The organism is Mycobacterium gordonae, from assembly GCF_002101675.1.
GTDB classification, from domain to species: domain Bacteria; phylum Actinomycetota; class Actinomycetes; order Mycobacteriales; family Mycobacteriaceae; genus Mycobacterium; species Mycobacterium gordonae.
The window spans coordinates 1-46910 of sequence record NZ_LQOY01000067.1; the positions used below are offsets into that span (position 1 = coordinate 1).

Here is a 46910-nt window from a genome sequence, read left to right on the forward strand (position 1 = left end):
CTACCTGCTGCCCCGGCAAGATGACCCGCAGTCGGCGACCACCGACCGGTTCCCGGCGGCCTCACCGCACTACTAAGCCATCACCGCTATCGCCGCCCAGTCCTTTAGCGGCACATCCACGACGGTCCGCGTAACCGGCCCTCCCGCGACGTTCAGCGATCAAATCGATTCGGCTGAGCAGGATTTGATTGTCATCTCCGTCGTGACCGCCGGGCTGATAGCGCTGATCTTGCTGGTCATCTACAGGTCACTGTTTACCGCGTTGCTGCCTCTGTTGGTTATCGGGGTCAGCCTTGCGGTAGGGCGCGGAGTGCTCTCGGCGCTGGGCGAAGCGGGAATGCCGGTGTCGCGATTCACCATCGCGTTCATGACGGCGATTCTGTTGGGCGCCGGCACCGATTATTCGGCATTTTTGATCAGCCGGTATCACGAGCAGCGCCGCCAGGACGTCTCGGCTGACCTCGCGGTGATCAACGCAACCGCCACCATCGGCCGGGTGATCCTGGCCTCCGCCGCGACTGTGGCGTTTGCATTTCTGGCCATGGTTCTTTGCAAAGCTGAGCGTTTTTGGCGCGCTGGGCCCAGCGTGCGCGATAGCCGTCTTCGTCGGAGTCGCGGCCACCGTGACATTGTTCCCTCCGGTATTGGCGCTGGCCGCCAAACGGCGGCATTGGCGAACCCAAAGCCGACCGCACACGCCGCTACTGGAACTGGATCGCCGTGGCCGTAGTCCGCCGACCCACCCCACTGCTGGCCGCCAGCCTGGCCCTTGTATTAGGGCTAGCGGCTGTCGCGCTGACCATGCGCATGAGCTACGACGACCGCCAAGGAGAGCCGGACACAACCGCCAGCAACGAAGGTTATCACCTGCTGGACAGGCACTTTCGCAAAGATATCGTCATCACCCAGTTCATGGTCGTGGAATCACGGACCGATATGCACACCGGTAAAGGCCTGGCCGACCTGGATGAGATGGCGTCTCGCGTGTCGCAATTGCCGGGCGTCACCAAAGTATCCGGCGTCACCCGGCCCACCGGGGCACGACTCGATCAGGCACAGCTCTCTTGGCAAAACGTCCAGATCGGCAACAAGATGGCCGATGCCGTCGCCAAAGGAGACGCCCACAAGACCGATCTCACCAAACTCACCGGCGGTGCCGACCAACTCGCCAGCGGCCTGGCGCAACTTGACACCACCCTTCGCACAGCGTTGACTCCGCTGACCGGTATCCTTAACCAAGCCCAGTCCAGCGGCTCGCAATTTCAGCGCTTTCGCCCTCTGCTGCAGCAACTTTCGACTACCACACCGACCATCGACCAAGCTATCCGAGCCGGACCTGGGCTACGTCAAGAAGCTCAACAAGCTCAGAATGCGATCGCCACGATCGACCCGCTGGTCGGTGCGCTCAACACCTCCCCCTGGTTTGCCTCCACACCCGAGTGCACCCAGATCCGCGACCAGGTACGGATTCTGGTGACCTTGCGCGATGGCGGCTTTTTCAGCCAGCTCGCCAACCTCGGCGACATGTACCAGCCGGGCGGCGATACTGCGGGGGGCACCATGGCAGACCTGCAGAACACGGTCACCTCGCTGAACAAGGCGTTCGGAGCGCTCGGCGACCCCGCCGACATGGCCGGCAACATCCGCCGCCTCCAAAACGGCATCAGCCAGCTCGCATCGGGCGCACAAGCCCTAGCCACCGGTGTGCATACCCTTGCCGACAGCAACATCGAAATGTTGTCCGGCATGAGTCAGATCGCCACCCAACTACAGAATTCCGCGCGGTCCAGCGCCGGTTCGGACAACTCCAGCGGCTTTTGCCTCCCGGCTAACGCCTTCGAGAATCGCCAGTTCTCCGATGTGGCAAAGCACTTCCTGTCCGCTGACGGCAAGACCGCACGCTTCGCCATCGAATCCAGCTACAACCCCTACAGCAGCGAAGCGATGGATCTCGCTCAGAAGATCACCCAAGTTGCCGATGCTGCACGCCCAACACCTCCTTGGCCAACGCCAAAATATCGATGGCCGGATTCCCCGCCGTCAACTCCGATATCCAGCGCCTTCTGTCGGCCGACTTCCATCTGCTGGCCATTGCCACGCTCGTCATCGTCGGACTGATCCTCGTCGTTCTCCTGCGCGCCTTGGTGGCCCCGCTCTACCTGCTCGGTACGGTCGTGCTCAACTACGCAGCCGCACTGGGCATCGGGACGCTCGTTTTCCAATACGGCCTCGGTAAGAAAATCGCTTGGCTGGTACCGCTTTTGGCGTTCATCATCTTGATCGCGGTGGGCGCCGACTACAACATGCTGCTGATCTCGCGGTTACGCGAGGAATCCGCTCACAACATCCGCGTCGGCGTACTGCGCACGGTCGCAAACACCGGCTCAGTCATCACTTCCGCCGGGCTCATCTACGCGGCCAGCATGTTCGGCCTTATGGTCGGTTCGGTCGCGATCATGATCCAAGCCGGGCTCATCATCGGCTGTGGCCTACTACTCGACACCTTTGTTGTCCGCACTCTCACGGTTCCCGCGATCGCCACATTGCTCCGTGAGACCAGCTGGTGGCCGCAACGTAAACGTGAGGACGCTTGAAACTCTTGCATTTTGACTAAAATACCGACGATTACGCACCTTCATCTGAGTCATGAGCGGTGTTGGGTCCAGCGAAGCGGACGAGCTGGTCAAGAAGCTCTCCGAAACCGGCGATGTCGCCGTGGGCGGCGAAGTGTTCGGGTTCTACCGTGATGAAAACCGCTGTTGCGGTGAAACGAATGACGCCATCTTCACCGACCCCCTCGCCAGTGTAAGGCACGTCCTTGCCGCACGCTGATACGTGCGCTAATGCGGTGGGGCTGGTGTAGCGGAACCGGCGCTAGATACTCGATCGCGAGATTGCGCGTGACCGCAGGCGTGCCGGCGATCCACAGGGTGAAGCCCAAAAGGTCGTCGCACGCCGCCGCGATAGCCCCGCCGTGCGCCAAGCCGGGCGCACCGATATGACGCTCATCGAATGCCACATCGGCATATACCTCATCGTCCAGACGATAGACCTCTAGCTGCAGGCCACTGGAATTCTCGGGTCCCGCAACCCATACAGGTAGGCGTGTGTGACGGCAGGCGTTGCGGTTCAGTTGAATTTGGAGCATCCAAGGTTGCGGCCTCGTTTCCGGTTGGACGTGTTCGATAACTTCGGCCATTGCGGCCTTAAACGACGAGAAATCCCGCATTAAGGTGCCGAACGCAGCAACTTGGCGTATGCCGACCTGGCAAAGTGCAGCTCATGGTCACGGCGAGCCGCGCCGGGCGATCCAAGCGCCAGTACGGTCCGCTTCGGCGCGATACCGTTAGCACGGTACCGCAGGCATTTTGGACACGCTGCGTCACGATGGTCGAACACCGTCAGGGGGCCATTCGTCGACGCCGTCTTCGAGCGGCACATCCAGAGATCGCAGGAGCGCAGAAAAGAGTCGCCAGTTGCCAATCGCCGCGACAAGTTCTACAAGGAGCCCCGGGTCTGCTTGCAACGCATCTCGGCACACAGCCCACGTGCCATCCGAGATGGTGCCGTCACGCAGTGTCTCATCGGTCGCCGCAAGTACAGCACGTTCGGCATCGCCAAAGTGGTTAGCATTCTGCCAATCTCGCACCGCGAGCAGGTCACGCTCGGACACGTCGAGCATTCGTGCGAGTCGCCAATGTTGCGTCCATTCATAGACCGAGCCGGTGACCCAGCCGATTCGCATGATGATCAGCTCTCGCAGCCGCGCGTCGAGGTCCCCGGTCCACAGCAACGCCTCCAGCAGTCCGTTCAAGGCCATTGCCACACTAGGCTGGTGAAGCGCGATTCGGAATATCGACAACTCCGCTATGGCTTCGGGGATGCCACATTGAGCAGCGCGCCGGCGCGCGTCTGTCAGGCCGAGCATTTCGACGCGGTTTCCACTGCCCACAGTCGGTCCTTAAGTTCGTAGGTGCAGTTACTTCGTGTTGTTACGTTGTGCTGTGACCCGGGTGGGTCGGGTGAGGCGGCATGTCGGTTGCCGGCCTGGTGGTGCGGCTTGAAAGGACTGGCCGCCCGGCCTTCCTGGACTTCCTCGGGCCGCTGATTGAGATCTGCGACGTGATCGCTTGTTTAAGGAAATGCTGGCGGGGTTGTCCGTGGGGATCGTGTTGGCAGACAAGCGGATAGGAGATCGATGGCAGCGGGCCAGTTGTGGGCTGGGGTTGATGTCGGCAAGGAACATCACTGGGTGTGCGTGGTCGACAACAGCGGCACGGTGGTGTTGTCGCGCAGACTCGGCAACGAGGAGCAACCGATCCGTGCGCTGATCGGCGAGATTGACTCGTTGGCTGATCAGGTTGCCTGGACGGTGGACCTGACCACGGTGTATGCCGCCCTGTTGTTGACCGTGTTGGCTGATGCCGGCAAGTCGGTGCGCTACCTGGCGGGCCGTGCGGTCTGGCAAGCCTCGGCGGTCTATCGAGGTGGTGAAGCCAAGACCGACGCCAAAGACGCCCGGGTGATCGCTGATCAGTCGCGGATGCGCGGCGATGACTTGCCACTGCTGCATCCCGACGACGATCTGATCACCGAACTGCGGCTGCTCACCGCTCATCGCGCCGACCTGGTCGCTGACCGCACCCGCACGATCAACCGACTGCGCCAACAACTCGTTGCGGTGTGTCCGGCGCTGGAGCGGGCCGCCCAGCTCAGCGCTGACCGGGGCTGGGTAGTGCTGCTGGCGCGCTACCAGCGCCCCAAAGCCATCCGCCAGACCGGTATTTCGCGGCTGACCCGGATCCTGGCCGACGCCGGAGTGCGTAATGCCGCGGCCATTGCGGCGGCTGCGGTGGCGGCCGCCAAAACTCAAACGGTCCGACTGCCCGGCGAACAAGTGGCCGCCGGACTGATCGCTGATCTGGCGCAGGGGGTGATTGCCCTCGATGACCGCATCAAGACCACCGATGCCGACATCGAGGACCGATTTCGCCGCCATCCACTGGCCGAAGTGATCACCAGCATCCCAGGCATGGGATTTCGGCTCGGTGCTGAATTCCTGGCCGCCGTCGGCGATCCCGAACTGATCGGCTCGGCCGACCAGCTCGCCGCCTGGGCCGGGCTCGCACCGGTATCTCGAGATTCGGGAAAACGCACCGGACGACTGCACACCCCCAAGCGCTACAGCCGCCGGCTGCGCCGGGTGATGTACATGTCCGCACTGACCGCCATCCGCTGCGACCCGGCCTCCCGCGCCTACTACCAACGCAAACGAAACCAAGGCAAACGACCCATCCCAGCCACCATCTGCCTGGCCCGACGCCGCACCAACGTCCTCTACGCACTCATCCGCGACAACCGCACCTGGCAACCCGACTCACCCCCGATCACTCAGTCGGCGGCTTGACATCGTCATTGAGAGTCCTTTCAGTTGGGCACTGCTGGCACGTCAGGCCATCGGTACGAAGACGTTGTGCAAGGCCGGAATCGTGCCCGGCTCGCCATCGGCTAAGACGTCGAGTAATCGTGGTAGGCCCGCGAAACCGGCGACGTCCCGGGATAGTTCATCGAAGGGCCAACGCCCAGAGACGAGCAATTCGATCGCGCTCTGATAGGCGGGGTAATCGACCCCCAGCGAGCCGAGGACGCGTAGTTCTTTGAAAACGAGGAGGTCTGGCTCGAAGCCTGGTGCTCCGCCGCCGCCGCGGGTGCCGGCGATCACCACGCGTCCGCCTGGTCGAGCAAGTGCGACGGCGTCAGCGAATGCACCTGGCGCTTTGGCGGTGACGTCGACGACGACGTCTGCGAGTTGACCGGTCGCTCGTTGCAGGGCCTTGACCGGGTCTTCACGGGTCACGTCAATGGTCAGGTCCACGCCGAACTTGGACGCTGCGGCTAACCGTGGTCGATCGCGTGGTCCGAGTCCGGTCATAGCGACGAATGCCGCTCCGGATTCCTTCGCTGCTACGGCCGAGCAGATGCCGCGGATGCCTGGCCCCAGGACTGCGACGACGTCGCCTGACGCGGTCTCCGGCAGCGTGGCAGCCCATTTGATTCCCGCGCCCAGCGGGTTGAACAACGTAGCGACAATCGGGTCGAGTCTGTCTGGAATCGACAACAGCATGGAATCGAAGGGCAGATGCAGGTGCGTTGCGTACCCTCCCCACAGGCCGGGATCGATGTTTACGTCGACGAAGCCGAACATCGTGGCCAGTCCGTTGCGCGAGCACCTGCGATACTCACCTCGGCGGCACGCGTCGCACTCCCGGCACGATCGAAAAACCTCGACCGCAACCCGATCACCTGCCGACACACCCCAACGCGCGCTTGCGGCGTCACCGACTGCCTCAACGACACCGACGATTTCATGTCCCGGGACGAAGGCGAAGCCCGCTGGTAGGTGACCGCTGTACTGCTCGTGATCGGTTCCGCAGAGCCCGCACGCCTCGATCCGAAGGACTCCGGAGTGGCCGTCGACGGGCGGTACCGCAAGAGTGCGCCGCTCGAGGGCGCGCGGCTTGGTCAGCACGAGCGCATCGGCCTTCATGGCAGTTCGAATTCGACGCGCTGATCAGCGGGCCGCACAGTTACCTGACGTCCGACCATCATCTCTTTTGACATTTCCTTCGCCACCTTCGCATCGTCGTTGCGAGCCGCGACGCGCCGGCCGTCGGGTAGACGCGCGAGAACAGGCACCCACGAAGGGCCAACGTCGCGGTCGTGTACCACCGTGTAGCCGTCGATCGTTGCCCTACCGGATGTGTCGGCGGCAGAAGCGACTGGAACCGCAGTCGCATCAATCGCGGCCTGCGCTTCCGCCATGTCCGGTGTCTGCCACCCAGTCGGCGGCGGCGTCGCCGACCATAGGCCCAACGAGTGCTTCGTGATGTACCAACCTAATCCGGAAACCAGTCCTAGGGCGTCCGGTTCGCTTCGGCAGCGTCGAACCATCTCCACAATCGAGTGGCTGACATAGTTGTTACCCGGTCCTCCGTGGTAGGGCAATCCACCGGTCACCGTGAACCCGCGTGGATCCGCTGGATCGAGATCGAGCGCCTCGATCGCAACTTCGACCGCGGAAGGGAAGCAGGAGTACAAATCGAACCATCCGATGTCATCGGCGGAAAGGTCGCAGGCAGCTAGGAGCGCCCGTCCGACAGCGCGAATTCCCGCGGACCGACTGAGATCGGGCCGCTGAACCGGAAAGTACACGTCGTTGCAAGTGGCCGCGCACCATGGGAAAACCCATCGGTCACGAGGAACACCGATTTCGTCGGCGACTTCGGCAGCCATCATGACGAAGGCGGCTGCCATATCGACGGTGATAATGCTGTTGAGCATCTTGGGATATGGCTCGCACACCATCCGGTTAGTTGGCGAGACCGAGCTGAGCTCACTGGCAGTGCGCGCGCGCGGAAACCATGCCTGGCCGGGATGCCTCGATGCTTCGAGCGTGAAGGGGGCCATCAGGTTTCCCAGCCAGCGACGCTGCTCATCGAAGGTCCGGCCCGATCGAGCCGCAATCGCCGATTCGAAGACCGGGTACACCTGGTGCGGCCAACGCAGTCCAGCACACATCTCGGCCGCGCTCAGACCGGGGCGAGTATCGCCAAGTGACTCATCCCGGCCCTCAACGGGTTTCGGGTCTCGTCGCACCTGACCCGATCCAACCCTACGAGCTGACGCGCCGCTCTCCGCTCCGACGACTAACACCGCGTCGCTGACACCGCGCGCGATGCGGGCGCCGAGCACCTCAACGAGGTACTGAGGCGTATTACCGCCAACCGGACAACTGATGCGCCGTATTGGCGCCAGCCCAGCCGCTTCGGCAATCCTCGTCGCAGGATTGTCACGCGGAATCATCAAGATTCCGGGCGTCGCCACCATATCGATTCGATGCCCGATAGCAGCGCCCGAGTCCTGCAATGCTCGACGCACGGCCTCGGAAGCCAAATCGATGGGGTCAACGACACCGTCGTCGCGGTGCGTGATCTCACCAACTGCGACGACGACCGGAGTGCGGCGTGGAATCGGCAACGGTCAGGCCGCGGTCATCGTCGACGCCTTTGCGACATATCTGCGATATTGTCACATAAGGTGCTATACGACAACTGCTTCGATCGTCAGCCCACGAACGGCACGGGACGGCATACTTGAATGGTGACGAAAAAATCGTTGCGATGGGGCACGGCGACCGCCGCGAGCCGCGACATCGCCCGAGACCATCTGCTCGATGCCGCCGCAACGTCCCTCGAGAACAAGGGGCTACCGGGCACCACGATGGAGGACATCGCCAGGCAGGCCGGGGTGTCCCGCGCCACGGTGTATCGCTACTTTCCGAGTCGTGAATCCGTCATTTCCGGTGTTATCTTGCGGTCAGCCGAACGCTACCTCCGCCGCATTAGTGCGCGGATCGCAGCGCATGCCGATTTAGGCTCGGCGATACTGGATTTCGTCGAGGTTACACTCCGTGCGGCCCACCGTGAACCCATAATCGGATTGCTATTCGGCAGTGACGACGAACTCGCCGGCGTAGGGCTGGCCAAGGGTACGTCGGTGGCTTTGTTCGAACTCGTCGCCGAGTTCCTTCGCCCTGTCTTCGCCGCGCACTGGGATCAACTTGAGCGTGGGGTGTCGGTCGACGATGCATCCGAGTGGATACTGCGGGCTATCCTCAGCCTACTCACGGTCGAAGGCCCAAGGCAGCGCAGCCCGGAGGGCCTCGATGCTTTTCTACGAAGATTCCTGCTTCCTCCTCTGCTCACCACCACCCGGTCTTGCGCTGATGCAACAAGTACGGAGTAATGTCTCGTTAGTGGCAGCAGTATCGGTGAACGACGAGGGGCTCTAGACATGAAGTTCGAGCAGTTCAGCCAAGAGATTGCCGACGAGTTGCAGAATGCGGCGGCAACCGCGGGTGGGCTGTCCAGCTACTTGGGATTTCGGCACACCGAATTCGCCGCGGGACGTCTGGTTGTGGAGATGGATGCTCGGGACGACCTGATGACGCCGTTCGGCAACCTGCACGGCGGATGCTTGTCGGCGATGGTAGACCACTGTCTGGGCGTGGTGTTCTATCCGGTTATCCCAGCGGGATCATGGGTGGCCACAACGGAATTCAAGCTAAATCTGCTGCAGCCCGTGTCGAGCGGAGTGTGCGTTGCGGTCACCGAGATCATCGCGCTGGGCAAGCGTAGCGGTGTCGCCAGAATCGATGTCTCCAACGCGGGGCGCGCGGTATGCGCGGCGCAGGGAACCGTGACGGTGGTTAGCCCGAGGGGGTATTCCGGTTGATGGCGAGACTGAGCACGAGTGCCGTCCGAATTGGCTATCGCGGCCTAATCAAATGACTGTTACCTGCGAGCGAATCCGCACCGAAGACGGCGTCACCCTCACGGCGGATTTCTACCGGCACGACACCGCCCGCGCCGTCGTACTTCTCCTGCATGGTGGTGGTCAAAATCGCCACGCTTGGACCACCACGGCGCGCCGGTTGCATGCGCGCGGTTACACCGTCGTCGCCTACGATGCCCGAGGCCACGGCGATAGCGGGTGGGACCCGACTGGGCGATACGAACTCGCAGGACTCACATCCGATCTGCTGGCTGTGCGCGAACATGCGAGTGACGACCGCCCGCCGGTGGTCGTTGGTGCGTCGTTGGGTGGCATGACCATTTTGGGAACCCATCTGCTGGCACCAGCCGATTTGTGGTCAGCAGTCGTTCTTGTCGACATCACCCCGCGAATGGAGTTCCACGGTGCACGCCGCGTCGTGTCATTTATGGCCGCCCATCCCGACGGATTCGGCACGCTCGACGACGCGGCCGACGTCATCGCCCAATACAATCCGCACCGCGCTCGTCCCGAAAGCCTGGACGGACTGCGAAAAGTGTTGCGCCAACGCGACGATGGCAGGTGGATTTGGCGATGGGATCCGGCTTTCATCACCTCTAATTTTCAGTTCCTGCAAGGTGACCCCGCCACTGGTGCCGAACAGTTCGACGCGATCAGCGAACTGCTTGTTGAGGGGGCCCGTCGCGTGCAGGCACCAACGCTTCTGGTGCGCGGCGTCCTCTCGGATGTGACATCGCAGCAGTCGGTCGATGAATTCCTCCAGGTTGTCCCGCACGCCGAAGCGGTGGACGTTTCCGGCACAGGTCACATGGTGGCCGGCGACGACAACGACGCCTTCACTGCAGCAGTCGCCGGATTTCTCGACCGCACGATAGCCAATTCGGCCTGAGAACCTCTGAGCTGTGTGGCGCAGCCCAAAGCTGGCCATAGTTAAGGGCAGCCGACAGCTACCAAAACCAAGATATGCGTGACATCCATCCACTTAAGCAGGATGTGAATGGCCATTAGCTACAGTCGAGCGATGCACCTTCGTACCGTCTGCACCACAGTAACTTCCGGCTTGGTCGAGGGTTTCTCCCGAGACGGCGTGACCAGGTGGCGATCCATCCCCTACGCCGAGCCGCCCGTCGGGGCGTTGCGCCTAAGAGCCCCCCGGCCAATCGAGCCGTGGGAGGGAGTCTTGCCGTGTCACCGTTTCAGGTACTGTGCACCACAGCCGCGCAAATACACTTTTGTTGGCCTCGGCAAATATCAGCCGATGAGCGAAGACTGCCTGACGCTGAACGTCGTCGCGCCCGACACCAGATACGAGCGGCCGTTACCTGTGATGGTGTTCATCCATGGCGGCGCATACTTCCTCGGCAGCTCCGCGACACCGGTATATGACGGGGCATCGTTGGCTCGCAAGGGGTGCGTGTTCGTGTCAGTTAATTACCGGCTGGGCGCGCTTGGAGCAGTTGACCTCTCGTCTCTGTCTACCGACGCCTTCCGCATCGACGACAATCTTTATCTGCGTGATCTGGTTATGGCGCTCCGTTGGGTGCGTGACAACATCGCAAGCTTCGGCGGCAATCCCGACGCTGTGACGATATTCGGCGAGAGCGCAGGGGCACACGCAGTGGCGACGCTGTTGGCTGTTCCAGCTGCTAAAGGGCTGTTCGCTCAAGCCATTTCTGAGAGCCCCGCGGGAGGTTTGGCTAGTTCCCGTGAACAATCTGAAGAATACGCCGCAAGGTTTGCGGCGATTCTCGGAGCTCGGAGGCGAGACGCTGCCGCGGTCTTGCTGACCGCGCCGCCGACCGACCTCGTAGCGACTTTGGATCATCTGATCATGCAGGAAAGCCGCAACGCGCCGGGCGTATATCCGGTCGGTCCCACATATGGAACCGACTACCTGCCGCTGGATCCAATGGATTCGTTGCGCTTGGGAAAAGCACACCGAGTGCCTCTCGTCGTGGGTAACAATGCGGAAGAAGCCAAGCTGTTCACCCGCTTCCTGAAACTACTGCCAACGAACGAACCCAAGATCGAGCTGCTGCTATCGACTGTGGAATCTGCTGACCGTGAGCGGATTACGGCGGCGTACCCCTCTTATCCGAAAGCCGCTGCTTGTATTGAATTGGGAGGCGACTTCACGTTCGCATCGGTCGTATGGCAGATCGCCGACGCGCACAGCGCACACGCTCCGGTATACGTGTACCGCTATGACTACGCTCCGCGCACGTTGCGATGGTCCGGGCTGGGGGCCACTCATGCTACCGAATTGCTCGCAGTTTTCGACGTCTACAGAACGCGGTTGGGTCGGCTGCTCAGCGCGGCAGGCGACAAATATACGGCGCTGCGCATTACCGAGGATGTCCAGTCGCGGTGGTGCGCCTTCGCCCGCACAGGCGTGCCTGGCGCGGGTTGGCCCAGCCACGTCAGTGCCGACCATGCGGTGATGATCTTCGACAGGACATCGCGGGTCGAGTGTGACCCGCTTGCGGTTCGGCGCCAGGCGTGGGAGGGATTTACCTTCCGCCGCCCCTGACCGCATTCTGTGTGCATCTCGTTCCCGACATGCCGCGAACTGCCGCGGGCGAGGTATTCAAAGACAGAGCTTCGCCCGTAATTCGGCGGGGAGCGGCGTTCAGCCCTACGTTGAACCGCTGTTCGTCGCGTCAGCTGCTGATTACCACCACCACCTGGGAATGGAACCAGACGCCCAGGTAGTTGCGCGCGGAGCGCTTGAGCTTCAGCCTATCGGCTCGCGCTACGGCGGCGGGCCAAAAGTTTCGATAGTGGGATGGCCCACTCGGGTCAGAGTTGACCCTGCTGCCCGTGGCCATGAGAAAGTCCCCATCTGTGGCCGGTAGGAAGTCCCCGCTGGTGGCCAGGTAGAAGTCCCCACTCCTTTGCGGGCTCGTCGTGTCTTTTCCGGGAGCTGAGGGCCTGGGCGGTGACGGTGATAGCGCCAACTGTCACCACACCGCCCAGGGAGCTCTATTGAAGTCTGCAAGGGAGCGTATGAACATTATTTCGGCGTATCACCAGGTCGGCACCTATCGCGGCGCGGCCGAGCTGTGCGGCACCACCCATAAAACGGTCAAACGGGTCATCGAGCGGGCCGAGGCTGGTGGGCCGCCGCCGCGGGAGCCACGGCCCCGCAACCTCGACGCGTTCACCGACCTGGTCGCCACCCGGGTCAAGAGCTCGAACGGCAAGATCTCGGCGAAGCGGCTGCTGCCGGTGGCCCGCGCCGCGGGGTATCAGGGTTCGGCACGAAACTTCCGCCGGTTGGTGGCTGAGCAGAAAGTGTTGTGGCGCAAAGCCAACAAGCATCAACGCAGGCCGGCAGTGTGGTCACCGGGTGACTACCTGGTGATGGACTGGGCCGAAGCCGCGCCAGGGTTGTTGGTGTTCTGCGCGGTCCTGGCCTATTCGCGGTGGCGGTTCGTGCGGTTTGCCGCCGATCAGAAAGCCTCGACGACGTTGGCGATGGTCGCCGAAGCCCTGGAGGCGATCGGCGGGGTCCCGGCCAAGGTACTGGCCGACCGGATGGGCTGCCTCAAAGGTGGTGTGGTCGCCAATGTCGTTGTCCCGACGCCGGATTACGTGCGGTTTGCCTCCCATTACCCGTTGACTGAACTACGACACGCCTAGCCGCTGGTAGGCGCTCTTTTTCGGTGTTGTGGGTTAACGTCTGGGCCCGTGTCTGTTGATGGGGAGCAAGAGCGCGACATCGCGGTCCTGTCGGTGCCGGTGCTCGGCTCGTTGGTGCAGACCAATGATTCGTGGGAGCCGTTCCGGTTGGTCGACCCGACCGGTGCCGTCGTGGATGGGGTGTCGGCGTTCTTCCGTGATCTGCAGGCCGCGGGGAGATCGGAGGCGACGATCCGGTCTTACGGGATGGATCTGCTGCGATGGTTCCGGTTTTTGTGGGCGATCGAGGTTCCGTGGCAGCGGGCGACTCGGGTCGAGGCCCGCGACTTTTCGCGCTGGATGCTGGTGGCCGGCAAGCCAGCTCGTCCGCACTGGCGACGACCAACGGTCGTTCCGAAGACGAAGCAGCGCAAGGAGTCCTACTCGGCGTCGGTGCGTGCGCATAGCGAAACGGTGTTGCGGTCCTTCTACGACTTCCATCTGGATGCCGGCACGGGGCCGCTGGTCAACCCTTTTCCGCTGGACCGGGCGCGGCGAGGGCGCCGGGCCCACGCGCATCACAATCCGATGGAACCACACCGTAATGAGCGCAAGGGCTTGTATCGGCCGTCGACGCCGTCGCGGATTCCTCGCAGCATCCCCGACGAGGAGTTCAACGAGATCTTTGCGCGGCTGCCGTCGCAGCGCGATCGGGCGTTGGTGGCGTTCTACGTCTCCACCGGGGCAAGGGCCTCGGAGCTGCTCTCGGCTACTCAGGGTGGTGTCGACCCGGGCAGGGGCGTGATTGCGTTGACTCGCAAGGGGTCTCGGGCGATCCAGGAACTGCCGGCTTCTTCGGATGCCTTCGTGTGGTTGCGGCTTTATCAGGTCGAGATGAAGGGCCGTGTTCCGCAGGGTCGGCATCAGCCGTTGTGGTGGACGTCCCGAACTCCGTTGCGGCCGTTGACCTATCATGCGGTGCATCGGATGTTCGAACGGGCCGGGCAAGGCGCCGGAAGCACCGCGACACTCCATGCCTTGCGGCATACCGCGGCGTATCGGATGGCCGAGGACCCTGATCTTCCGTTGACCGATGTTCAGTTCGTGCTGGGTCATGCGTTGCTGACCACCACGCAGATTTACCTGACCCCGCGCAAGCAGGACGTAATCCGCAGAATCCTCGCCCATCATGCCCAGCAGACGAAAAAGGCCGCCGAGCGAGTGCAAGCACCGCCGGCACCTGGCTACCGCCCTGAGACACTGCGGGTGCTGTTCGGCGGTGAATCGCGATGACGGTGACCAGCATCGAGCAGCCCGCTGTCGCAGCGGCGCTGCCGGTCGATGCGCCAGTGGCGATGATCGCGTCTGCCCGGTCGCCCGGTGCAGAATGGCCGCGGACCCGGCAGGACCGCCAGAGCATCGACTCATTGTTGACTCAGCCGCCGTTCGCGCCGCCCAAACGTCACCGCCGTCACCCCGGCGCCTACGACGTCGCAGTCGGCTTGATGTTGGACTGGCTGCTGGACCAGCCGGGAGGTACCTGGCAGGACCGGTGGCTGGCCAGCGGCGCGGACGCCGACGGACGGCGCTGGCGGCACATCCCCGTGGGATGGCTGACCGCGCGTGGCCATGACCAGTCGTGGGCACATGACTGGTTCTTCCGGGCGTTGTTCACCGCCTTCGGCGCCGATCTCATCCGACCCTCGTTGAGTTGGCTTGCCGCAGCGCATTTCCGGCGCGGCATCCTGACCAACATTATGGCGCGCTGCCGCGATGCCGCCGGGTTCACACGCCTGCAAGCACTATGTTCGGGCGACCCGGACGTGTCATCAGCCGCGGTGACCCGCACGACCTACCGAGCGTCGCTGATCCTGGCGGCCAAGGGCGGCGCCATTGCCGACATCACCATCGGCGACATGCTCGAACTGCTCGACGCTGAGGCCGTGACGCTCAGCACCGCTCCTGGCGCCACGCATTTGTTCTACCGGGTATTGCGCACGATGGGTGTCTTCGGCGCCGATGCGCCGGCGACTCTGCGGGAGTTGCGCACGGTCGGGCAACGCACACCTGAGCAGTTGATCGACCGGTACGGGCTGGTCTGCCGTCCCATCCGCAATCTGCTCGTGGACTACCTCAAGGAACGCCAGCCCGCCCTGGACTACACCAGCTTGAACAGCCTCGCCAATTTCCTCGGCGGCCTGTTCTGGGCAGACCTGGAACGTCACCACCCCGGCATCGACAGCCTGCACTTGCCGCCCGAGGTCGCCGAGGCATGGAAACAGCGGCTACGCACGGTTCCCAAGACCATCCGAGCATCCGACGGCAGCGCGACTCAGACCCAGGTGCCGCGGATCAACTACCGTGAATGCCTCACCCCGGTGCGGGGCTTCTATCTCGACCTCGCTCACTGGGCCGTCGAAGACCCCGCCCGCTGGGCCGCCTGGGTGGCGCCCTGCCCGGTCGGGAGTGAAGAGATCAATCGGCGAAAAGACAAGCGGCAACGCAAGTCCCGCATGGACGCACGCACCCGTGAACGGCTGCCGGTGCTGCCGACACTGCGCCGCACCGCCGACCAGCAGCGCCGCGACGCCGCCCAGGTACTCGATGCAGCTCGCAGCACCCCGATCGGGCAGACCTTCACCGCGGCCGGCCGGACCCTACTGCGCATCGACTCGCCCCGCGCGGCAGCGGTCAAGGTCTGGGCCCAAGACGTGGGCACCGGCGCCCGCCATGATCTAGTCAAGCAGGAAGAGCAGGCCTTTTGGGCCTACGCCGCAATTGAGGTGTTGCGCGCGACCGGCATCCGCATCGAAGAGCTCACCGAGCTCTCACACCACAGCCTGGTTCAATACCGGCTGCCCACTACCGGCGAACTCGTGCCGTTGCTGCAAATCGCACCGTCGAAAATCGATGCCGAACGGCTCCTGGTGGTCAGCCCCGAACTCGCCGAGGTTCTCAGCGCGGTCATCTGTCGCGTCCGCGACACCAGCGGCGCGATTCCGCTTGTCGCCGCCTATGACCACCACGAACGCATCTGGCTGCCACCACTACCGTTGCTGTTTCAGCGTCGCAGAGGCTGCGAGCCTCGCGCCATTAGCGCCTCGGCGATCCGCTCCATGCTCGATGACGCCATCGCCGCCACAGGACTCACCGAGCCAGCAACAGGGCAACCGCTGCGATTTACGCCCCACGACTTCCGAAGGCTTTTCATCACCGACGCCGTCCTCAACGGGCTGCCGCCTCACATCGCCCAGGTCATCGCCGGGCACCGCGACATCAACGTCACCATGGGCTATAAGGCCGTCTATCCCGACGAGGCCATCCAATCACATCTGGCATTCCTCGCCCGCCGCCGCGACCTGCGGCCCACCGACGAATACCGCGCCCCCACCGATGAGGAATGGCAGGAATTCCTGGGCCACTTCGAACGCCGCAAAGTCTCCATTGGCACCTGCGGACGCGCCTTCGCCAGCAGTTGTGTTCACGAGCACGCTTGTGTCAGATGCCCGCTGCTCTGGCCTGACCCGACCCAACGGCACCGTCTGCTCGAGATCCGCGACAACCTGCTCGCTCGCATCGCCGAAGCCGAACGCGAAGGCTGGCTCGGCGAGGTCGAAGGACTCCAAGTCAGCCTCGCCGGCGCTGAAGACAAGCTCGCCCAAGTCGACCGGCGCAGCCGCGAACAGGCACCCGTGGAACTCGGAACACCTACCCTCCCAACGAAAACACCCAAGCGTAAGGAGACAGCTCCGTGAGTCTGACGTTCTATGTCCTGTTGTGGGCCCATCCCGGGACCGAGGACTCGCTGGTCGCCTACGAAGATACAGTCCTCTGCCTTGTCGCCGACCACGGCGGCAAGGTCCTGCAACGCGCGCGGAGCGACGGCGCCGAAGGTCGCCCACTGGAAATTCAGTTATTCGAGTTCCCCTCCGCTGAGGCGTTTGACGCCTACATGGCAGACTCGCGCCGAACGGCGCTGGCGTCCGAGCGCGACCGTGCTATCGCAAGGACCGAACTCATCAACGTCCAGCTGGTGTGATGCTGGCCGGTGGCTGCCTGTGAGGTTAATAGCTAAGGCGCACAGAAAAATTCAGACAATCCTGACGGGCCGTTGAGTTCAGAGAATACCGGTTCGTCCCGGACTTCTGCCATGGCGCGGATCCGCAATCGAAGGGGATCGTGGAGAACCTGTGCGGCTACGCCCAAGACGACCTGGCTGTCCCGCTGCTGACTGAAGCCGCCATCGCCGGGGAGCCGGTCGATCTACGAGCCCTCAACGACCACGCCGCGGCCTGGTGCGCCGAGGTCAACGCCGCGGTGCACTCGGAGATCTGCGCGGTGCCTGATGAGCGACTCGTTGAGGAGCGCACCGTTCTCAAGGCTCTGCCGTCGTTGCGGCTCGAGATCGGGGCTGGGTCGGTGCGCCGCAAGGTCGACAGCCTGTCGTGCATCCGCTACGGCTCGGCCCGCTACTCGGTGCCCCAGCGGCTCGTCGGGGCCACGGTGGCGGCCGTGGTTGATCACGGCGCTCTGATCCTGCTGGAACCGGCGACCGGGGTCATCGTGGCCGAGCACGAGTTGGTCGGCCCGGGTGAAGTCTCGATCCTCGATGACCATTACGACGGACCCCGCCCAGCACCCTCACGCGGGCCACGCCCGAAAACCCAAGCAGAGAAACAATTCTGCGCCCTTGGACCCGAAGCCGAACAGTTCCTGGTCGGTGCCGCCGCGATCGGCAACACCCGACTGAAATCCGAGATCGACACCCTGCTTGGGCTCGGTGCCGCCCACGGTGAACAGGCGTTGGTCGACGCCCTGCGCCGGGCGGTGGCGTTTCGGCGGTTCCGCGCCGCCGACGTGCGCTCCATCCTCGATGCCGGCACCGGCACCCCACAACCCCGGCCCGCCGGGGATGCGTTGGTCCTGGATCTGCCTAGCGCCCCGACCCGATCTCTGGACGCCTACAAGATAGCCGGCACGTCGACAGATGGGACGGCATCATGACCGCCACCACGAACACGGCCAAACCGGTGGACCCGCCCTCGGTGGCGCCATTGGCTGCCGACCTCGACGCCGCACTGCGTCGGCTGAAGCTGGCCACGGTGCGTCGTAATGCCGCCGAGGTGCTGCAGGTGGCCAAGACGCAACGCTGGACCCCTGAGGAGATTCTGCGGACCCTGGTCGAGGCTGAGATCGCTGCCCGGGATGCGTCCAATACCGCTAACCGCCTCAAGGCGGCCGCGTTTCCCGTCGCCAAGTCCCTCGACGGCTTCGACGTCACCGGGTCATCGGTCACCCAGGCCACGTTCGACTACCTATCGAGCCTGGAATGGATTCGGGCCCAACAGAATCTAGCGGTCATCGGTCCGCCCGGCACCGGGAAAAGTCACCTGCTCATCGGCTGCGGACACGCCGCCGTGCACGCCGGTTTCAAGGTCCGCTACTTCACCGCCGCCGACCTGATCGAGGTGCTCTACCGCGGCCTGGCCGACAACACCGTCGGCAAGATTATCGACACACTGCTGCGCGCGGACCTCGTCATCTTGGACGAGATCGGCTTCGCCCCGCTCGATGACACCGGCACCCAACTGTTGTTCCGGCTCGTCGCCGCCGGCTACGAGCGCCGCTCGCTGGCCATCGCCTCGCACTGGCCCTTCGAACAGTGGGGACGATTCCTGCCTGAGCACACCACCGCCGCCAGCATCCTCGACCGGCTACTGCACCACGCCACCATCGTCATCACCTCCGGCGAGTCCTACCGGATGCGTCATGCCGACCACAAGAAAGGAGCCAACAAGAGTTAGCCAATCACCCGCAACGGGGTGGGGACTTCACGTGGCCACCAGCGGGGACTTCTACTTGGCCATTGACACCCTGCCGGACCTTACACGCGATGTGAGCGGCGCCATACGCTGGCGCTACGAATGGATTAGGTCACTAATGTGAAGGATCACCACATGACCGAGATGCTGACCCAGATGCAGGCGCTTCCCAGTGAAACTCCGCTCGAAGACGAGGCGTTGGCGGCTTACGAGAAGAAGTTTCGGGAGGACAACACGATTTGGGCTGAGTTGTTGCAGGAGAACCTCGACCGGCTCGGGCGCGGCTCGTTTTCGCTGCACTGGATGAACACCGACAAGGCCAATTGGGGTGTTCGCGCGCGCCCGAGTTCGCGGGGGTTGACCTATACCGACATCAACCGCCCGCCAGCCTACGGCACGCTGCCCGAGCACACGACGTGGCGCAACTTCGCCCCGCGCGGCTCTGTGCGTGAGCCCTATGTTGACCAGATGCCGACCATCGACGCTTATGACATCCTCGACAAGAAGGAGGCCTGGGCGGACAACGTCATGACGCTGTATGAGGAGGCCAAGGCACGGCAGTGGAACTCCACCAGCGATATTCCGTGGAACGAGCTGGAGCCCGCCAGTGAGGATCTGGAGAAGGCGGCGTGCCAGCTGGCTACCTCTTTGACGGAGGTTGAGTTCGTCGCCGGTGACTTTCCGTCGCGGTGGGTGTATCGCACCTCACCGGATTTCTACGAGGTTAAGAACTTCCTCGTGACGCAGATGATGGACGAGGCCCGCCACATGGAGGTGTTCCGAAAGCGTGCCCTCGCCGGCGGGGGAGGCTTGTTGCACGCCAGCCCGGCCCTGGAGTGGGCACTGAAGGCGATCCTCGAGTCGCCGAGCCACACCCAGGGCACGTTCCTGCTGAACGTGCTGGGCGAAGGGCTTGTCCTTACGATTTTCCGGGCCGGGGAGTACCTGTCCAAGACGCATGTCGACAAGGAGATCTTCCGGCGCTGCATGCAGGACGAGGCCCGTCACGTGTCGTACGGGACCCTGGAATTGAAGAACTTCCTCGACAGCTCGACTGATCGGGAAAAGGCGCTTTCGGATATGCATCGCTTCGCCGATCTTGGCGAGCAGATCATCCTCACCGCACTGAGCAGTCCCGGGCTGTTGGAACCGCTGGCCGTTCTTATGGGCGGTGGAGTGGACAAGATCGACGAAGGTATGGAGGGTGTGTCGTTCCTGTGGGGGACGATTATTGAGGAGTACCTGCAGCGCTGTGAGCGGGCCGGGTTTGACCGTCGCGAGAAGGTGACGATCCCCTTGGAGATGCCGTGGACGGCGTAAGTACGAGCGCAGATCTTCCTACCGTTGAGTGGTTCACCAGGCTGGCGGAGGTCAGTAAGGCTGACCTCGCCGAGTTCCGTAAACTCGGCGAGGTCGACTGCCGGTTTGCCGTCAACATCTTCGATGGCGGCCCAGATGGGTCTGCGTTGATTGTCCAGCTCACGTTCGACGGCTTCGAGGTGAGCGAGATCAAAGAGATCAGCGACACAGGGTTGGAGTCGATGGATTTCGTCATCGAAACCGACCGTGATTCGTGGCTGGACATGGTGGACAACATCCGCGCCGGAGACGGCCGACCGGACCTCGATCACACCCTCAACGCCTTGAGCATGGCGTCGACGCCGATACGGGTCTGGTCATCTGATCCTCTGGGCAAGGACATGTTTTTCCGCTACAACCAGAGTTTGCAGCATTTCATCAACAAGAGCGCTCGGCTGTGAGTCGCCGCTGAAGAAAAGGAAAGAGCATGAGCGGCACTCGGCGAGGCCATTTCTACATCGATGACACGTGCATCGGGTGCGGAGCGTGTGAGCACTCGTGCCCGGGACGGGTCGATGCCATATCCAAGAAGGCCGACGATTTCCTGGGCCGATTCGTCATCGACCTCGATGAATGCATCGACTGCGGGAAGTGCGTCCCGCTGTGCCCCGTCGATTGTATTCACGACGGGCGGGTCGAGGCGGCATTTGTCCCGGACAATGGCTACACGAAGATCGGAAAGCTATACGACTGGGCAGCGCGCAAAGATAGCTGATACATCAAAAGATCCAGGAGCTGAGGGATTGGCATCAGATTGGTGGCCGGGGCCACGTGTCGCGCGGCCGCTTGGCGCGGAGGTTGATTCTGACCTCTCTGCCAAAATTCGGACAGGCGATAGCTGTGGCTTCGACCCACAATGTCAGCTGCCGCATGAGCTCCCGCCGCGTCGCCGTCAGCTTTGCCGATCTATCACGACATCATCATCGTGGTTTTTCGGTCAGACCTCGCGGCGTCCCGACCATCACCACCCCATCAAATGACTAGGAGTTGTGTCATGGGCGTTTTCAAAGACGGCGTCGAGGCAACGAAGTACATTGCCGGGATCTTCGAGGAGGCGGTGGACGATGAGTCGATCGCCGATCAACTAGCGGCATCCGGTGTTGTGCTGCAGCTCAACTGCTCTGACCCGGATATCCAGGTTACGGTCGACATGCCTAATAAGAAGGTGTTCACCGGGAACTGTGACATCAAGCCTACCGTAGCGATGTTCATGACCTCTGACATGGCCAACCGGTTTTGGCAGGGCAACCTCAATCTCGCTGTCGCGCTGGCCAAAGGCCAGGTCCGCGCCAAGGGGCCGGTTCCAAAGATCCTGAAGCTTATTCCCGTCGCCAAGAAGCTTTTCCCGCGGTACGAGGAGCTGCTGCGGGCTGAGGGCCGTACTGACCTGCTGGTTGTTTGACGCGCGTCGACAAGTCGTCAAGCTGTATGGCGTACATCAAGCTCCTCGAGCGTAGATGTTCGAACGGGCCGGATAAGCGTCGGCCTGGTCGCTGCGACCGGCGTCTTGGTCCGCGCCGCACTTGAAGCCCTGCGCTACTAGGGTCCTGCGTCTGAAACCCGTTTACGGGTGTGGGGCAGGATTTCGTCGGGGTCATTTTCCATACCTGGGACTGTCTGAACAACGGTGGATCTGATCTTGGTCTGACACGCCGGGCGTGAGCTTGGCGGGAAGGACTGATGATGTCGGAAACACTCGACTTCGGAATGGCCATTGATCGTCAGCAGACTACTTTCCCGTGCTGACGACCGACGCCGCCGAATCGGCTCGACGGGGGACAAGTTTGTCCTGGTTCGTGGCGCGCTGGGTGCTCAACAGGCGAGTGCCCAGCCGCTGCAACGCCTCCACTGAGAATGGTTGTGTCATACGGCGGTTGACAGCGGGGGCAATGCGGAGCATGAAATAGCCCAGCCAGGCCTCGGTGCGCACCGGTACGACCGCGAGATCAAACCGTACAGCACGCACGGCGGCGCGAGCGACGAGGTCGGGACTCATCGGTGAGATCGGAAACTTCTCGCCAAATTCCTGGAGCTTCTTGGTGAACTGTTTTCCTTGTTCGATCAGTTCGTGGTTGACGCCGACAACCACCGCGCGATCACCTATATTGGTATTGATCACACCCGGGCATATCGCGCTGACGCCGATGCCTTTCGGTCCGAGCTCGAGCCGCAGGCATTCGGTCAGCATCTTCACGCCCGCTTTGGAAACCGAGTACGGCGACATAACCGGGGTGGGCGTGAATGCCGCCGCCGAGGCGATATTGACGATATGGCCACCGCCGTGTTCAACCATCTGGGCGCCGAAGAAACGGCACCCATGAACGACGCCCATTAGGTTCACACCGAGTTGGCGTTCCCAATCCGACGGACGCAGCTCTAAGAACGGGCCGCCCACCAAGATTCCTGCGTTATTGACCAGCACATCGGCGTATCCGTAATCGGCTAACACGCTGCGAGCGAGCGCCTCCCAGGCATCGGGGTCGATAACATCCAATTGCGCCGCCGACGCGCTGCGGGCATGACCACGGATCATCGCCGTGGTCGCTTGTGCCGCATCCAGATCGATGTCGGACACCACGACATGGGCGCCGAGCTTGGCAAACCTGATCGCTGTCGCCCGGCCAATACCGCTTGCAGCCCCGGTGACCACCACCACGCGTGGACGCAACCGATTGACCTTCACGCGTTCTCCTTCCTCATGGCCCCGATCGCACCCGGAAGCTTAACGCCCGTACTGTAGCGGTAGACATCAAGGTTGTAATGTCGGTTCTGCCAATACATTTCGCCATGCGTCGACGGCCGAAACGGTGAATCGCCCTGGCTGTTGATATAGTAGGTATTCGAATCCGCGCAGGTCGGAGTGAACAGAAAGTTCTTTTCCTGGCGCTTCAAACACTTCCGGAAATACTCGTCGTGGACTTCCTGACGTATCTCGCAGACCGTCGCGCCGCAGCGCTTCGCCTCGGCTATAGCGCGGCTCAGATGAGCCGACGTCGCTTCGATCATCCACAGATATGATCCCAGCACGAAGCCATAAGGCCCAGTGATGGAGAACATGTTCGGAAATTTGGGAACAGACACGCCTTGATACGACTGGTATCTCTGCTCATACCAGAACCGCCCGAGATCGATGCCGTCGCGCCCGATGACGGGAAAGGGTGGCACTGCACCCGTATCCCACAGCTTGAACCCGGTCGCGCATATCAACACGTCGACCTCGTGCTCTACACCATCCACTGTCCGCACCCCCTTCCTGGTTATGCACTCGATCGCATCGGTGACCAGGCTGACATCTTCGCGGTTGAATGTGCGGAGGTAGTCGTTTGACATCGATGGGCGCTTGCAGCCCAAGCCATAGTGTGGGATCAGCTTCTCCCGAATTACTGGATCCTCGATTTGCCGACGCATCCAGCGGCGTGTAGCTAGCTCGAGCAGCTGGCGAGTCCCGTTCACTAGCCACCCTGGACCGACCCACATCCCCGCCATCCCGATCTCAGTTGCGACAGTGCCCACCGTGCGGATAGCCGAGCGGATTCGTTTACGGCCCAGGACCCATCGGCCGACGGACTTGATCTCCATATCCGGTTTGGGGAACACCCAGATCGGCGTTCGCTGGAAGACGGTCAGATGTTCGACCTCGTCAACGATGGCCGGGACAAGCTGGAGCGCCGTGGCGCCCGTGCCGATCACCGCGACGCGCTTACCGGCCAGCACCACGTCGTGATCCCATAGCGCGGTGTGCACGAGCGCACCCCCGTACTCGTCCAAACCTGGGATATCGGGCATCTTCGGGCGTTCCAGGCCGCCGACCGCCATTACGACATATCGGCTCGTGATCTCCTGGTTGCCGGCGGCGGTCAATCGCCATAGACTGTTGTGCTCATCAAACACCGCCGAGGCGACGGTGGTGTTCAACCGAAGCTTCTCACGCAGGCCGTATTGGTCCACGACGTCATCGGCGTAATCCCGAAGCTCGTCACCCGGAGCGAAGATCCGCGACCAATCACCGCGCTGCTCGTAGGAAAAGCTGTAGACAAACGACGGAATATCCACCGCCACACCCGGATATGTGTTCGCATGCCAGGTGCCGCCCACCCGATCCCACTTGTCGACGATGACAAAGTCGTGAATACCTCTCCGTTGCAAGGCGATACCGGCGCCGATACCGCCGAACCCAGCGCCCACAATGACGACGTCATGGTCAGGAGTGACACGCTCGGCAGCAGGTAACTGTTCAATCTCGACTTTTGTACTCAATTCGGGCTCGCCGGACTTGCTGCTACTTTTGGTAACCCACAAGGGTGCCATGGGTCCCGAACAGTTCCTGCTGCCACTTGTTCAGCAGCGCACGGGTGTCGACATCGTCGGGATGAAAGCCGGGTTTCATGTAGATGCGCAGGTCGGCCATCAAACCCTTGAGCAGCGGGCCTCGAAACACAGCACGCGCTTGACGCGTCACTTTGATCGGATGCCACCCTTTAGGGTCCGTCGCGATGGACAGCAACACGCCGATCGTTATCACCGGGATGGCCAGAACGTATAAAACCCCCATCACACCGATGCGAAGCCACTCCGGCCCGCGGACCGACCGGTAAACGTCGAAGGCAACCGATTTGTGCTCCAGCTCTTCCACCGCGTGCCAGTTGAGCAGGTTTCGCACCTCGGGATCACCAGGGATCTTCTGTAACTCCTCGCCTAGCATTCGCTCAGCCAGCGTGGCAGTGAAGTGTTCAGCCGCTGCAGTGACCGCCAGGGGTACCCGCGCGGGCAGCAGGTTTTCGATCCGCACCAACAGCCGCTGCCGCCGACTATTGGCATCGAACATGAAAAAACTGACCAGGGGATAGCCCCTGTCCACCAATTGCTCGTTGAGCCGGCGGTGTTCCTGCCCATGCACCGACTCCTGACCAATGAATCCGGCCACCCGCTTCTTTAACTCCGGATCGGTCACCCGATCGGCGAAGCGCCGGACCGACCTGATAAATAATTCCTCGCCGGGCGGAAATATGCCCGACAGCAACGCCACAAGGTGGCTAAGCACGATGTCGCCCTCAACGAAGTGACGCTGCATCGGCTGCGGATCACCGAATGAGAACCGAATCCGGCGAGTTTTCGGATACGCCTTTTTTGCTGGTCTTTCCGGTGCCATTCCTGTGTTCGCAACTGCTGCGTGACTAGCTACCATGACACTCTCCTTTGTTTTGAGTGTGGTGGTCGGTCACTTCAGGTAGCCGACCAGGGCCCCCTCGGTGCCGAAGAGTTCCTCCTGCCATTGCTCCAGCAACGCGTTGGTGTCGATGTCGTCGGGATGAAATCCCGGTCGCAGGTATTGCCTGAGCTCTGGGATCACGCCACGAAGAATGGGGCCGCGGTAGAGCCGATAGGTCTCACGCACCAGTCGCACTGGCTGACGGCGCGCTTCGGGATCCCGCGCCACCGAACAAGCCAGTACGGCGGTTATGAGGAGGAGCAGAAGGGGGATCATTACCGCCATCACACGTCGACGCACCCGCTCGGTACCCCGCACCGAGCGGAATACATCAAAGGCAACCGACTTGTGCTCAAGTTCCTCCAGCGCATGCCAGTTCAGCAGGTTCCACACCTCCGCATCACCCGGGATCGCCTGGATCTCCTCATCGCCGAGCAGCCGCTCAGCAAGTACGGCGGTGAAGTGTTCTGCGGCTGCTGTCACCGCCAGCGGAATCCGGGCCGGCAGCACCTCCTCGATGCGTTTCACCCAATCAACAAACTTTTCGGAATCCCACCACCCAATCGGATACCCCATGTCAACGAGCTTGTCATTGAGCGCCCGATGCTGCTGGCCATGCACCGATTCCTGACCGATAAACCCGGCCACCCGCTTCTTCAACCCAGGGTCGGCGATCTCATCGGCAAACCGGCGCACCGACCGAATGAACAACTCCTCCCCCGGCGGGAACGACCCCGACAAGTTCGCCAGAAAGTGGCTGAAGATGATGTCGTCGTTAACGAAATACTTGCTGCCCTGGGCAAACGGGAAACGTATCCGCCGGGTCGTCGGATACCGAGACCCCTCACTCACCGCATTTGCAGTGGTCGCTGCCTCTTGCACTATGTGGTCGCTCGTCATAACAAGATACCCCTTCCTCGAACACCCGGTTTCCGATACCGACAGTACTAGGTGTTTAGTGAGACGTTACTGCGGATCGACAGGGCGCGCAAGACTCCGCAATGACGTGTAGAAGCGCTGCGTTTGAGAGCCGCATCACACCGCCGCGTACGCTGTCACCTCCACGACTCCTGCCTTTAAACTGTTTTGACAATCGGCCCAAACCGCAGTACATAGTACTAGTCGTTACGTATACTGTTTGTTCGGAAAATTGCTTACTCGGAAGCAGGGAGCGTTCAAGCTGGATACCGGCATCGAGGCTCTCAGCAACCACTCGTACGGCGCGTAACAGGGAGGCTCGCGTTTCATGTTCCGGGATACCTAGCGGTTCTAGCTGCTCTACGGGCGCCTGTGGCGACGGTGAACATCCCGGACGGGATTGGCACCCAGCGCCATGCCGTGTAGTGCAGTGGACTCTGGTTGTTACAGAAGAGGATGGGGGCGGTGTCAACGATCTGCGGAACCGGCCGTCGGCCAGTCCAAATACATTCGGAGGCGATCAGTTTATGAAGGACTTCACCAATAAAGTGGCAGTAATCACCGGCGCTGGCTCAGGTATCGGCCGTAACCTGGCGTTGAGCTTGGCTGAACAGGGGGCGCAGCTGGCGCTGTCGGACATCGATACGAGCGCGCTGGCCGATACCGCTGGTCGATGCGAGAAGGTCGGAGCTAAGGCGGTGCCGTTCGAGCTCGATGTAGCCCAACGGCCGGCAGTTTACGAACACGCAAAGAATGTCGTCAGTGAATTCGGCAGAGTGAACCTTGTTTTCAACAACGCGGGTGTGGCACTCTCGGCCGACGTGGCCGACATGGATTGGGACGACTTCGAGTGGCTGATGGGCATCAACTTTTGGGGGGTGGCCCATGGCACCAAGGCATTCATGCCGCACCTGATCGCGTCCGGCGATGGCCACATCGTCAATGTGTCATCGGTTTTCGGGTTCGTCGGGATTCCGTCACAAAGCGCCTACAATGCCGCCAAATTCGCCGTCCGCGGCTTCACCGAGGCCCTACGCCAAGAACTCCGGGCCGCCAGGCATCCGGTAGGTGTGACCTGCGTTCACCCGGGCGGGGTGAAGACCAACATCGCCGGTCACGCCCGAGGGCTGCCCGACGGCTCGGACCCCGAAACGCTTAGCCGCCTTTTCCATAGGATCGCGTTCACCAGCCCCGAATCAGCCTCGAGGGCGATACTGCGTGGGGTCAAGAAGAATAAGCCGCGGGTGCTGATCGGTCCTGACGCAAGAGTTTTCGATGCCATTCCCCGAATCCTCGGCCCTCGCTACGAGGACATCATGGCGTCGTTCTATCGCACCGGGCGCTACGGTGCGGGGCGTCGACTCGCCGAACGCCTCGGCCTGCCCAGGTAGTAAGAGCCAACCCTGACGACTGGCGAAATGATTTGCTGGTGGAGCCACAACGTTGGCATACCTGCATCCTCGTTACCAAGGTCAGGAGCCTCCGGGATTTGCAGGACGATTCATCTGGAACGACAATCCTCGACCCTACGTCTGGATCAGAACCGCCGACCAAATCCTGGCAGCATCAGCTAACTACTGCTCCAAATTAGTGACTCACAACGCTAGGCGACCGCGACCAGGTGCTGGCGCTGCGGCTCGCAGCGATAACGCGACGGCTTGCCGTTGATCTTGCAGATCCGCCACACCATTCGCGCGATCGGGTTCATCAGCCCGGTGTCGTAGCACAGCATCCGCACGTCACCGAACATGTCACGCAGCGCCTTGCGCGACTCCAGGGACCCGAAGAACACCTGCTTGCGGACCTCGCGCGGGATGTCGAATTCCTGCCAGAAGGCCTTCGGCGGGACCACGATCGCCGAGCATGCCACCCGCATAATCACCGGCACGTATAACGACAGCCAAAACCGCTTACGCCGCGGTAAGTGCGGCACACGCTTACGCAGATACTCGTGAGCAAACGAGATGTGCCGAGCCTCTTCGGCCACGTGGATGGACATCACCCGCTCCATGATCGGGTGCAGTTCCTTGCCCTCACGTAACACGTTCTTCTGAGTGTGGTCGATGGGTTCCTCACCGGCGAGGATGCCGAACCAGAACGGGATCGGCAGAGGGCTAGCGACCAGCGGGATCAGCGGCGAAAGCCACTTCAGCTGCCGCCGCATCCCAGGCACGTCGGCGCCGATGTGGTTCACCATCTCCTGAAACATCATGGTGTGGTTGCACTCTTCGACCGCCTCGTGCAGGCAGTACCGGTACTCCGGGGACCCGTTCGGCACCCAGAACGCGTACCCCATCAGGCCGCGGATGAGGACCGACTCGAAGTGCAGCCCCACCTTGGCCACATTGGCCTGACGCCACATGCCGATCCTGATTTGGCGTTCCTCCGACTGCGCCTGATACCACGGGTGCCGGCCCAGCGGGTCAGTCGCCGGCAACTTCCAGCGGGGGTCGTTGTCGACTACCGCGTACTCAGGTGCGGTCCAGTCGATGTCGATGTATGGGTTGAAATTGCGTCGCACTGAGCCCTCAGACAGGACGCGCAGCACGTCGGCATACTCGGCGTCGTCCAGCACGTCCATGTTGCGGCGCCAACGCCGCACCAACCTCGTCCGAGCGATCTTCTGGGCCATCGCCAGCCTCCTACCGAAAGTTCACATCAGAAAAGCTACTGATACGGTACCGCTGGTATCGCCAACTTTTCAAAAGCCTGTCCATTTAAGGGCTTGTACCCGCCGCAACAGGTTCGGGCCGTCGCGCAGCCACGCCACCACGAGCCTATTGAAAGTCATTTTCATTACGATATCGCCCGCTCCTAGCTCGCTTGGCAGGGGCGCGGGCACCGATGTCGCCGGAGCCGAGGTTGGGGGCATCAGCGATCAGTAATTTGTACACTATCCCGCTCGTCGCGTCCTCGAGGCACGCTCCAGCCGCTGTGTTCAAGCAGTGCGGCCGAAGTGAACCATCCTATGCACCCTCGGGGTTCTGTGAGCCGGCCGGTTGGTCGGTCACGTGTTGGGAATAGTACTGGGCTTCGGCTTCGGCGCGTGGGACTCGTCCGAGGCGGTGCATGAGCCGCTGCTGGTTGTACCAGGCGACATAGTCGGCGGTGACGTGTTCGACGTCGGACAGGGTGTTCAGCGGGCCGCGGCGAAACGGGGAATCCGCGCGCCATCATCTCCTCACTGCACACTCACACCTGTTCATCTCAAGGTGCGGCCGCCCGCGGATAACGCATGGGGACAACGATTCTGATCCTCGTGCTCAACTAGCGGCAACAGTGAAGGGCCCAACAGCGGCATCCGACGCCCGGCTCGATGCACGGCCTCGTAGGACCAGAGTTGTTAGACGGCGTCGACAGGCGACCACTGCATAATTTTCATCTCCTGAGGGCGAGCGCCAGGTCAGAATGGCTCGTCCGCTGAACTACCACTTGGGCCTCCCACAACTGTGGCTCTACCGACCAGGACCAACTTTCTGACGGCAACCCACGTTCACATGTGAGCGGAGGCCCCAGCCCCCCATACCCGTCTAACCCGCCCAGCATAAGGCGGCAGTCGTCTGCCGCCAGCATGCCCTACAATTCCCAGCAAAGGTCAGCACCGCAAGGACTTCGGCCCATTCTTTGGCGGCTGCGGCCGTCTTTTCGTGACGACCTTCGGGCGCAGCGTGTCCTTGAGTGCGTTACGCACGTGATTGCGACGCCAGCCGGTGATGGCGCACAACTGGTCGAGATTCCGGCCATTGCCGGCCCTGTCCGTCCCCACGTAGCGGTTACGATCGCCTCAGCACCACCTTGCGTTGACTCACCTTCAGTACCACCAGCTGGGCCTATCCAGCGCGTTATCCTTGGCTGATCAGGTGCGCCGCACGCGCGCATTCTTAGCTGACGCGACGAGCGGGTCTACCCACGCATTTGCTGAGTCCAGGCGGCGTCTTGACAAGGCGCCCGGAGCGGCACAAAACTGGTGTCATGCGCCCACACTTAGGGCCAGTGCCACCAGTTTGTGGTTGCGGATCCTGCTGGCTCCCGCGCGTGCGGTCGCCGATGAGGCTGGTGCCATTCGGCGGCTCAGATGTGCTCACTCATGGTGCTGTCGCTGTAGTCACGAGAGCTGGCAGCGGCATTGGCCGCGGCTTTGGCGTTGAGCTTGCTCGTCGGGGTGCGCGGGTGTCTGCGCCGATATCGATCCGGGACGGGCTAAGGAGACCGTTGGACTTGTCGTCCAAGCTGGTGGTCAAGGTTCGGACATTACCTGTGATGGCAGGCCGAGAGAATGGCGCCCAGGAGCTATACCGGTGGGCTTGGTGTCATCGAGTGGGTCGCGCGGTAAATAGCCACCGGGCGATTTGAAGAACCAGATCGGAGTAGGGAAATGGCGTTCGAATACAGCGATATGCTGCAAACGATTAAAGACCGACAGTGGGCGCTTGCCGACATCGATTGGGAAGCCCCAGGCGCGGAGTTGATTACCGACGAGCAACGGCCCCACCTCAAACAATTCATGTCAGATGTGGTGTGGATCGAGCATGTCGGAGCGCGTGCTTTCGAGGCGATGGCGCCTAAGGCGCCGTTCGAGGCGTTAAGAGAGATCTACCACTACTTCCACGCCGAGGAGCAGCGGCACGCTAATGCCGAACTTGCCCTCATGCATCGCTGGGGAATGCTCGAGCCAGGAGAGACACCTGTGCCGAATAAGAATATTCGGCTGGGGATCGAGTGGATCGACCACTATAGCGATGCGCTCCCGTTGACGGTGATGAGCTCTGCGATCCCGGCGTTGGAATGCGCCCTCGACGGCGCGTTGCTGAAGTTCCTTCTAGACGAGGTGGCAGACCCGTTGTGCGGCGAGGTCTTCAGTAAGGTCAATAGTGACGAATCTCGCCATCTTGCAGTGGGTTTCCAAGTTCTCAATGACCTCGGCGCCAGCCCGGTGCGGGTGCACGTGATCGAGACGGTGGGGTCCATTATTGATCCGAGAATTCTCCTCGGCTCCCTAATGTATATACCGCTGCTCACCAGGATGATGGCTAACCTCACTGCGTGGGGCCTCTCGGAGGAGAAGCTATACAACGCGGTCACACGCTACTCGAATATCGGCGATCGAAGCGAGTTCACCCGCCGAATTCCCGCTTATCACATCCTTCGGACGCACATGTCTGCGACTATCAACCGCGCTCAACCTTTCCATTTCTTTTCCCAGGGGCTAGGTACCCTTGTCGACCATTTCCCCGTCCAGGTGTTCGGCAAACTGCCCTCCTGGGCTGGGGACATGACATACGAACCGGTTTCCAAGTGACCGATCAATCGACCGTTCTGATCGTCGGTGCCGGCTGGGGGTCAGCGAACCGTTTGCCGGCTCTTCCGGAAATGGAGTGCAGGTAAACGCTGCGGCGACTTGTTGATTGGGTCGTGTCGGTGAGCTAATACGGGCGGCGGGCAGAGGATGCAGGTTCCTACACCTTTGTCGTCTGCCTTCTGGGGAGTCCTGTGTCCGAGCCTACGTCTTGTTCTGCTGCTGTTGTTGCCGACACGATCGTGCGCACGGTCGAACTTGGGGTGACGATCACCGATGCTGCTGTCGACGGCGAGGCCACGGTGGTGTTTTGCAACTTGCTCGATGATGGCCAGCGGCATTGTCCGGGCTGCCGTCGAGACGTCAACCGTGACACTGTGATCCGCAACGTGACTGATGTGCCGGTGGTCGGGCATCCACTTCGCCTGCGGGTGCCGCGCTACCGCTGTGTCGACACCGCCTGTGAGCGGGAAGTGTTCGCCCACAACACCTCTGCGCTAGCGCGGCCAGGATGGTCGACCACCCGCAGATGCGCCCGCTACATCTGTCACCGGCTGATGATCGACCACGCCACCGTCGCCGCGGTCGCCCGCGAGCTCGGCCTGTCCTGGGACACTGTCAACACCATCGCCATGGACGCCACCCAGCTGATCGTGGCCAACGACACCGGCCGACTCGACGGCGTGCGGGTCATCGGGGTTGATGAGCATCGCTGGTCACATGTGCGTCGACCCGACTCAGAGGGCTACGTCACCGTCATCATCGACCTGACTCCCGTGCTCGATGGCACCGGCCGTGCGCGGCTGCTCGACCTGGTCCCCGGACGTTCGGCAGCCGCCTTGAGCAGCTGGCTGTCTGAGCAGAGCTAAGCGTTTCGCGAACAGGTGCAGGTCGTGGCGATGGACGGGTTCGGCGGCTACAAGACCGCGGCGACAGATCAGCTGCCTGAGGCCACCGCGGTCATGGACCCCTTCCATGTCGTCGCGCTGGCCGGCGCCAAGCTCGACCTGTGCCGCCAGCGCATCCAACAACAGACATGCGGGCACCGCGGCCGCACGGGTGACCCGCTTACCTTGTGCGGGGCACGTTGCGCACCCGCTATCCGCTGCTCAATGCGCACCAAAAAGCCCGACTGGAAGCCGTTTTCACCGATGAGGCCCACCTCGCGGTCCAACTGTGCTGGAGCTTCTACCAACGCCTGATCGCCGCCTACGCCCACCCCGACCGCCGCCGCGGCAAAACCATGATGACCACGATCATCAACACCCTGCGCCATGGCGTCCCCGACGAGCTCGAGGAACTGGCCCAACTCGGCCGCACTCTATGGCGCCGCCGCAACGACATCCTGGCCTTCTTCGACCACCACGCCTCAACGGCCCCACCGAAGCGATCAACGGCCGACTGGAAGCACTGCGCCGCAACGCGCTGGGATTCAGAAACCTAACCCACTACCGATGACGCTCACTGCTGCACAGCGGAGCCCTGCACTCACTCGTCAACGCACTCTGAATTACGAAGAGCCGCTTTGGCGTGAAGAAGGACTGCGCGTACCGCAGCGGTGACGACGCAACCGCCGCGGCAGTTCCACCGCGCCGACCACGGTCGCCGATGCGGCCAACCGGGTGTGGGCGGTCGACTTCCAGTTCGATGTCACCACCGATGGGCGGCCGCTTCACCGAGGTTGAGGTCCTAACATCTCCTTCCAACCGTCGTCTCCTATTTTGGCCGAATCTTCGATGGTGTATTTGACGCCATCGGGCCCTAGGAACTCGCCGCTTTGCGGACTATAGATAGCTGCAGCACCGCTAGGAATGTAAATGCACGGGTTCGGCTGCTGACCGTTGCACTGGACGCTCCCAGAACCTGGCCGTTGCAGTGGATCGCTTCGTGGAGGAGGCGTCCCCGTCACCCGGTCGGAAGGAAGCGGATTGATGCCGGTATCGACCGACGGAGCCGGTATGACCAAGCCGGGTTTCACCGGCTGATCACAGCGCGCCGCAGGTGCGGGGCAGCTTAGAATCTGGTTCGGATCCCCGTACCAAGGATTGGTCCCCAGCGGGACATACGGCTCTTTGCTGCGGCATTCGCGCGGCGTGGCCGCGCGCTTGCCGGGAACATCGACACAGGGATAATTACGCGCGCCGCGGACCGCGTTTTGTGCCTCCATCGGAATCTTGCAGTATCGCGTGGTCAAAAGCCCGGGAGTCTCGTCCACAAAGGATCGCCATTGCGATGCCGGCAAGAACCCCGTCAGGCAAGCAGGGGTCATATTTATTGGCGTTTGGAACGAAAGAGAAAACGTATGTGGGTAAGCAGCGGTCACTGTCTCACCGAATGCGGGAATTTGCGGAAGTATGACCAGCAATTGCTCTACATTCTTGTTGTACCGCTTGAGCAGATCGGCCACAATCGCAACATTTGCTAGGGTCTGCGGCAAAGTTTCGCGAACGTCGCCGAGCACGGCTTTAATCTGATCGGCGGTCGGCGCAACCTGGCCCAGGATGCTCTTGAGCTGTTTGTCCTTTTCCGCGGCCTGCGCGTCGAGAGTATTTAAGTTGTGCGCCCACCGCTCGATGGGATCACGCGAGTTGGCCTGGCTGTCGATGATCGGTGCTGCGTTTTGGACGATATCGTTGACGTCGCTAAGGTTTGTTTTGAAATCCCCAACGATCGATTGGGTCGAGTCGACTAGCCGCTGCAGGGCTGGGCCCAGGCCGCCGACCGCTTGAGCTGTCTCATCGAGTAGTCCGGCGATCTTGTCTTTGGGCAGGACGTCCAATGTATGGTTAACGGTATCCAGGGTCGGGCCAATTCGTTTAGGCACCGTGCTGTTAGTGATGGTCTGGCCGGGCGAGAAATACTTGGCCGGATTCTGCGCGGATACTAGGTCTATGTATTGTTCGCCGACCGCCGACACCGAATGCACGTTCGCCGAGGAGTCAATTGGGATTTTGTACTGGTCGCTGATACGCAATGTGGCCCGAACTCCTTGTTCGGTCGGCTCTACCCGAGTTACCTTTCCCACGGTGATTCCGCGGTAGGTGACGTTTGCAGTGGGATAAAGCCCTCCCGACGTGGGTAAATCCACCTCCAAACTGTACTGGCCCATCCCAACGACGCTCGGCAACCTCAGATAATGCCACCCAAGAACGCTCATGGCGAGCATCGTGACGATAGTGAACACGGTTAGCTGAAGGCGAAGGCGTCGAGTCAACATGCTGCCTACTCCTCGTCACGCTCGGGGGGTTCGTCGGCGGGGTTGGGTGCGAACCTGACATCGGGAAGCATGGTGTTCGGATCGCGGCCCCACGATTGCTCAAGCGCTCGCAGTGCGCCGGAGAACCCGGTTCCGGTGAGGAGCGCATTATCGATTGCACTCAAGGTGAGGTCCAAGGTTATCGAAACATTCATTGAGTCGCCGTGTACCACCTTCGGGATGGCGTCGGCGCTGAACGGGAGGGTCAAGGCAATCTTTAGCGTCTCGACCAGATCCATCGAAGCCCGGCTGAGTTGTTTCAGGGGACGCTGCAGTTGGCGCACGTCTTTATCCAAGTCGGGACGCGCCGCCGTCAAGGTCTGATTGAGGACGTCGCTAAACCGGCCCAACGCATTGGTCGCATCGAGGAACGGCTGTCGTTGTTCAGCGAAATGCTTTGCCAATGGGGGAAACTCGGTGAGAACGTGGTCCAGGGTGTCTGATTGCTTGGCTACATAAGTCAACAGCCGGTCTGTGGAGTCGATAGCGCGAGTGATGTCATCACGTTGCTCGTTTAGTCGGGCGGTGAAGGTGTCGAGCTTCTTGAGGAAATCATGTATCTGATCGGCCCGCCCAGTCAGCATGTTACGGACTTCACTTGCGATCACTTCGACGTTAGGGATGCCGCCACCGCGCAGCACCGCGGCAAAACTGGCCAGGACCCGCTCGGTGGTGGGATAGGCGGACGCATTCTGCAGCGGGATGATGTCGCCGTTCTTCAATAGTTGCGGTGATGGGTTGGCTGGCGACGCCAGCTCCACATGCTGTGAGCCGAGCAGGCTGGTCTGCCCGATCTTCGCGGTGGCGTTCTTCGGTAGCTTGACGCCCTTTTCTAGATCCAAGGTCAACGTCGCGATCCAGTTTTTCAGGCCGATTGCGCGTACCCTGCCGACAAAAACGTCGGCGACGCGTACCCGACTATTGGCATTCAAAGCCAGCGTTTCCGGCATCTGCACATAAATCGTATAAGAGCCGGATTCGCTTCCCGGGCCACCAGGCAGTGGCACATTAGCGATACCTCGCCAGCTAGCACACGAGGTAAGTACTGTAGCGGCCGCAAATAGCGCCACGAACCGTGACATTCCCGCCCGCATGCTCACTGGCCGGATCCTGTCGCGACTGATGCTGCGTCAGCGGCGGGTGGCGGGCCCGGCGGCGGTGGACCCATATTGGAATAGGCGTTGGGCGGCCCCGGCGGCGTCTGAAACCTTGATGGCGGCGGTGTCGTGTCCGGGCCTCCCATCAGCTCAGCGAGCGAGTCCGGTGTCAGCAAGCTTTCGGTAGCCGGTCCCACTGTGAGGCCTTGCTCACCGGGCGCTACGACCCAGCCGGGCTCGTGGTTACCATGTGACAACGGCGAGTCCGGCGCCCAAATCCCGGGGACCGTGGTGTCCTTGAACCCCGGCGGAGGCTGTAACCGAGGCTCGGAATATGCGATATGTTTGGGCAGTACAGCAGGAGTTTGGTACAGGTTGATGCCAGCCGGGGGTCCATTGAACTTGATCGCATCCAAAACCGGCGTCAAGTATTGTGCGCACAGTTCGGCAGACTCTTGGTATCCCATACGGCTGCCGGCCTGCATCGCGCTGCAGATGAACTGCAATGGGTTGGCAAAGTTTGGCAGGGCTATTGCACCTGTCAGCGCGCCGTGCGCCGGCTCATAGATTGCGAGGGCGTTGGCGGCAAAATGGGGGAAGACATGCAGCGCCGTTTCAAGCGCATTCAGCGGCTCGGGTTGAACCAGCGCGGTGGTCACATCGGCGAGGGTGTTGATGTCGTGGGTTAGCCCATCACGATTGTCCGCTAGAAGCTTTCGCAATGCGGGAAGCATATCGTCTACCTGTTGCAGTGCCTTCGCAAGCCCGGGATCTGAGCTGGTAAGTGAACTGGTAAATACGGCGAGGTCCTTATTTAAAGCGACGAAATTCCGATCATCTTTATATAGCGCGTTGACGAATAAGGCCATGCTGCGCAGCACGGCAAAGAAATCGGCACGCCCGTCATTTAGCGCGGTCAACGCTTGCGAAAGCCCGGTCAAAGTACTGTTGATCTCTTTGCCTTTGCCGGCCAAGCCGTCCGCGAAAGATTCGATGACTTCGCCGAAAGGCCCCTTGGGCTGCTCGGGCGTAGGTCCCAGCTTCGAGATAATGTCCGTGATACCATTGCGCAACTGATCCCATTCCACCGGCACCTGTGTTCGTTCGATGGGGATCACCGCATGATTTCCTAGCGATGGGCCGCCTTCATAGGGCGGTTCCAGCTGAATGACGCGCGAGGCGACCAGCGCGGGATTGAGGATCACCGCAGAGGCGTCAGCGGGCACTTTGTATTTTTTCTCGTAGTGGAAAGTCACCTTCATCTTGTCACCCGACGGCTCGACCTTGTCGATCGCGCCCACTCGCACACCCATTATCTGGACCTTGTCCCCGACATAAAGCGCGTTTGCCTCCGGGAAATACGCAACCACCGTGTTATTGGTCATTTTTTCGTAGAAATCCCGAGCAGCCAGCGTCGTAATAGACGCCAGCAGTATCACCAAGGACCCAACGATGATTGCAGTTCGCGAAAACTTCGGGAGTTGAATTTTGCGTATATCGAAAACAGTACTCAATTCTGGCTGCCTCCCGTCGCAGCGCCGCTGCCTCCTGTTCCGCCCGGGGTGATGAATGGGCCCGGCAGCTGCGGGCCCGGGCCCGGCGGGAATGGTGGTCCCGGGGGGAGTCCTGGCGCGAAGGTCGACGGCGGTGATGTCGGGCCGGCCGGCGCCAGGTTCTCGGTACGCGCGCCTGGTGGAGCTTTTACGGGAAGCCGCACCGGAGTGCCTGGCACATTCGGCGGGGGCTCGTCAGGTCGTCCGGCAATCGGGATACCGGGTGTTGGTGGCAGCCCATTAGGGTCGGGAGGTGACGTTTGGACGTCAAACGGCGCGATCGTCGACGGGCCACCGAAAGGGCCGGCGCCCAAACCCATGCAGGGAAGCGGGTTCCATGGCCGCGGCAAACCGTCCTCTGCGGGGGTGTAAGCGCACGACGCGCCTGGCGGAACCGCCGGTCCTGGATGGTCCGGGGTGCCCTCCCTTACCGGCGGAGCTGGCGGTGGCGCGCCATTGGGAAACCGGGTGCCGTTAGGATCGGGGAACTGGTAGGCGGGCAAACCAGCGCTGCGCCAGAATTGTTCAGGGTCGATCCCACGTTTCTTGAACGCCGCGTCGACCCAAGGCTGAGTCATCCAAAAAGGTGCAAGATTCAGCAGAGCCACCTTAAAGTAGGGACCCGACGCTACCGACTCCGCCAAAGCCGACGCATAATAGCTTACGTTAGGCGCCCACTCGACGAGATCTTTTTTGTGTTTGAGTAGCAGATCGCTAATCGTCCTCAATTGCTCGACAACGTTATGCAGATTCGGGTTGTCATCGATCAAACCCTTCAACTGGGCGGAAACGGCGGCGATATTGCCCAGCAAGCCGTCGATGGCACTCTTGCGCTCGTTGAACGCCGCCAGAACGATCTGCGTGTTAACCAAAATCCGATCGATTTGCTTGCTGCGATCACCGAGTATGCTTGCCACCTTCCTAGCGTCAGCAAGCAGCCGTTGGATTTGCTCGTCGCGTTTCCCTAGCGTGTCAGAGAACTTGGCCACACCATCCAGTGCTGCACTCAGATGCGGGTAAGTCTGCTCAACTGTCTGCGACAGCACATTCAGGGAGCGTTTGACTGTATTGATGTCCCAGCCGGTAGCCGCCTTCGTGACGTCGAAGAACGCGTCGTAGATCTGGTACGGGCTGGTGGTTTGCCCAAGCGGGAGTGTCGCATTTGGTTGGAGCACGCGGGAGCCTTGGGGATCGATCTCGAGCACTTTCTTCCCCAGGATGGTATCGGTACGGATCGCAAGACGGCTTTTAGATCCGATTGTATTGGAGCCGATGGAAAACTTCATGACTACATGGTTGCCATTGATCGTAAATCCCTGCACTTCGCCGACATTTACCCCAGCGATGCGAACTTTATCGCCCTTGTTCAGCCCGCCTGTGTCTTTGAACTCTCCGTAATAGGTTGCCTGGGCAAACAACATCGGAATGCTGGTGAAGCTTTGCCCTACTCCGGTCACCACCGCTGCAACGATGATTCCCATCGCCCCCATCCGATACGGATTGATTGCTTGAAGGGTTCTCACTTCGGAGTGCACCTCCCCGTCGGCTGACTCCAAAGCTTCACGGTACGGACGGGCCCGCCAGGCTGCAGGCCATCAACCTTCAGCGTGACGTCGCACGCGTAGAAATTGAAGAAGTCGCCATAAAGCCCCCCGATACCCGCGACACGCTTCGCAGATTGTGGGGCGTCCCGTAACACCCCGTCGACGTAGTCGAGCCGGTCAATTAGCGGTTGGAGGGTATTCTGCACATAGCCAACGGCCTTCTGCAGCAGTGGCCGATTGTCTGACAACAGATCCGCCAGCGTGCCGGCCACATTACCGATGTGCGCGACATTGGCCGCGAGCGGATCGGCTTGATTGCTCAACCCGGTGATCAACTTATCGACGTTGTCGATCGTTTGGTCGAATTCCTTGCGATGCTTGACCGTGGTCTCTAGCACGACGTTAAGGTTTGAGATGACTTCACCGATTGCCTGGTCACGTCCAGCGATCTGCGCGGTTAGTTGCGCCGTCTGGTCCAAGATATCGTTGATCGTGCCACCTTGGCCCTGAAACACAGTGACGATCGCGGTCGCAATCGTATTGACTTTGTCGGGATCGAGCGCGCGAAACACCGGCTTGAAACCACCGATCAGTGCATCTAAATCCAGGGCTGGCTCCGTACGTGACAGCGGGATAAACCCACCCGGCGGCAACACCCGATCCATCCCTTCACCGTCGCCGCGCTTAAGTTCTACGTAGCGCTGCCCAAGTAGGTCGGCATAGCGAATGGACGCGGTCGTCGACTGATAAAGCGGCACCGAACGGTCTACTTCGAAGTCCACACGCACCCGATGACCGCCCTCCGTGATCCGTACGCTGCTTACTTTGCCGATCTCCACCCCGGAGGCACGGACAAACTGGCCGGCGCGCAAGCCGCTCGCAGTACTGAATTCGGCCGTGTAGCTGGAGGTCTTGTTAAAGCGCAACTGGGCGAACACCACGACAATGATGACCGTCACGGCAATTAAAGTTAATACGGCAGTACTAAACTTCACTGCCGTAGCGGTGATTTTTTTCATGGGTTGATCGTGTTCTCCCCCCACTGGCGGCCCCACACGTATTCATTGGCCTGCGGTTGCGGGATTCCAAAGTGGGTGTATGGCGCGATGCTGGAACCGCTATCCGTTACCAAGTACGGAGCAGGCCACAGATCGCGGGTAATGGTCTTCCAGCATCCCGGTTTCCCGCCCGGTCCGCCGTGAGCATTCACTCGCGGCAAGTTGTCAGGATAGACGTACGCATTTGTTCCTCCCAAGATCGTGCCTGTTAACCTTACCGAGTAACCGTTGCCGCTCTCCCCATCCGTCACTTTCGGTAGCACATTAGCGCCATGGTGAAAAAGGCAGTAAAGCTCCGGACTGTAGGTGTCAAGCAGTTGAGTCACCGGCACCAGGTCGCTGACCGCATGCTGCAGGTCCGATCTGCTCTGGTCAATGATGTCGGCACCGGTGTTTCCAACCCCCACCGCGGCCAAGAGTGCGGCGTCCAGATCCTTCTTTTGCTGGTTGAAGGTACGCGCCGTGGTGACTGCGTTATCGAGGGCGCTCCAAAGATCCGGCGAGGCATCCCCGTAGATATCGGCTAAATCCGCCAACCGTTGAATATCATGGCGGATTTGAGGCATCTGCGGGTTGATGTCATCGAGTATGGTGTTTCCATTGATGATCGAAGCCCCGAATTTATCGCCTTGCCCATTTAACGCTGCAGCCACCGCCGAAAGCGTTAAGTTCACCTTGACCGGATCCACCTTCTCTGAAATCTGCATGACCGTCTCGAACAACGTGTTAAACTCCGTTGTTTCCGACCTCACCACAATTATGTCAGCCGGTGTAACCTTCCGGGCCACAGGTTGTTTGGGCGAACTCAACGACACGTACTTGTTGCCAAACACCGTGGTGGCTGTAATTTCGGCATTTACGTTTAGCGCGATCAGCCCGGCGTATTTTGGCGCAATTTCCAGCAGCAGCTTGGCCGCCGGCTTTCCGTCACGCTCCACCTCGCTGATGCTGCCCACCCGGCCGATCTCCACCCCGTTGTAAGTGACTTTCGCCCCCCGATCCAAGACCAAACCCGACCGGCTAGCCAATGCTGTTAAGGTTATCTTGGGTGTGAAGCCACCCCGGAACTGGACCCAGACGACGATCAGCACGACCGCGGTGATGAGCCACAAAGCCAGCCCCGCTAACTTTCGGACCGAAATAAGTCGCCGTAGCCGCTTGCTTGTGGTTGCCATAATAATTTACACCGTGAGATTGAAGTTGGGGTTGACGCCGTAAATCGCTAACGAAGCCATTAGCACGACCATTACGATGGCGATTAGCGATGCGCGCATCGATCTCCCGACTGCCACGCCGACTCCAACCGGACCGCCGCTGGCGTTGTATCCGTAGTAGCAGTGGTTCAACATCACGACTGCCGAAATGGCGACCGTCTCCGCAAGAGAGTACCAGAAGTCGTTAACCCTCAGGAAAGTGTTGAAGTAATGGTCATACGTTCCGATTGATTGCGCATAGAACAAAGTTGTCACCAGCTGGGCGGAAAAGAACGAGAGGAGGACCGCGACCGAATATAGTGGGATAGTGACGATGAAGGCGCCAATAACTCGGGTAGATACCAAATACGAAACTGATTTGATTCCCATCACCTCAAGCGCATCAATCTCCTCGCTGATCCGCATGGCGCCCAATTGCGCTGTAGCACCGGCCCCGACGGTCGCGGCTAAAGCAGTGCCAGTTACGATTGGCGCCACCACACGCACATTCGCTAGCGCGGCGAAGAAACCGGTGAACGCCTCAACGCCGATATTGCCTAGCGAGGCGAACCCTTGAATCGCAATCAGCGAACCGGCCGATAGCGTCACAAAGCCGATGATCGCCACCGTGCCGCCGACGGCGGCCATTGCGCCAGTGCCCATGCCGATCTCGGCGATCAGGCGCAAGACTTCCTTTCGGTAATTCTTTAGGGTAAACCCGAGATAACGGAGCACTTCGCCGACGAACAGCGCGACATCACCAGAGGCGTCGAGCGCACGGCCAGGAGCGCCGACCCATCCGGCGCCTAGCTTCCAAGCGCGTGGGAAACGTGATTGCACGACCGTCGGGGAAGCCAATCTCAACGCCCCGTTCCGAACCGCACACCAATGGTAGTCAGCACCACGTTGACCGCAAATAATGCGACCACCGCAAGAACCAACGTTTCGTTGACTGCTGTGCCCACCCCTTTGGCTCCCCCGCCGGCTGTCAACCCGCGGTAGCAACCCACCAGCCCGGCAATAAGCCCGAATAAGGTGGCCTTCACAATCGAGATCAGCACCTCGGGCAATCCAGTAATCAAGGTTAGGGTCGAAACGTATGCGCCGGCCGAAACATTCTGGATATACACACCGAACAAGAACCCGCCGACCAGCCCGATACTGATCACCGCGCCATTGAGCAGCAGGGCTACAATGGTCGATGCAACCACCCTGGGAACTACCAGTCGATGAATCGGGTCGATGCCCAACACCTCCATCGCATCGATCTCCTCGCGAATAGTCCTAGCGCCCAAATCCGCACAAATCGCAGTAGAACCTGCGCCAGCGACCACGAGCACCGTCACAAGGGGGCCCAGTTGAGTGACGGCGCCGAGCGCAGCCCCAGCGCCGGAGACGTCGGCGGCCCCAAATTCGGCCAATAAGATATTCAGCGTAAAGATGATTAGCACGGTGAGCGGAATTGCGACCATAACGGTTGGCAGGAACGACACACCGAGTAGAAACCAACCCTGTAGGATGAATTCGCGCCATTGGAACGGACGTGCAAGCGCCTTGCCGGTTAGCACACACATCTGAGTGAAGCTGGCCACCTGCCCTAGCGGTTTCCGCAGTTGTTCACGAAGGTATACCGACAAACCGTTGGATGCCGTCACCGATGCCCCTCGACAACAGCACCACGTGCGTCGCGCTGCAGCAGCCGATCAACGTACAGCGCGACCGCCGAAACCGTGACCAGCAGACCATACTGGGTGGTAGCGCTCAACCCATCGCTCGCGCCAGAGATGTCCGTTGTGCCGACGTTGCACAACAACACGTTGAGCGTGAAGATGCTTAGCGCCGCCAGGGACGAAGAAGCTGCGATGGTTGGCAGGGTCGACATCTGCATCAAAAACCGCAACTTGGACGATGAACTCAAACCATTGGAACGGCCTCTCAGCACGGCCTTTTGCCGAATTGAAATGGCATCTGCGAAAACACGCCGCCAGCTCCCAACGCTGGAAAAGGTCTGATCCCGGACGTCTTCGACGAGAATGACTCTGGCCGTGATCACCGGGTCATCCATAGGTCGCGAACCCACGGTGAAGTGTTCTGCGGCTGCTGTCACCGCCAGCGGAATCCGGGCCGGCAGCACCTCCTCGATGCGTTTCACCCAATCAACAAACTTTTCGGAATCCCACCACCCAATCGGATACCCCATGTCAACGAGCTTGTCATTGAGCGCCCGATGCTGCTGGCCATGCACCGATTCCTGACCGATAAACCCGGCCACCCGCTTCTTCAACCCAGGATCGGTGACCTCATCGGCAAACCGGCGCACCGACCGAATGAACAACTCCTCCCCCGGCGGGAACGACCCCGACAAGTTCGCCAGAAAGTGGCTGAAGATGATGTCGTCATCCACGATAATAGTTGCTGCCCTCCCCCCACCGAGAAACATATCCGCCGAGTCCTCGGATACCGAGACCCCACTCGGTGCACTCATAGTGGTCACGACCCCCTATATATCTAGCCTGTGCCCCCGTCGACCACGAAGGTTACCTTTTCCCCGAACTTCTAGTTTCGGATACTGACAGTACAGGGTGTCGGGCGTTACAGTACTGCGAAGCGACAGGGTGCGCAACGCTAGCCCCGCGACGTGCTGACCGCGGGGGGGCGGTCAAGGTGCAGGCCCCGCGGGTCAATGACAAACGTATTGATCCCGATACCGTTGAGCGGCAGCGGTTCTCGTCGACGATCGTGCCGGCGTAAGCGCGTAAGTCGCCGCAGATGGCCGAGGTGTTGCCGTTGCTGTACCTGCATGGGCGATCCAGCGGGGATTTCAGGCCGGAGCCCTGGAGCAGTTCCTGGGTCGGGGGCCGGGTTGTCGGCAGCCACGATTACCCGGCTGACCGCCCAGTGGCAAGACGAAGTCGCCGCGTTCGGCGGCAGGGATCTGTCCGCCACCTGAATCGCCCCGGTGAGTCCGGAGACTTTCTGATGTGAGATTTCAGCCAGCGGCTGGTCTCTGGCGTGGAGTGCAATAGGCGGCTTCGAGTTCAACTGGTGGGGATATCGCCGCAGTATTCGTAGAGGCGACGGTGGTTGAACCAGTCGATCCGCCGTGCGGTGGCCAGCTCGACGTCCTTGATGGAGCGCCAGGGCTTGCCGGGCTTGATCAGCTCGGTCTTGTACAGGCCGTTGACCGTCTCGGCTAGTGCATTGATGCTCCTATATCCGTCAAGCGGCTGGTTTTTCGGCTTGTGGAGTGGTGCGCAGTGGATGCACGAGGCCCATATCTCACGGGCAAGGAAGCGTTTTAAGCACCGGATGATTTCGGCCTTGGACTTGCCTTCGGCGGTGCGTCTTGCGAGGTACGCCTGGGTGGGTTGATGGTGTTGCATGCCCACGATGACGGTGCGGTAGATCGCCGCATTAGCCTGGCGGTGGCCATCCCAGTTGAGCAGGTGGCGAACGGTTTTGCCGGTGGAGGCTGGGATCGGGCACACGCCGCACAGCTTGGTCCACGCGGCTTCAATACGGATCCGGTCGGGGTTGTCGCCGGCGACGATGAGCATCTCGGCGGCGGTGTCGGCGCCGATGCCGAATGCTGCGGTCAACTCTGGCGCGATCTCGGTGACCAATTGGGCGAGTAGTTTCTCGTGTTCAGTGATCTCCTCGTTGAGATGCTGCCAGCGGCGGGCGATCGAGCGCAGGGTGTGCTTGGTTGCGGCTTCGACCGTGCTGATGCCAGCTGGCCTCAGGCCGGCGTAGCGGCGGATTAGGGCCATCTTGGACAAGGGCTGCAGTTGTTCACGCAGCTCGTCTGGGGCGTTAACGATGACCGTCTTCAGCGAGATCATCGCTGCCGAACGGGCTTTGACCGCAATATTTTTGGCGATTTTGATCTGTCGGATCATATCCACGGTGTCATCGGCGGTCTTCGGGGTGGCGGTGGCATGGCTACCAAGCACGGCACGGGCGGCGTTTTCGGCGTCCAGGAAGTCGGACTTGCCGCGCAGCCGCCGGTCGCGCCGGTCGGTGCGCATTACCTCCACGACACCGATGTCGCTGCGACGCACGGCTGCGGTCAGGCCGGCTCCGTAGGAGCCGGTGCCTTCGATGGCGAAGGTCAGGATGTGGCCCGGGTGGCTAGCCCATTCGATCAGCTCGGCATAGCCGGCGCGGTCGGCTTGGAACGTTCCGGTGTCAAGCACCGCGCCGAAGTCGTCGAACGCGGCGGCGACATGAACGAACTTGTGGGTATCAACACCGATCACGACTCGACCGCGGCGAGGTGTGGTTGCCATGCTTGTCATTGCGACCTTCAGCGGGTTGTTGAGGCTGGCCGGTCGGGTGACGGGACTGCGATGGGACCTGGTGTGGTCAGGCTTCTATGAGGTCACTGCCCGCTCGGTCAGCACGAGGTGGAACGACCGCCCGTTGGACGACAGATCAACAGCCAGGACACCCATACCGCTGGGTCAGTCATAACACGAGTCAGGCGACCAGACAGCCGCCAACATTCTCACAGTCATAGGAGCTGCCGACCGCTCGGACCGAGGACTGGATGCCCGCTTCTGCGTGCCGTTCGCTGAACCTGATCGAGGTGTATTGACTGCGATCCCCGATCCGTCTGGTGGACAACGTCTTTGAGATCAGTACACCTTCTTGTTGACGGTTCTAGATGGCTTGCTCGATCGCATCGAGGACCATCGAGGTGGCCATCGTGGAAGCGACCCGCCAGCCCAGCATCCCGCCGCGCGTAGGCGTCGGTGGCGAAAGCGACGTAGGCAAACCCTGCTCGACGGTGCATCTGGCCACTGGAGTGCCCTCGCGGTTGAGCGCCAGCCACACCTTGTGGGCACCGTACACGCCGTAGTTGGCGGCGTAGAGCCGGCTGATCTGTTCTTTGAGTTCGTCGTCACGGCGTTCGCGGCGGCTGGGCTCGCGGTTGATGTGGTCGTAATAGGTCGATGGGGCGATCGGCATACCCAGCTCGGTCAGCTGTGTGCAGATCGACTCGACACCCCACCGCAAACCATCAGGGCCATCGCGGTGACCGTGATGATCGGCGATGAACTGGGTGATTAGTGTGTTGGCAGGTCGAGCTCGGCCGCGGAGAAAGCCGACGCCGTCTTGAAAATCGCATTGGTCCTTCCGAATTCGGCGTTCTCTCGCCGCAGTCGTTTTAGCTCGGAGGACTCTTCGGTCGTGATCCCCGCGTGCGCCGCATCGATCTGAGCCTGGCGCACCCACTTGCGCACCGCCTCGGCCGTGCCAACACCAAGTAGCCCGGCGATCTCACTGGTCGCTGCCCACTCCGAATCGTGCTGATCGCTGATCTCCGCGTCCATCCGCACCGCCCGCTCCCGCAGCTCTGGCTGGTACCTCCTCGACAAACCACCTGACATGACTCCATCCTTTCCAAGAAATGGAGTCTCCAGACATGCCGGGGCGGTTGAACGCGCATGCCAACTCTTTCACGGTCCAAAACAGTTGTCATGGAAACGTGGGCATCGGTCATCGCGTTGGCGCGCTGGTTGGGAACCGAGAGCCCCGCGCCCGTGCCGAGGGTCCGTGCTGATGGCCGCATGGAGCTCGTCGGGCTGGCTGACGGCTTCCGGGGATCGACTGAGTTCTGGGCTGAT

31 protein-coding genes and 13 pseudogenes are annotated in these 46910 nt (G+C 61.3%); 22 read left to right on the forward strand and 22 right to left on the reverse strand.

Annotation, left to right across the window (positions count from 1 at the left end; translation table 11 throughout):
• Positions 1–76 precede the first annotated feature (76 nt).
• A pseudogene (locus AWC08_RS10440) lies at positions 77–2594 on the forward strand (MMPL family transporter); the annotation flags it as partial.
• 31 nt (positions 2595–2625) lie between these two features.
• Here AWC08_RS10440 and AWC08_RS10445 read toward each other — a convergent pair.
• Together AWC08_RS10445 and AWC08_RS10450 are read right to left on the reverse strand one after the other, a co-directional pair.
• A pseudogene (locus AWC08_RS10445) lies at positions 2626–3095 on the reverse strand (PaaI family thioesterase).
• A 287-nt stretch (positions 3096–3382) separates the two neighbouring features.
• Complete coding sequence (locus tag AWC08_RS10450) at positions 3383–3952, reverse strand: carboxymuconolactone decarboxylase family protein (RefSeq protein WP_372457562.1); 570 nt, start codon at positions 3950–3952, stop codon at positions 3383–3385.
• Between the two features lie 246 nt (positions 3953–4198).
• Here AWC08_RS10450 and AWC08_RS10455 point away from each other — a divergent pair, with 246 nt between their 5' ends.
• Positions 4199–5407: an IS110 family RNA-guided transposase gene (locus tag AWC08_RS10455; RefSeq protein ID WP_007172600.1), complete on the forward strand. Its 1209-nt coding sequence runs from the start codon at positions 4199–4201 to the stop codon at positions 5405–5407.
• 42 nt (positions 5408–5449) lie between these two features.
• Here the strand turns inward: AWC08_RS10455 and AWC08_RS10460 are convergent, their stop codons facing one another.
• Both AWC08_RS10460 and AWC08_RS10465 read right to left on the reverse strand, forming a co-directional pair.
• On the reverse strand, positions 5450–6547 hold the full coding sequence (locus AWC08_RS10460; protein ID WP_007172287.1) for a zinc-dependent alcohol dehydrogenase: 1098 nt from the start codon (positions 6545–6547) through the stop codon (positions 5450–5452).
• Positions 6544–8037 carry an acetyl-CoA acetyltransferase gene (locus AWC08_RS10465; protein WP_007172286.1) on the reverse strand — a complete coding sequence of 498 codons (1494 nt, stop codon included), beginning with the start codon at positions 8035–8037 and terminating at the stop codon, positions 6544–6546. The genes AWC08_RS10460 and AWC08_RS10465 overlap by 4 nt, the downstream gene beginning before the upstream one ends.
• Before the next feature lie 120 nt (positions 8038–8157).
• On the opposite strand from AWC08_RS10465, the gene AWC08_RS10470 reads away from it, so the two are divergent.
• The 14 genes and pseudogenes from AWC08_RS10470 to AWC08_RS10535 all read left to right on the forward strand — a co-directional run bounded on the left by AWC08_RS10470 (position 8158) and on the right by AWC08_RS10535 (position 21558).
• The gene (locus AWC08_RS10470; protein ID WP_046182710.1) at positions 8158–8805 is read left to right on the forward strand and encodes a TetR/AcrR family transcriptional regulator; all 648 of its coding nucleotides are present in this window, start codon (positions 8158–8160) and stop codon (positions 8803–8805) included.
• 48 nt (positions 8806–8853) lie between these two features.
• Positions 8854–9294 (forward strand): PaaI family thioesterase, encoded by a 441-nt coding sequence (locus AWC08_RS10475; RefSeq protein WP_007172283.1) that lies wholly within the window; start codon positions 8854–8856, stop codon positions 9292–9294.
• A 52-nt stretch (positions 9295–9346) separates the two neighbouring features.
• A complete protein-coding gene (locus AWC08_RS10480; RefSeq protein ID WP_033721570.1) occupies positions 9347–10243 on the forward strand; it encodes an alpha/beta fold hydrolase in 897 nt (298 codons plus the stop codon).
• Positions 10244–10375: 132 nt separating this feature from the next.
• The gene (locus AWC08_RS10485; RefSeq protein ID WP_033721569.1) at positions 10376–11884 is read left to right on the forward strand and encodes a carboxylesterase/lipase family protein; all 1509 of its coding nucleotides are present in this window, start codon (positions 10376–10378) and stop codon (positions 11882–11884) included.
• A 455-nt stretch (positions 11885–12339) separates the two neighbouring features.
• A pseudogene (locus AWC08_RS10490) lies at positions 12340–12969 on the forward strand (helix-turn-helix domain-containing protein); the annotation flags it as partial.
• A gap of 75 nt (positions 12970–13044) precedes the next feature.
• A complete protein-coding gene (locus AWC08_RS10495; RefSeq protein ID WP_042909842.1) occupies positions 13045–14268 on the forward strand; it encodes a tyrosine-type recombinase/integrase in 1224 nt (407 codons plus the stop codon).
• Entirely contained in the window at positions 14265–16730 is a 2466-nt protein-coding gene (locus tag AWC08_RS10500; RefSeq protein WP_046182709.1) for a tyrosine-type recombinase/integrase, read from the forward strand. Before AWC08_RS10495 ends, AWC08_RS10500 begins: the two co-directional genes overlap by 4 nt.
• Positions 16727–17014: a DUF1330 domain-containing protein gene (locus AWC08_RS10505; RefSeq protein WP_042909843.1), complete on the forward strand. Its 288-nt coding sequence runs from the start codon at positions 16727–16729 to the stop codon at positions 17012–17014. Before AWC08_RS10500 ends, AWC08_RS10505 begins: the two co-directional genes overlap by 4 nt.
• A gap of 86 nt (positions 17015–17100) precedes the next feature.
• Positions 17101–17979 (forward strand): annotated as a pseudogene (locus tag AWC08_RS10510) (Mu transposase domain-containing protein); the annotation flags it as partial.
• Positions 17976–18779, forward strand: a complete 804-nt coding sequence (gene istB / locus AWC08_RS10515; RefSeq protein ID WP_042909844.1) for an IS21-like element IS1612/ISMav1 family helper ATPase IstB — start codon at positions 17976–17978, stop codon at positions 18777–18779. The pseudogene AWC08_RS10510 and the gene istB, both read left to right, overlap by 4 nt.
• A 153-nt stretch (positions 18780–18932) precedes the next feature.
• Entirely contained in the window at positions 18933–20117 is a 1185-nt protein-coding gene (locus tag AWC08_RS10520) for a ferritin-like domain-containing protein (protein WP_007172279.1), read from the forward strand.
• Positions 20105–20557: a hypothetical protein gene (locus tag AWC08_RS10525; protein WP_007172278.1), complete on the forward strand. Its 453-nt coding sequence runs from the start codon at positions 20105–20107 to the stop codon at positions 20555–20557. Before AWC08_RS10520 ends, AWC08_RS10525 begins: the two co-directional genes overlap by 13 nt.
• Positions 20558–20583: 26 nt before the next feature.
• Positions 20584–20871, forward strand: coding sequence for an NADH-quinone oxidoreductase subunit I (locus AWC08_RS10530; protein WP_007172277.1), 288 nt, complete (start codon positions 20584–20586; stop codon positions 20869–20871).
• Positions 20872–21150: 279 nt separating this feature from the next.
• Positions 21151–21558, forward strand: a complete 408-nt coding sequence (locus AWC08_RS10535) for an SCP2 sterol-binding domain-containing protein (RefSeq protein ID WP_007172276.1) — start codon at positions 21151–21153, stop codon at positions 21556–21558.
• 327 nt (positions 21559–21885) lie between these two features.
• Here the strand turns inward: AWC08_RS10535 and AWC08_RS10540 are convergent, their stop codons facing one another.
• From AWC08_RS10540 to AWC08_RS10555, 4 genes are all read right to left on the reverse strand, one after another.
• Positions 21886–22839 (reverse strand): SDR family NAD(P)-dependent oxidoreductase, encoded by a 954-nt coding sequence (locus tag AWC08_RS10540; protein WP_007172275.1) that lies wholly within the window; start codon positions 22837–22839, stop codon positions 21886–21888.
• Complete coding sequence (locus tag AWC08_RS10545) at positions 22836–24464, reverse strand: flavin-containing monooxygenase (protein WP_007172274.1); 1629 nt, start codon at positions 24462–24464, stop codon at positions 22836–22838. The genes AWC08_RS10540 and AWC08_RS10545 overlap by 4 nt, the downstream gene beginning before the upstream one ends.
• Positions 24436–25305, reverse strand: a complete 870-nt coding sequence (locus AWC08_RS10550) for a metal-dependent hydrolase (protein ID WP_007172273.1) — start codon at positions 25303–25305, stop codon at positions 24436–24438. Before AWC08_RS10550 ends, AWC08_RS10545 begins: the two co-directional genes overlap by 29 nt.
• Before the next feature lie 69 nt (positions 25306–25374).
• Entirely contained in the window at positions 25375–26265 is an 891-nt protein-coding gene (locus AWC08_RS10555) for a metal-dependent hydrolase (RefSeq protein ID WP_170826031.1), read from the reverse strand.
• Between the two features lie 545 nt (positions 26266–26810).
• Here AWC08_RS10555 and AWC08_RS10560 point away from each other — a divergent pair.
• Positions 26811–27674: an SDR family NAD(P)-dependent oxidoreductase gene (locus tag AWC08_RS10560; protein WP_007172270.1), complete on the forward strand. Its 864-nt coding sequence runs from the start codon at positions 26811–26813 to the stop codon at positions 27672–27674.
• A gap of 212 nt (positions 27675–27886) precedes the next feature.
• Here the strand turns inward: AWC08_RS10560 and AWC08_RS10570 are convergent, their stop codons facing one another.
• Together AWC08_RS10570 and AWC08_RS10575 are read right to left on the reverse strand one after the other, a co-directional pair.
• Positions 27887–28903, reverse strand: a complete 1017-nt coding sequence (locus AWC08_RS10570; protein ID WP_033721575.1) for an AurF N-oxygenase family protein — start codon at positions 28901–28903, stop codon at positions 27887–27889.
• 346 nt (positions 28904–29249) lie between these two features.
• A pseudogene (locus AWC08_RS10575) lies at positions 29250–29453 on the reverse strand (IS3 family transposase); the annotation flags it as partial.
• Positions 29454–30330: 877 nt separating this feature from the next.
• On the opposite strand from AWC08_RS10575, the pseudogene AWC08_RS39395 reads away from it, so the two are divergent.
• The 4 genes and pseudogenes from AWC08_RS39395 to AWC08_RS10595 form a co-directional block, all read left to right on the forward strand.
• Positions 30331–30545: pseudogene (locus AWC08_RS39395) on the forward strand (SDR family NAD(P)-dependent oxidoreductase); the annotation flags it as partial.
• A gap of 113 nt (positions 30546–30658) precedes the next feature.
• Positions 30659–31582 (forward strand): ferritin family protein, encoded by a 924-nt coding sequence (locus AWC08_RS10585; protein WP_007172267.1) that lies wholly within the window; start codon positions 30659–30661, stop codon positions 31580–31582.
• A gap of 236 nt (positions 31583–31818) precedes the next feature.
• Positions 31819–33037 (forward strand): annotated as a pseudogene (locus AWC08_RS10590) (ISL3 family transposase).
• A gap of 65 nt (positions 33038–33102) precedes the next feature.
• Positions 33103–33252 (forward strand): annotated as a pseudogene (locus AWC08_RS10595) (IS3 family transposase); the annotation flags it as partial.
• On the opposite strand, the gene AWC08_RS10600 reads toward AWC08_RS10595, so the two are convergent.
• From AWC08_RS10600 to AWC08_RS39595, 9 genes and pseudogenes are all read right to left on the reverse strand, one after another.
• Positions 33252–34796 (reverse strand): MCE family protein, encoded by a 1545-nt coding sequence (locus tag AWC08_RS10600; protein ID WP_007172264.1) that lies wholly within the window; start codon positions 34794–34796, stop codon positions 33252–33254. The pseudogene AWC08_RS10595 and the gene AWC08_RS10600 sit on opposite strands and share 1 nt — an antisense overlap.
• A gap of 5 nt (positions 34797–34801) precedes the next feature.
• Positions 34802–35929, reverse strand: a complete 1128-nt coding sequence (locus tag AWC08_RS10605) for a virulence factor Mce family protein (RefSeq protein WP_033721559.1) — start codon at positions 35927–35929, stop codon at positions 34802–34804.
• Between the two features lie 2 nt (positions 35930–35931).
• Positions 35932–37446 carry a virulence factor Mce family protein gene (locus AWC08_RS10610; protein ID WP_007172262.1) on the reverse strand — a complete coding sequence of 505 codons (1515 nt, stop codon included), beginning with the start codon at positions 37444–37446 and terminating at the stop codon, positions 35932–35934.
• Entirely contained in the window at positions 37443–39008 is a 1566-nt protein-coding gene (locus AWC08_RS10615) for a virulence factor Mce family protein (RefSeq protein ID WP_007172261.1), read from the reverse strand. Before AWC08_RS10615 ends, AWC08_RS10610 begins: the two co-directional genes overlap by 4 nt.
• Positions 39005–40048, reverse strand: coding sequence for an MCE family protein (locus tag AWC08_RS10620; RefSeq protein WP_007172260.1), 1044 nt, complete (start codon positions 40046–40048; stop codon positions 39005–39007). The genes AWC08_RS10615 and AWC08_RS10620 overlap by 4 nt, the downstream gene beginning before the upstream one ends.
• Entirely contained in the window at positions 40045–41262 is a 1218-nt protein-coding gene (locus AWC08_RS10625; protein ID WP_007172259.1) for an MCE family protein, read from the reverse strand. The genes AWC08_RS10620 and AWC08_RS10625 overlap by 4 nt, the downstream gene beginning before the upstream one ends.
• 6 nt (positions 41263–41268) lie before the next feature.
• Positions 41269–42030, reverse strand: coding sequence for an ABC transporter permease (locus tag AWC08_RS10630; RefSeq protein ID WP_371869965.1), 762 nt, complete (start codon positions 42028–42030; stop codon positions 41269–41271).
• 110 nt (positions 42031–42140) lie between these two features.
• A complete protein-coding gene (locus AWC08_RS10635; RefSeq protein WP_085981747.1) occupies positions 42141–42854 on the reverse strand; it encodes an MlaE family ABC transporter permease in 714 nt (237 codons plus the stop codon).
• Positions 42855–43360: 506 nt separating this feature from the next.
• Positions 43361–43722, reverse strand: a pseudogene (locus tag AWC08_RS39595) (metal-dependent hydrolase); the annotation flags it as partial.
• 190 nt (positions 43723–43912) lie between these two features.
• On the opposite strand from AWC08_RS39595, the pseudogene AWC08_RS10645 reads away from it, so the two are divergent.
• Positions 43913–44227, forward strand: a pseudogene (locus tag AWC08_RS10645) (transposase); the annotation flags it as partial.
• Between the two features lie 42 nt (positions 44228–44269).
• On the opposite strand, the pseudogene AWC08_RS35110 reads toward AWC08_RS10645, so the two are convergent.
• The 3 pseudogenes from AWC08_RS35110 to AWC08_RS35115 all read right to left on the reverse strand — a co-directional run.
• Positions 44270–44483, reverse strand: a pseudogene (locus tag AWC08_RS35110) (integrase core domain-containing protein); the annotation flags it as partial.
• Positions 44484–44693: 210 nt separating this feature from the next.
• Positions 44694–45578 (reverse strand): annotated as a pseudogene (locus tag AWC08_RS10650) (IS110 family transposase); the annotation flags it as partial.
• Between the two features lie 214 nt (positions 45579–45792).
• Positions 45793–46673 (reverse strand): annotated as a pseudogene (locus AWC08_RS35115) (DDE-type integrase/transposase/recombinase); the annotation flags it as partial.
• Positions 46674–46910 lie beyond the last annotated feature (237 nt).

Excerpts from the sequence above, each read along its gene's own strand:
- AWC08_RS10455 (WP_007172600.1), top strand. The coding sequence starts at position 4,199 with ATGGCAGCGGGCCAGTTGTGGGCTGGGGTTGATGTCGGCAAGGAACAT.
- AWC08_RS10460 (WP_007172287.1), bottom strand. The coding sequence starts at position 6,547 with ATGAAGGCCGATGCGCTCGTGCTGACCAAGCCGCGCGCCCTCGAGCGG.
- AWC08_RS10470 (WP_046182710.1), top strand. The coding sequence starts at position 8,158 with ATGGTGACGAAAAAATCGTTGCGATGGGGCACGGCGACCGCCGCGAGC.
- AWC08_RS10475 (WP_007172283.1), top strand. The coding sequence starts at position 8,854 with ATGAAGTTCGAGCAGTTCAGCCAAGAGATTGCCGACGAGTTGCAGAAT.
- AWC08_RS10480 (WP_033721570.1), top strand. The coding sequence starts at position 9,347 with ATGACTGTTACCTGCGAGCGAATCCGCACCGAAGACGGCGTCACCCTC.
- AWC08_RS10485 (WP_033721569.1), top strand. The coding sequence starts at position 10,376 with ATGCACCTTCGTACCGTCTGCACCACAGTAACTTCCGGCTTGGTCGAG.
- AWC08_RS10500 (WP_046182709.1), top strand. The coding sequence starts at position 14,265 with ATGACGGTGACCAGCATCGAGCAGCCCGCTGTCGCAGCGGCGCTGCCG.
- istB (WP_042909844.1), top strand. The coding sequence starts at position 17,976 with ATGACCGCCACCACGAACACGGCCAAACCGGTGGACCCGCCCTCGGTG.
- AWC08_RS10520 (WP_007172279.1), top strand. The coding sequence starts at position 18,933 with ATGACCGAGATGCTGACCCAGATGCAGGCGCTTCCCAGTGAAACTCCG.
- AWC08_RS10530 (WP_007172277.1), top strand. The coding sequence starts at position 20,584 with ATGAGCGGCACTCGGCGAGGCCATTTCTACATCGATGACACGTGCATC.
- AWC08_RS10535 (WP_007172276.1), top strand. The coding sequence starts at position 21,151 with ATGGGCGTTTTCAAAGACGGCGTCGAGGCAACGAAGTACATTGCCGGG.
- AWC08_RS10545 (WP_007172274.1), bottom strand. The coding sequence starts at position 24,464 with ATGGCACCCTTGTGGGTTACCAAAAGTAGCAGCAAGTCCGGCGAGCCC.
- AWC08_RS10550 (WP_007172273.1), bottom strand. The coding sequence starts at position 25,305 with ATGGCACCGGAAAGACCAGCAAAAAAGGCGTATCCGAAAACTCGCCGG.
- AWC08_RS10555 (WP_170826031.1), bottom strand. The coding sequence starts at position 26,265 with ATGACGAGCGACCACATAGTGCAAGAGGCAGCGACCACTGCAAATGCG.
- AWC08_RS10560 (WP_007172270.1), top strand. The coding sequence starts at position 26,811 with ATGAAGGACTTCACCAATAAAGTGGCAGTAATCACCGGCGCTGGCTCA.
- AWC08_RS10585 (WP_007172267.1), top strand. The coding sequence starts at position 30,659 with ATGGCGTTCGAATACAGCGATATGCTGCAAACGATTAAAGACCGACAG.
- AWC08_RS10600 (WP_007172264.1), bottom strand. The coding sequence starts at position 34,796 with ATGTTGACTCGACGCCTTCGCCTTCAGCTAACCGTGTTCACTATCGTC.
- AWC08_RS10605 (WP_033721559.1), bottom strand. The coding sequence starts at position 35,929 with ATGCGGGCGGGAATGTCACGGTTCGTGGCGCTATTTGCGGCCGCTACA.
- AWC08_RS10620 (WP_007172260.1), bottom strand. The coding sequence starts at position 40,048 with ATGAAAAAAATCACCGCTACGGCAGTGAAGTTTAGTACTGCCGTATTA.
- AWC08_RS10625 (WP_007172259.1), bottom strand. The coding sequence starts at position 41,262 with ATGGCAACCACAAGCAAGCGGCTACGGCGACTTATTTCGGTCCGAAAG.
- AWC08_RS10635 (WP_085981747.1), bottom strand. The coding sequence starts at position 42,854 with ATGTGTGTGCTAACCGGCAAGGCGCTTGCACGTCCGTTCCAATGGCGC.